Origin of the sequence: Acinetobacter haemolyticus CIP 64.3 = MTCC 9819, assembly GCF_000369065.1 — a bacterium.
Taxonomy (GTDB): Bacteria; Pseudomonadota; Gammaproteobacteria; order Pseudomonadales; family Moraxellaceae; genus Acinetobacter; species Acinetobacter haemolyticus.
The window spans coordinates 230,453-288,123 of the sequence record NZ_KB849803.1 but is presented as its reverse complement, the minus strand read 5'-3'; the positions used below and the strand labels follow the sequence as shown (position 1 = coordinate 288,123).

The 57,671-nt window shown below is 41.3% G+C and carries 56 protein-coding genes, 2 pseudogenes and 1 riboswitch (2 of these 59 running past the window's edge); of the genes and pseudogenes, 32 read left to right on the top strand and 26 right to left on the bottom strand.

What is annotated here, in order from left to right:
- The 5 genes and pseudogenes from F927_RS09655 to F927_RS09640 form a co-directional block, all read right to left on the bottom strand.
- On the bottom strand, positions 1-827 hold the 5' portion of the coding sequence (locus tag F927_RS09655) for a nucleotidyltransferase domain-containing protein (RefSeq protein ID WP_000058226.1). The gene continues 214 nt to the left of window position 1, outside the view; the window shows 827 of its 1,041 coding nt (coding positions 1-827); the start codon lies at positions 825-827; its stop codon lies beyond the left edge, outside the window.
- Positions 828-936: 109 nt separating this feature from the next.
- Positions 937-1,065, bottom strand: coding sequence for a hypothetical protein (locus tag F927_RS17405; protein ID WP_000106065.1), 129 nt, complete (start codon positions 1,063-1,065; stop codon positions 937-939).
- 239 nt (positions 1,066-1,304) lie between these two features.
- Positions 1,305-2,375 carry an ImmA/IrrE family metallo-endopeptidase gene (locus tag F927_RS09650; protein WP_001141934.1) on the bottom strand — a complete coding sequence of 357 codons (1,071 nt, stop codon included), beginning with the start codon at positions 2,373-2,375 and terminating at the stop codon, positions 1,305-1,307.
- 344 nt (positions 2,376-2,719) lie between these two features.
- Positions 2,720-3,559: pseudogene (locus F927_RS09645) on the bottom strand (YifB family Mg chelatase-like AAA ATPase); the annotation flags it as partial.
- A 69-nt stretch (positions 3,560-3,628) separates the two neighbouring features.
- Complete coding sequence (locus tag F927_RS09640) at positions 3,629-3,856, bottom strand: accessory factor UbiK family protein (RefSeq protein ID WP_004637578.1); 228 nt, start codon at positions 3,854-3,856, stop codon at positions 3,629-3,631.
- 273 nt (positions 3,857-4,129) lie between these two features.
- Here F927_RS09640 and glnK point away from each other — a divergent pair, with 273 nt between their 5' ends.
- The 7 genes from glnK to F927_RS09605 all read left to right on the top strand — a co-directional run bounded on the left by glnK (position 4,130) and on the right by F927_RS09605 (position 10,983).
- Positions 4,130-4,468, top strand: a complete 339-nt coding sequence (glnK, locus tag F927_RS09635; RefSeq protein WP_000780326.1) for a P-II family nitrogen regulator — start codon at positions 4,130-4,132, stop codon at positions 4,466-4,468.
- Positions 4,469-4,536: 68 nt separating this feature from the next.
- Positions 4,537-5,928 carry an ammonium transporter gene (locus tag F927_RS09630; RefSeq protein ID WP_004637580.1) on the top strand — a complete coding sequence of 464 codons (1,392 nt, stop codon included), beginning with the start codon at positions 4,537-4,539 and terminating at the stop codon, positions 5,926-5,928.
- A gap of 135 nt (positions 5,929-6,063) precedes the next feature.
- Complete coding sequence (gene nrdR / locus F927_RS09625) at positions 6,064-6,528, top strand: transcriptional regulator NrdR (protein WP_004637581.1); 465 nt, start codon at positions 6,064-6,066, stop codon at positions 6,526-6,528.
- 12 nt (positions 6,529-6,540) lie between these two features.
- Entirely contained in the window at positions 6,541-7,641 is a 1,101-nt protein-coding gene (gene ribD, locus F927_RS09620) for a bifunctional diaminohydroxyphosphoribosylaminopyrimidine deaminase/5-amino-6-(5-phosphoribosylamino)uracil reductase RibD (protein WP_005083985.1), read from the top strand.
- The gene (locus F927_RS09615) at positions 7,638-8,930 is read left to right on the top strand and encodes a DNA adenine methylase (RefSeq protein ID WP_004637583.1); all 1,293 of its coding nucleotides are present in this window, start codon (positions 7,638-7,640) and stop codon (positions 8,928-8,930) included. Before ribD ends, F927_RS09615 begins: the two co-directional genes overlap by 4 nt.
- A gap of 398 nt (positions 8,931-9,328) precedes the next feature.
- Positions 9,329-10,168 (top strand): MIP/aquaporin family protein, encoded by an 840-nt coding sequence (locus F927_RS09610; RefSeq protein WP_004637584.1) that lies wholly within the window; start codon positions 9,329-9,331, stop codon positions 10,166-10,168.
- 155 nt (positions 10,169-10,323) lie between these two features.
- Positions 10,324-10,983, top strand: coding sequence for a riboflavin synthase (locus F927_RS09605; RefSeq protein WP_005083982.1), 660 nt, complete (start codon positions 10,324-10,326; stop codon positions 10,981-10,983).
- A 46-nt stretch (positions 10,984-11,029) separates the two neighbouring features.
- Here F927_RS09605 and blhA read toward each other — a convergent pair whose 3' ends face one another.
- Genes blhA through F927_RS09590 form a run of 3 tightly spaced genes read right to left on the bottom strand, consistent with a single transcriptional unit; the run spans position 11,030 to position 13,551 of the window.
- Complete coding sequence (blhA, locus tag F927_RS09600) at positions 11,030-11,656, bottom strand: cell division protein BlhA (protein ID WP_005083979.1); 627 nt, start codon at positions 11,654-11,656, stop codon at positions 11,030-11,032.
- Positions 11,657-11,691: 35 nt separating this feature from the next.
- Entirely contained in the window at positions 11,692-12,099 is a 408-nt protein-coding gene (locus tag F927_RS09595; RefSeq protein WP_005083977.1) for a DNA polymerase III subunit chi, read from the bottom strand.
- Between the two features lie 3 nt (positions 12,100-12,102).
- Positions 12,103-13,551: a leucyl aminopeptidase gene (locus F927_RS09590; RefSeq protein WP_020846308.1), complete on the bottom strand. Its 1,449-nt coding sequence runs from the start codon at positions 13,549-13,551 to the stop codon at positions 12,103-12,105.
- A 155-nt stretch (positions 13,552-13,706) separates the two neighbouring features.
- Between F927_RS09590 and lptF the strand changes: the two genes are divergently transcribed.
- From lptF to F927_RS09570, 4 genes are all read left to right on the top strand, one after another.
- Complete coding sequence (gene lptF / locus F927_RS09585) at positions 13,707-14,807, top strand: LPS export ABC transporter permease LptF (protein WP_004637590.1); 1,101 nt, start codon at positions 13,707-13,709, stop codon at positions 14,805-14,807.
- Positions 14,807-15,877 carry an LPS export ABC transporter permease LptG gene (gene lptG / locus F927_RS09580; protein WP_004637591.1) on the top strand — a complete coding sequence of 357 codons (1,071 nt, stop codon included), beginning with the start codon at positions 14,807-14,809 and terminating at the stop codon, positions 15,875-15,877. The genes lptF and lptG overlap by 1 nt, the downstream gene beginning before the upstream one ends.
- Positions 15,878-16,001: 124 nt before the next feature.
- On the top strand, positions 16,002-17,546 hold the full coding sequence (gene gpmI / locus F927_RS09575) for a 2,3-bisphosphoglycerate-independent phosphoglycerate mutase (RefSeq protein ID WP_005083971.1): 1,545 nt from the start codon (positions 16,002-16,004) through the stop codon (positions 17,544-17,546).
- A gap of 9 nt (positions 17,547-17,555) precedes the next feature.
- Positions 17,556-18,695, top strand: coding sequence for a S41 family peptidase (locus tag F927_RS09570; RefSeq protein WP_005083969.1), 1,140 nt, complete (start codon positions 17,556-17,558; stop codon positions 18,693-18,695).
- A 27-nt stretch (positions 18,696-18,722) separates the two neighbouring features.
- Here the strand turns inward: F927_RS09570 and F927_RS09565 are convergent, their stop codons facing one another.
- From F927_RS09565 to gacA, 6 genes and pseudogenes are all read right to left on the bottom strand, one after another.
- Complete coding sequence (locus F927_RS09565) at positions 18,723-20,306, bottom strand: IS66-like element ISAba25 family transposase (protein ID WP_005080579.1); 1,584 nt, start codon at positions 20,304-20,306, stop codon at positions 18,723-18,725.
- A gap of 74 nt (positions 20,307-20,380) precedes the next feature.
- Positions 20,381-20,716, bottom strand: coding sequence for an IS66 family insertion sequence element accessory protein TnpB (gene tnpB, locus F927_RS09560; protein ID WP_000618091.1), 336 nt, complete (start codon positions 20,714-20,716; stop codon positions 20,381-20,383).
- Positions 20,713-21,096 carry a transposase gene (locus F927_RS09555; RefSeq protein ID WP_001055585.1) on the bottom strand — a complete coding sequence of 128 codons (384 nt, stop codon included), beginning with the start codon at positions 21,094-21,096 and terminating at the stop codon, positions 20,713-20,715. The genes tnpB and F927_RS09555 overlap by 4 nt, the downstream gene beginning before the upstream one ends.
- 165 nt (positions 21,097-21,261) lie before the next feature.
- The gene (locus F927_RS09550; RefSeq protein WP_005083966.1) at positions 21,262-22,692 is read right to left on the bottom strand and encodes a sigma-54-dependent transcriptional regulator; all 1,431 of its coding nucleotides are present in this window, start codon (positions 22,690-22,692) and stop codon (positions 21,262-21,264) included.
- Positions 22,693-22,714: 22 nt separating this feature from the next.
- Positions 22,715-24,280 (bottom strand): annotated as a pseudogene (locus F927_RS09545) (sensor histidine kinase).
- A gap of 18 nt (positions 24,281-24,298) precedes the next feature.
- Positions 24,299-24,934: a response regulator transcription factor GacA gene (gene gacA / locus F927_RS09540; RefSeq protein WP_005083960.1), complete on the bottom strand. Its 636-nt coding sequence runs from the start codon at positions 24,932-24,934 to the stop codon at positions 24,299-24,301.
- A gap of 210 nt (positions 24,935-25,144) precedes the next feature.
- Between gacA and pbpG the strand changes: the two genes are divergently transcribed.
- Entirely contained in the window at positions 25,145-26,209 is a 1,065-nt protein-coding gene (gene pbpG, locus F927_RS09535) for a D-alanyl-D-alanine endopeptidase PBP7/8 (protein ID WP_004637598.1), read from the top strand.
- 59 nt (positions 26,210-26,268) lie between these two features.
- On the opposite strand, the gene thrC is transcribed toward pbpG, so the two are convergent.
- From thrC to xerD, 4 genes are all read right to left on the bottom strand, one after another.
- Positions 26,269-27,408: a threonine synthase gene (gene thrC, locus F927_RS09530; protein ID WP_004637599.1), complete on the bottom strand. Its 1,140-nt coding sequence runs from the start codon at positions 27,406-27,408 to the stop codon at positions 26,269-26,271.
- A 58-nt stretch (positions 27,409-27,466) separates the two neighbouring features.
- Entirely contained in the window at positions 27,467-28,768 is a 1,302-nt protein-coding gene (locus F927_RS09525; protein ID WP_005083958.1) for a homoserine dehydrogenase, read from the bottom strand.
- A gap of 131 nt (positions 28,769-28,899) precedes the next feature.
- Positions 28,900-29,715 (bottom strand): DsbC family protein, encoded by an 816-nt coding sequence (locus tag F927_RS09520; protein ID WP_026057273.1) that lies wholly within the window; start codon positions 29,713-29,715, stop codon positions 28,900-28,902.
- A gap of 132 nt (positions 29,716-29,847) precedes the next feature.
- Positions 29,848-30,768, bottom strand: a complete 921-nt coding sequence (gene xerD / locus F927_RS09515) for a site-specific tyrosine recombinase XerD (protein ID WP_020846365.1) — start codon at positions 30,766-30,768, stop codon at positions 29,848-29,850.
- Positions 30,769-30,918: 150 nt separating this feature from the next.
- Between xerD and F927_RS09510 the strand changes: the two genes are divergently transcribed.
- From F927_RS09510 to ftsW, 5 genes are all read left to right on the top strand, one after another.
- The gene (locus F927_RS09510) at positions 30,919-31,179 is read left to right on the top strand and encodes a FeoA family protein (RefSeq protein ID WP_017394530.1); all 261 of its coding nucleotides are present in this window, start codon (positions 30,919-30,921) and stop codon (positions 31,177-31,179) included.
- Positions 31,176-33,029, top strand: coding sequence for a ferrous iron transporter B (gene feoB / locus F927_RS09505; RefSeq protein ID WP_005083950.1), 1,854 nt, complete (start codon positions 31,176-31,178; stop codon positions 33,027-33,029). Before F927_RS09510 ends, feoB begins: the two co-directional genes overlap by 4 nt.
- Positions 33,030-33,041: 12 nt before the next feature.
- Positions 33,042-33,293: a DUF6587 family protein gene (locus F927_RS09500; protein ID WP_005083948.1), complete on the top strand. Its 252-nt coding sequence runs from the start codon at positions 33,042-33,044 to the stop codon at positions 33,291-33,293.
- A 173-nt stretch (positions 33,294-33,466) separates the two neighbouring features.
- A complete protein-coding gene (gene murD, locus F927_RS09495) occupies positions 33,467-34,825 on the top strand; it encodes a UDP-N-acetylmuramoyl-L-alanine--D-glutamate ligase (protein WP_005083945.1) in 1,359 nt (452 codons plus the stop codon).
- A gap of 10 nt (positions 34,826-34,835) precedes the next feature.
- Positions 34,836-36,029 carry a putative lipid II flippase FtsW gene (gene ftsW / locus F927_RS09490; RefSeq protein WP_005083943.1) on the top strand — a complete coding sequence of 398 codons (1,194 nt, stop codon included), beginning with the start codon at positions 34,836-34,838 and terminating at the stop codon, positions 36,027-36,029.
- Between the two features lie 61 nt (positions 36,030-36,090).
- On the opposite strand, the gene gluQRS is transcribed toward ftsW, so the two are convergent.
- The 5 genes from gluQRS to thiC form a co-directional block, all read right to left on the bottom strand.
- The gene (gene gluQRS / locus F927_RS09485; protein WP_005083941.1) at positions 36,091-37,023 is read right to left on the bottom strand and encodes a tRNA glutamyl-Q(34) synthetase GluQRS; all 933 of its coding nucleotides are present in this window, start codon (positions 37,021-37,023) and stop codon (positions 36,091-36,093) included.
- A 2-nt stretch (positions 37,024-37,025) separates the two neighbouring features.
- Positions 37,026-37,559, bottom strand: a complete 534-nt coding sequence (gene dksA / locus F927_RS09480; protein WP_005083939.1) for an RNA polymerase-binding protein DksA — start codon at positions 37,557-37,559, stop codon at positions 37,026-37,028.
- Between the two features lie 203 nt (positions 37,560-37,762).
- Positions 37,763-38,578, bottom strand: a complete 816-nt coding sequence (gene cpdA, locus F927_RS09475; RefSeq protein WP_005083937.1) for a 3',5'-cyclic-AMP phosphodiesterase — start codon at positions 38,576-38,578, stop codon at positions 37,763-37,765.
- A gap of 22 nt (positions 38,579-38,600) precedes the next feature.
- Positions 38,601-39,212: an NUDIX domain-containing protein gene (locus F927_RS09470; protein ID WP_004637613.1), complete on the bottom strand. Its 612-nt coding sequence runs from the start codon at positions 39,210-39,212 to the stop codon at positions 38,601-38,603.
- 75 nt (positions 39,213-39,287) lie between these two features.
- Positions 39,288-41,183: a phosphomethylpyrimidine synthase ThiC gene (gene thiC / locus F927_RS09465; protein ID WP_005083934.1), complete on the bottom strand. Its 1,896-nt coding sequence runs from the start codon at positions 41,181-41,183 to the stop codon at positions 39,288-39,290.
- A gap of 92 nt (positions 41,184-41,275) precedes the next feature.
- Positions 41,276-41,396: riboswitch (TPP riboswitch) on the bottom strand.
- A 189-nt stretch (positions 41,397-41,585) separates the two neighbouring features.
- Here thiC and phoU point away from each other — a divergent pair.
- Positions 41,586-42,308, top strand: coding sequence for a phosphate signaling complex protein PhoU (phoU, locus tag F927_RS09460; RefSeq protein ID WP_004637615.1), 723 nt, complete (start codon positions 41,586-41,588; stop codon positions 42,306-42,308).
- 163 nt (positions 42,309-42,471) lie between these two features.
- Positions 42,472-42,588, top strand: a complete 117-nt coding sequence (locus F927_RS17360; protein ID WP_100222740.1) for a hypothetical protein — start codon at positions 42,472-42,474, stop codon at positions 42,586-42,588.
- Between the two features lie 440 nt (positions 42,589-43,028).
- Here the strand turns inward: F927_RS17360 and F927_RS09455 are convergent, their stop codons facing one another.
- Both F927_RS09455 and argH read right to left on the bottom strand, forming a co-directional pair.
- On the bottom strand, positions 43,029-43,304 hold the full coding sequence (locus F927_RS09455) for an oxidative damage protection protein (protein ID WP_005083932.1): 276 nt from the start codon (positions 43,302-43,304) through the stop codon (positions 43,029-43,031).
- Positions 43,305-43,314: 10 nt separating this feature from the next.
- Positions 43,315-44,748, bottom strand: a complete 1,434-nt coding sequence (gene argH / locus F927_RS09450; protein WP_004637617.1) for an argininosuccinate lyase — start codon at positions 44,746-44,748, stop codon at positions 43,315-43,317.
- Between argH and F927_RS09445 the strand changes: the two genes are divergently transcribed.
- From F927_RS09445 to F927_RS09415, 7 genes are all read left to right on the top strand, one after another.
- A complete protein-coding gene (locus tag F927_RS09445) occupies positions 44,739-45,881 on the top strand; it encodes a sensor histidine kinase (protein ID WP_005083929.1) in 1,143 nt (380 codons plus the stop codon). The two genes, argH and F927_RS09445, sit on opposite strands and share 10 nt — an antisense overlap.
- A 57-nt stretch (positions 45,882-45,938) precedes the next feature.
- Positions 45,939-46,676, top strand: coding sequence for a LytR/AlgR family response regulator transcription factor (locus F927_RS09440; protein WP_005083927.1), 738 nt, complete (start codon positions 45,939-45,941; stop codon positions 46,674-46,676).
- A gap of 108 nt (positions 46,677-46,784) precedes the next feature.
- Complete coding sequence (hemC, locus tag F927_RS09435; protein ID WP_004637620.1) at positions 46,785-47,702, top strand: hydroxymethylbilane synthase; 918 nt, start codon at positions 46,785-46,787, stop codon at positions 47,700-47,702.
- Entirely contained in the window at positions 47,702-48,478 is a 777-nt protein-coding gene (locus tag F927_RS09430; protein WP_004637621.1) for a uroporphyrinogen-III synthase, read from the top strand. Before hemC ends, F927_RS09430 begins: the two co-directional genes overlap by 1 nt.
- Entirely contained in the window at positions 48,475-49,302 is an 828-nt protein-coding gene (locus tag F927_RS09425; protein ID WP_005083924.1) for a hypothetical protein, read from the top strand. The genes F927_RS09430 and F927_RS09425 overlap by 4 nt, the downstream gene beginning before the upstream one ends.
- Before the next feature lie 5 nt (positions 49,303-49,307).
- Positions 49,308-50,501 carry a hypothetical protein gene (locus tag F927_RS09420; protein WP_005083923.1) on the top strand — a complete coding sequence of 398 codons (1,194 nt, stop codon included), beginning with the start codon at positions 49,308-49,310 and terminating at the stop codon, positions 50,499-50,501.
- A gap of 8 nt (positions 50,502-50,509) precedes the next feature.
- Positions 50,510-50,941 carry an acyl-CoA thioesterase gene (locus F927_RS09415; protein ID WP_005083921.1) on the top strand — a complete coding sequence of 144 codons (432 nt, stop codon included), beginning with the start codon at positions 50,510-50,512 and terminating at the stop codon, positions 50,939-50,941.
- Positions 50,942-51,152: 211 nt separating this feature from the next.
- Here F927_RS09415 and F927_RS09410 read toward each other — a convergent pair whose 3' ends face one another.
- The gene (locus F927_RS09410) at positions 51,153-52,178 is read right to left on the bottom strand and encodes an IS30-like element ISAba125 family transposase (protein ID WP_005100823.1); all 1,026 of its coding nucleotides are present in this window, start codon (positions 52,176-52,178) and stop codon (positions 51,153-51,155) included.
- A 282-nt stretch (positions 52,179-52,460) separates the two neighbouring features.
- Here F927_RS09410 and F927_RS09405 point away from each other — a divergent pair, with 282 nt between their 5' ends.
- From F927_RS09405 to F927_RS09380, 6 genes are all read left to right on the top strand, one after another.
- Entirely contained in the window at positions 52,461-52,787 is a 327-nt protein-coding gene (locus F927_RS09405) for an H-NS histone family protein (RefSeq protein WP_004637627.1), read from the top strand.
- A gap of 174 nt (positions 52,788-52,961) precedes the next feature.
- On the top strand, positions 52,962-53,705 hold the full coding sequence (gspN, locus tag F927_RS09400) for a type II secretion system protein N (RefSeq protein ID WP_026056326.1): 744 nt from the start codon (positions 52,962-52,964) through the stop codon (positions 53,703-53,705).
- Positions 53,705-54,541, top strand: a complete 837-nt coding sequence (locus F927_RS09395; RefSeq protein ID WP_005083919.1) for a type II secretion system protein N — start codon at positions 53,705-53,707, stop codon at positions 54,539-54,541. The genes gspN and F927_RS09395 overlap by 1 nt, the downstream gene beginning before the upstream one ends.
- Positions 54,542-54,582: 41 nt before the next feature.
- On the top strand, positions 54,583-56,790 hold the full coding sequence (gene gspD / locus F927_RS09390) for a type II secretion system secretin GspD (RefSeq protein ID WP_005083917.1): 2,208 nt from the start codon (positions 54,583-54,585) through the stop codon (positions 56,788-56,790).
- A gap of 78 nt (positions 56,791-56,868) precedes the next feature.
- Positions 56,869-57,477, top strand: a complete 609-nt coding sequence (locus tag F927_RS09385; RefSeq protein ID WP_026057321.1) for an FHA domain-containing protein — start codon at positions 56,869-56,871, stop codon at positions 57,475-57,477.
- Positions 57,478-57,589: 112 nt separating this feature from the next.
- Positions 57,590-57,671, top strand: the beginning of a protein-coding gene (locus tag F927_RS09380) for a phosphoglycolate phosphatase (RefSeq protein ID WP_004637634.1). It continues 611 nt past the right edge of the window; 82 of the gene's 693 nt are visible here — the first part of the coding sequence; its start codon is at positions 57,590-57,592; its stop codon lies beyond the right edge, outside the window.

Below are 57,671 nucleotides of genomic sequence, written 5' to 3'. Positions count from 1 at the left end.
AGGCTACTACCATGAAAAATATCTCTAGATGGATAAACAGGAAGTTCTACTTTTACTTTCCATTGATCATCAGAGTGCAATTGAAAATAACAAGACCAATCCAGAATTGAATCAACTGTAGCTTTTAGTGCGAGTAAATCATTTGGAAATCCGTCTTCATCAATACTTGGTTTAAAGTTCTGTTTAATCATTACAGTTAGACCTATTGAATAGATCTTTCTACACACATCAGGACTAAACTTCAGGTTTCTCCAACGTTTGAGGTACCTTACCAATCTGCGAAATTGATGTAGTTTTTCTGTGGCGTATACGCCATATTGAGATGAGTCATTGACCCAGTCAATGAGTTCTTTTGGCGAGGATTCTGACCAAATTTTATGTTCATCAGCTGAGTCTTTTTTCCCCACTGCTAATTCATATCCTCCCCAGGAATTCTTTCTATACACTGGGATATCAATATGTAGATTCTTAAATTTATAATCAGCAGTAACACAAGGTTTTTTGATTTTAGCATTTTGAAATCCACGATCTTCCAGAATTTCTAAAATGACTTTTTTAGGAACTAATGGATCTGATGGAGATTCTTCATAATCAATAACTATGGCACGGTCAATATCAAAATCTTTGCCTGGTTCTTTGATTGTCGTATAAGTAGCAAGTGACCCTTGAACAAAGTTATCAATAACTGGATAACCTTTTTCTTTAAATTTAGCCTTGATTGTAGCTGTAATGCTATCGTCTTTTTCACGAGCATTTGAATACTCGGAATCATGACGGGTTAAATAGATTCGTTGATTAAACGTATTAAATTTATTTTGCAAACTCATGTGTTGCTCTCTCAAAATATAAGTTAATTTGGTACCCAGCCCCCCTAAAAAAACTGGGTAGAGAACAATTACTTAAAATTTTAAAAGCCATTAGCTCAGTTAATTTAATCTAAGACTTTGACTTTTTTGAACGTTTCGGAAACTTATATAAACCACCTTTTTGGTGATAAATACGTTTGCCGTTTCTGGTAATGAATCGTGTGTACACATATTCAATACCATCGTCGTTTGTAGACATAAGTGTACTCCTCACATAGGGCATGGTAATGTGAGTGCGACTTAGGAGTAGACAGGATTGTCCGTTGCGGAGGAGAGAGCTTTTACGTTAGAATCGAGACACCACATCACGAGGACTAACGTGAAAGACATCTATCCGTAATTATGGATAGCCAAGTCTTTGGTCCTGAAATCGCAGGGGCATATGCCCAAATCTGCCTTTCTCACGTTTACTAGCCGACCTTCGGGTCGGCTAAAATATTAAGAAGCCATAGAAAATCTCTCCATCTCTTCGATATCCGCTTTATAAAGCTGAGTGAAATCTTCTGGGTATAAGTTAAAGAAGGATGATAAATCTGGAATGACTTTTGACTTATCACCTTGGCAAAAATCCATCATTAATTTAGCAAAACGTTGAGGGTGCTCCCTTTCTAAGGAATAAGGCTCAGCTTTGCGGTAACCATACATACTCATTTGGCGCCATAATGTTGCCGATTGCCTGTCACTGATTTCTCCAATGTGTTTTGATTTCACAATTAGAGCCGCCATGGAGACTTTCCAGAACAACTTATGTGTTGCGTAAGTCTTAAGATTAGTTGTTTGTAACTGGCCTTGCACAGCCTCAGTTGGAATTAAAAACTCTGCAGCAAATTCATTCGCTTCTTCTTCCATGTCTATTGATGGAGCATATTTATGAAGAATTAAATGTCCTAACTCATGTGCTAAGGTAAAGCGAATTCGATCATTAGGCTGGTTTGCATTGAGGAAAATACATGGAGGGCTATTTTGAGTTTGTAAAGATACCCCATCAATGTGATCTTCTTCAAAATTACAATAGAAAATAAAGACCCCAGCTTTTTCAATGAGTCCAGTCAAATCTTCAATAGGGTTTAGTCCCAAATCCCATTCTTTACGAAGATTTAATGCAGCTTCAGCGGCTGAACTAACATTTATATGTATTTGATAACTTGGTAATGGTAAAGATGTTTCTAACTGACAAAACAAATCAAGTTTATCTAGATTTGAAGCTTTAATTGTCATTTCAGCATTGATTTGACTTAGGATTTTAGCTGTGGTTGAAGCTTTTTTTCGGTAAGCATGTAAACTAATTGGGGACACTTTAAAGTGGTCGTTTTGGTGAAAAAACCTTTCTGGGAAATTAAGGGTCTTTGCAATATTAAATTTTGTTTCATCAGAAGGCTTAATGTCGCCTTTCTCAATTTTGGATAAGGCAGCTTGAGTAATATTTCCCATTTTTTGGACAAGCTCAGTTTGGCTCATCCCTCTCAGGTCCCGAGCAATTCTTAACATGTCTGGATTAAATGTAGGCATATCTCCTCCCTGAATCAAAATTTTCTTTCGATTCATGCGGGTAAGATAGATGAAATATTGGGGTCTGTCAATTTTTTATAAAACTATAACTAAAACTAAAATTAGATCTATATCTTGTGTTAATTTTTTATTTATTTACTAAATATAGTGTTGGGTTGAAACATTTATTAATTTTTATAACATAGCTGACTGTTCACCTGCTATGGAATAATCATTTTTAAGTACTTTTTTCTTCAAACTTATTATCCATTTTCAAAATTGAGTTCTAAAGCTCTGGATACAGTATTACGGAATAACTTGTCGCATAGTTGTTTGTAATGTCGCATAGTTGTTTGTAAATCACAGCCACCTCCGACCAATGCAATTGCAGATGCAGTGTGGTGAGGAGCACGAAAAGGACGTTGCCCAAAATGGTGCGGGGCATTTGCCACAGAGTAAATACTCGCAACTTCCAAATTTTCTTGAGCATTGAGGGGTGGCAAAATAGAAGCTAAACGTGAGGCAAGCAAGGTTTTACCCGTACCTGGTGGACCTTTAAATAGTAATGAATGACCACCTGCGGCTGCAATTTCGAGTGCACGGCGAGGGCGAAGTTGCCCTTTCACATCTGCAAGATCAAATTGATATTGTAAGCTGTTGATATTTTCTCGTTGTGGTGCAGCACTGAGCTTGGTGTTGCCCAAAAAATGTGCACAAACTTCTTGAAGATGTTGAGCCCCATATACTTCGAAGTTTGGGAGTTGACTCGCTTCATCTAAGTTTGCAGTCGGAAGTAACATACGATGCTTGGCTTGCTGACAGGCCATTGCTATGGTCAATGCGCCAGAAATTGGGCGTAAATGACCATCAAGTGCTAATTCACCAATAAATTCAAACCCATCCGTACATTGTTCTGGTAATTGTCCTGATGCAATCAAAATACCCAGTGCAATGGGCAAATCTAGGCGAGACCCGTCTTTGGGTAAATCTGCTGGCGCTAAATTAATAGTTAAACGTTTGGTTGGAAACAAGAATCCACTATTGATAATTGCTGAACGAACACGATCTTTGCTTTCTCGGACAGCAGCTTCGGGTAAACCAACGATGGTCAAAGAGGGTAGCCCTGAACTGATATGAACTTCGACCTCGATTTGAGGCGCATGTAGCCCCAATAATCCCCTCGTATAAATTTTTGCAAAAGACATTTTATTGTTGTTCCATTGTGGTGCTTTATTTTTAATCATTTTGAGGTGCTTTTTGCACCGAGTTGGTGCTTATTTTTTGTTCTGCACCATTTCCTCTAAAGTTTTCATTTGTTGCTGTAATTCGGTTAGGCGCTGATTTGCTAAATTCAAAGCTGTTCTTTGGCGATCAAGCTCTTGCTTGGAAACCAGATCTAATTTTTCGATACTTTCATTTAACAATGCTCGCAAGTTTTTTTCCAAGTCTTTTTTAGGTTGATCAACTTGCTGCAAAATCGCTTGTAAAAGAGTTTCAATCATAAAGTGCTCAATAAGTTATGTATATTTGCTGCTCAGTGTACCATTGCTTGTTGGAATCCTCTAGCACTGCTGAGCAGCTTGGGATGTGACTGAGAAATCTAGTTAAATCTTGGCAAATGATGCTTATTTTCTATTGATGATCTACTTCTATTCGCTTAAATAGGTTATAAAGAAGCCATATGTCCAATATTTAAAAACCCCCAACCTTTGAATATTGGCATGAAAATTGAACATAAAACCTTACTGGTGAAAATAAGCCGAAGGAAAACACACATGAAGCTTGTAACTGCAATTGTTAAACCATTCAAGTTAGATGATGTGCGTGAAGCACTCTCTGATATTGGTGTTCAAGGGATTACCGTAACTGAAGTCAAAGGTTTCGGGCGTCAAAAAGGTCATACTGAATTGTACCGTGGTGCTGAGTATGTGGTTGATTTCTTACCGAAAGTAAAAATCGAAATCGCGATTAGCGATGAGATGGTTGATGCGGTTATTGAGTCAATCACTCGTGTCGCAAGCACTGGAAAAATTGGTGACGGGAAAATCTTTGTCACGAATTTAGAACAAGTTATCCGTATCCGTACGGGTGAGACTGGACCAGATGCTGTCTAAATTGGCACAAACTTTGCTGAGTTAGAAATTAAGAGAAATAGCTCACAAAATGAGGTTGGGGGACACGAATGAAAAAAATGCTTATGGCGCTTAGTTTATCTGGCGCACTCCTAGGTGGTTCGACTGTCGTATGGGCAGAAGAAGCTGCTTCAACTCCAGTTACAGAGCAAACTGTTGTTGTAACTGAGACAAATACAATACCGGAAGCTATTGAAGCTGAAGCTCCTGTTGAAGTGGCTGCGGAGCCTGAAGCAGAAGCAACATTGGATACGGGTGATACAGCTTGGATTCTTGTTTCAACGGCATTGGTTCTGTTAATGACAATTCCAGGCTTAGCGTTATTCTACGGTGGTATGGTTCGTAAAAAGAACGTACTGAGCACGATGGCACATAGCTTTGTTGCGGCTGCGGTAGTAAGTATCGCTTGGATCGTCATAGGTTATACATTAGCTTTCGGTGAAGGAAATGCCTTTATTGGTGGACTTGATAAGCTGATGCTGTCAGGCATAGGAACTGATGCGCTCAGCGGTTCAATTCCTGAGATTCTATTTGTTGTATTCCAAATGACTTTTGCGATTATTACGGTTGCGATCATTAGTGGTTCGATCGCTGAGCGTATGAAATTTGGAGCATTTGTTGCTTTCATCGCGATTTGGGTTGTTGTGGTATATGCACCGATTACTCACTGGGTATGGGGTGGCGGTTGGTTAGGCAATGATGGTGCTTTAGACTTTGCGGGTGGTACTGTCGTTCATATCAACTCTGGTGTTGCTGGTCTAGTTGCGGCTTATATGCTTGGAAAACGTATGGGGCTTGGTCGTGAATCTATGGCGCCTCATAACCTTGCGTTAACTGTTGTTGGTGCGAGCTTACTTTGGGTAGGTTGGTTTGGTTTCAACGGTGGTTCTGCATTGGGTGCAAATGGTTCAGCCTCTTATGCAATTGTTGTAACTCAAGTTGCGGCAGCGGCAGCGGCATTGTCTTGGTTAGTGGCTGAGAAAGTTGTTCGTGGTAAAGCTTCAGTTTTAGGTGCAGCTTCTGGTGCGGTTGCTGGTCTAGTCGTGATTACTCCAGCTGCAGGTTTCGTAACTGTAGGTGGCGCATTAATCATGGGTCTGATCGGTGGTGTTGTTTGCTTCTGGGGTATTACCGCATTGAAACGTACACTGAAAGCGGATGACTCTTTAGATGCATTTGGGTTACATGGTGTTGGTGGTATCGTTGGTGCGATCTTAACTGCTGTATTTGCAAGTGAATTCATCATGGGTGATGATGCTCCAGCAAATATGTTGACTCAATTATGGGTGCAAGTTGAAGGTGTATTAGCAACTATCGCGTATAGTGCAGTGATGACCTTCATTATCTTAAAAGTGATTGATCTTGCAATTGGTATCCGTGTGAGCAATGACGATGAACGTATGGGTCTTGACTTAAGTCAACATGGCGAACGCGTTGAATAATTAAAATTATTGATCTAAAAGCAGCTCCATAAGGAGCTGCTTTTTTATGCATTATAAAACAGCTCGAAGCCCCTAGTTCTGCAATCCAAGAAACTTTGCTACACTTAAGCAAAATGAGGAAATAATCGCACCCATATGCATTGTCCATTTTGTAACGCCGCTGATAGTAAAGTCATTGACTCCCGTTTGGCTGCCGAAGGCTGTCAGATTAGACGTCGCCGTGAATGTGTGGTTTGTGGTGAGCGTTTTACAACATTTGAAAGCTATGATGTTGTGATGCCACGTGTGTTAAAGTCAGATGGTAAAAGTGAGCCGTTTGATGAAGCAAAATTACGCCGTTCATTAATGCATGCGCTGCAAAAACGTCCTGTGACCCAAGAACAGATTGAAACGGTTCTCAGTGATATCCAATCGCAAATCCGTCGTCTCGGTGAACGTGATGTGAAATCGAGAATGATTGGTGAAATTGTAATGCAAGCATTGTTTGCATTGGATCATGTTGCTTATGTTCGGTTTGCCTCTGTTTATCAAGATTTCCAAGATGTTGAAGCTTTTCGCCATCAGATTGAGCAGATGCAACAACGTGAAAATGAAGTCTAAGTTAGAGAGATTATGTCTGAGTTAACCCCAAATCATTTATCTCAAGCGCAGTATTGGATGCAACGGGCAATTGATTTGGCTCGACTTGGGCAATATTCAACTAAACCCAATCCCAATGTAGGTTGTGTCATTGTCAAAGATGGGCAAATCTTAGGTGAAGGCTTTCATCCAAAAGCAGGTCAGCCGCATGCAGAAGTTTTTGCATTGCGCCAAGCGGGCGAAAATGCAAAAGATGCAACGGTCTATGTGACTTTAGAGCCTTGCGCACATTATGGTCGCACACCACCTTGCGCTGAGGCTTTAGTAAAGGCACAAGTGAAGAAGGTTGTGATTGCTTGTTCGGATCCGAATCCATTGGTTGCAGGTAAGGGTGTAAAGATCTTGCAGGATGCCGGGATAGAGGTTGAAACAGGTGTTTGTACCGAGAATGCAAAAGGTTTAAATCTAGGCTTTTTAAAAGCAATGTCTACAGGTTTACCTTATGTCCGTTTAAAAATTGCATCAAGTCTAGATGGGCGTACTGCGATGGCTTCTGGGGAGTCAAAATGGATTACAGGAACCTTGGCTCGACAAGATGTGCAACACTGGCGGGCGATCTCTGGTGCGGTGATTACAGGCATTCAAACGGTTTTAGCCGATGATTGTGAGCTGAATGTCCGAGTACTAGAGGGTGTTGATCTTTATACAGTGGTGCAGCCAAAGCGAATTATTTTAGATCGTCAGGGGCAATTGCCGCTTACAGCCAAGATTTTGAAAAATCCTGAAACCGTGATGGTGATGACACCATTTCGCCAACAACTTGCTGATTTAGGCGTGATACAATTGTCACTGCAACCTTTAAATCAATTATTGCAGACCCTTTCTCAACAATACCAAATATATGATGTATTGGTTGAGGCGGGCGCAACTTTATCGACTGCCTTTTTGCAACAAGGTTTGGTTGATGAAATGATTAGTTATGTTGCACCAACTTTACTTGGTCAATCTGCTCGCGCGATGTTCAATGCTGAATTTAGCAAAATGGCCGAACAACGACGATTTGAGTTGGTCGATGTAACCCAACTTGGGCAAGACATTCGCCTGAGATTGCTCCCTATCCAAGAGATGATATGAATCCAGAACCATCGGTTTATCACAAACGTCGCCATGCTGCCCGTACGACTGATGAATATCTTTTTCATCAGCTTGTTCCATATCTTGGGAATAAACGTCGTCTTTTGCACCTTATTTTAGAAGCGCTTGAGATTACTGGGACGTTGAATAGTAAGAAAAAGAATCCACCGATTTTTGCGGATTTCTTTGCCGGCAGTGGGGTGGTTTCTCGTTTGGCCCGTCAAAATGGTTATCGTGTGATTGCCAATGACTGGGAGCCGTATAGCCATGCGCTGAATCATGCGATTTTAGCTTGTGTTGATGCGCCAGCATTTAAAGAATTGGGTGGCTATCAAAAAGCCATTGATTATCTGAACCGTTTGCCTGAAGTGAAAGGCTGGGTTACACATAATTTGTGCCCACGAAATGATGATGTCTATGATCCTGCTCGTGATCGCTTGTTCTTTAAGCGTCGTAATGGGATGCGAATTGATGCGATTCGTCAGCAGATTGCAACTTGGCAAGCACAAGGTGCGATTAATGATGTTGAAATGAGTGCTTTACTCGCACCGTTACTCTACTCAGCGAGTTTTGTGAGCAACACCAGTGGGGTGTTTAAAAGCTTTCACCAAGGTTGGGGTGGGCGTACTCAAACTGCTTTGGAGCGAATCGAATCATTACTTTGGTTAACACCAAGCCGCTTCTGTGAAGTGGGTGATGCAAAACGTCCTGCCGCAGAAATGTGGTGTGTTGACTCTCAGCATTTGGCCAATCAAATGAGTGGCTTTGAAGTTGATGTTGCTTATCTCGATCCGCCTTATAATCAACATGCTTATAGCAGTAACTATCATGTCTTGAATGCGCTGACTTTATGGGATCAGGTTGATTTGCCTTCACCTGATACCAAAGGTTTCAAGAGCGGGATTGATCGTGCGTGGCGCAAAGAACGTCCAAGTCCTTATAATTCTTCCAAACATGCCAAAGATGCCTATGAAAAGTTATTGGAAACGATTAATGCCCGTTATATCTTGACCAGCTATTCGACTGATGGGAATATTGAGCCAAAAGATTTACTGACCGCCAATTTAAAACGTGGCAAGGTCACTTTGTTAACGCAAGATGTTCCTCGTTACCGTGTTAGTAAGCAGCGTCAGTCAGAGCGCGCACGCGTACTTGAATTTATTGTGATTACAGATACTCACGCAAAGTCTGGTCCGCCATTGCGGCAGTTACTTGGTCAGTTGTATCACTTTGCCGAATTGGGCGGTGTTGATACCACAGGAAATAGTACCCAACTTGCACTTTGGTAAGATAACAAAAACACCACTTTGCCATACAAAGTGGTGTTTTTTTATTTCATTCTCTTATTTAATCGGTTAATACAATAAATAGAATCGTTTTGTTAAATAACTCACTGTTTTTATGATAAATATCTTGTAATTTTTATTGTATTTCTAGATGGTGAAGCTTAATGTTTTTGAATTTATTTACTATGGTGTTTTATATTAATTTATAGATAAAACAAATAATTATGCATACTCTTTATGTGGTGGTTATTCGTTCTTTAAGTTTGATTTGGGTAGGGAGTAGTTTTATCAATCGTTCAAAAAACTATCAAAGATGATTGACCGAGTTTGAAAATAAATATAGTTTTCCGAGCTGAATTTAGGGTCTTGCCTATGAGTAGCGATGACCAAGAGAGGTTGTTATGAGTCGCTCGGAACCCACATTATTGGGGCAATGTGTAGCTGAATTTTTTGCTACCGCAATTTTTTTATCATTTGGTATCGGTGTGGTGGCTGCACTTAAACTTGCTGGAGCAGATTTAGGTCTGTGGGAAATCAGTATTGTTTGGGGCTTAGCAGTTGCCTTAGCGGTTTATTTATCGGCGGGTATTTCAGGTGCACATCTTAATCCAGCGGTGACCATAGCTTTGGCTTTATTTGCAGGCTTTGATAAACGCAAAGTTCCTTTTTATATCATTGCTCAAGTGGCGGGTGCTGCAACGGGTGCATTGATGGTATATGGACTGTATAGCAGTTTATTTTTAGACTTTGAACAGACGCATCACATGGTGCGTGGTAGTGTTGAAAGTCTAGAGTTAGCAGGAATCTTTTCGACTTATCCTCATCATTTACTGTCGCTTGGTCAGGCGTTTATGGTGGAAATGTTTATCACCATGCTATTACTTTGGTTAATCATGGCGATTGGTGATGATAGCAATGGTTTACCGCGTGGGCCTTTAGCACCAATTTTAGTTGGTCTATTGGTTGCCGTAATTGGAGCATCTTTTGGACCGCTGACAGGCTTTGCCATGAATCCTGCACGTGATTTTGGCCCGAAAATCGTTGCCTATTTTTCAGGATGGGGACCCGTTGCGTTTACGGGTGGACGAGATATTCCATATTTTATTGTTCCTATTCTTGCGCCAATTGTTGGGGCTTGCCTAGGAGTAGTGGGCTATAAATTGTTCTTTGGCCATTTCTTGCTTAGCAATAAAGTTGAAGAAAGTCGTTCTGGTGAAAAACAAATATCAGAAATGCAATAGTCGATCACTTCATCAATGCCAAGAGGGGGGTCAGAGGATCGCCCTTTTTATTCGCCTGAATTTGAACTAAGTGTGCCTTGTTATCTGGGTTTCTTTGCTTTAAGGTATTTGCTTTACTGCGATGCGTACTGCAATAAAGGTAGGTTAAAAGTCCCATGTTTACAGGCATTATTGAAAGTTTAGGTAAGGTAGAAAGCTTACAAAGTGTAGGTGGTGATGTTCGTCTGCGTATTCAGACTGATTTAGACATGTCTGATGTGCATTTGGGCGATTCAATTGCCACCAATGGGATTTGTCTCACTGTGATTGAGTGGGGAGATCACTGGTATGCAGCCGATGTTTCTCGTGAGAGTTTAAACCGTACCACACTGGGTCAATGGAAAGTTGGTCAAGCAGTCAACGTGGAAAAAGCCATGTTGCCGACGACACGTTTTGGTGGGCATATTGTGAGTGGTCACGTTGACGGTTTAGGCGAGATTACGCTGGTTCGTGAAGATGCGCGTTCCCTCTATTTTGAAGTTACAGCACCTGTTGAACTTGCAAAATATTTGGCAGAAAAGGGGTCTGTGACGGTAGATGGAATTAGCCTGACCATTAATCACCTACGTGGCAATATTTTGAGTTTAAACTTGATTCCGCATACTGCAGAACGGACTAACATTGGAACATGGCAAGTGGGCACTAAAGTGAATTTGGAAGTTGATGTACTTGCGCGTTACATTGAGCGTTTGTTGTTAGGTGATAAGGCTGCTGAGCAAAAAGCTGAATCGAATATTAGTATGGCTTTTTTAGCTGAAAATGGATTTTTAAAATAAAAATCTAGCTAATTAAAAAGCCCAGTTTCGCTGGGCTTTTTAATATTTACTGGTCGTTAGAAAATTCACTATTTTTCAAGATGTATTCGATTTCGTCTTGCGCCAGTGCATGTAGTTTAGCTCTGAATACAGTCACGGCTTGTTCAATTAAACTTTCGGCTTCTAATTCGAGTCGAACACGAACACTTTCTAATTCTGAAAGAATTTGCTGGTCATCAATTGTGAGGCGTTGTCCTTGAGCATAATCAATACTTGGTTGTTCAGGATTGCTTTGATAACGTTCCGTTTGTGCAACGATTTCTTGATCAATATGTTCACGTAACGCCAAGAGATTTTCAGTTTGTTGTTGAAACTGTCGTGCTTCATCTGCTTGAAGTTGGGCTGCGTAGGCTGCTTCAGCAGCACGTTTCTCAGCTAAGGCTTTTTCTAAAGCAAGTTGTTTACGGATACGGGCTTGTTCAATCAACTCTGCTTTAAGATCAGCATAGGCTTGATCAATGCGTTGCTGTGAACGCATTTCAGCTTGTTCTTCTTGCTGACGCCAAGTTTGAATGGCGGTTTGTGGTAATAGCAGATCACAAATGCGTGCTAAATCATCCTGATAGGTTTGACGTACAGCCTCAGGGGTATTTAACCAGCGTTTTTTAAAATCTTGACCTACATTTAATGCCACACCACACTCCTCAAATGATACGCTTGTTTGTCGATTTATAATTTAAAAGTTCGAGGCTCGATACCTAAACGACGATACGTTTTAAATTTTTCTCGTCCAAGTTGCTTCGCAGTTTCATTATTCTCGATAATTTCGATAATGTGGCGAAAATCTTGAATTTGTTCAAGTGCATGATTGTTAAAATTAAACACGATCCAATCATTGGATGGCGGTAATTGTTCTGAAATACAGACGGGACTATGGCTTTGGTCGATGCCATGTGGAATAAAGCTGTTGGGATCAAAACTCCATAATTTGTCATCAAGCTCATTTTGGATCTCTGAATCAGTACAATACCACCAAATTTGTGGATGCTGATTCAGAATCTTTCGGCATAAACGGCAAGCACTTTCGACTTGCCGTTCGGTACTCTTTTCAAAGAGATAAAAGCTGACTTGTGTCATGTGTTAGTTTTTCGCTTCAACACGATTTGCTAAAAACTGCATCAGTAAAGGGACTGGACGTCCTGTCGCACCTTTGGCTGCACCTGATAACCATGCAGTACCAGCCACGTCCAAATGTGCCCAGCGATAGTCACGGGTAAAACGCTCAAGGAAACATGCGGCTGTGATTGCACCACCATGAGGACCACCAATGTTGGCAATATCGGCAAATGGAGAGTCGAGTAATTCTTGATAGTCTTCCATGACTGGCATACGCCATACACGATCGTGTGACTGTTCACCAGCTTGTTGTAATGCTTGGGCAAGCTCATCATCTGGTGTAAATAAGCCACTCACGACTTTACCTAATGCAACAACACATGCACCTGTGAGTGTCGCAATATCAATCACCAACGCAGGATTAAAACGTTTTACATAAGTTAAGGTGTCACATAGAACTAAACGACCTTCTGCATCGGTATTGAGGATTTCAACCGTTTGACCACTCATCGTCGTGACAATGTCTCCGGGACGAGTGGCGCCACCTGAGGGCATATTCTCTGCTGCTGCAATTGCACCCACCACATGAATTGGCAACTGCACTTCACAAAGTGCTTGCATGGTGCCAAGTACGGATGCTGCACCGCACATATCGAATTTCATTTCGTCCATGCCTAAGCCGGGTTTCAGTGAAATACCGCCAGTGTCAAACGTTACACCTTTACCAACAAGAACGACAGGTGCTTGTTCAATTTTTGCATTATATTCTAGCGTGATGATTCGCCCTGGACGGTCTGAACCTTTGCTAACGGCAAGAAATGCATGCATGCCCAAGTCAGCCATCTGTTGTTCATCCAGTACCGTTACTTTTAAACGGTCTGGATATTGTGCTGCAAGAGAAAGTGCTTGATCTGCTAGATATTCAGGAAAACAAATATTCCCAGGGCGATTGCCTAAGTCTCGAGCATAGCTTTGGCCAGATTGAACTGCATGAATCAGATTGAGTTGGGCATCATCTAAAGTTGTCTGGCTCGCAATCAGGTGGATAGTTTCGAGTACAAACGCATTCTTTTTTGATTTGAACTCGTCATAGCCATAAGCAGCCTGAGTCAAGCTTAAAGCAAATAGTGAATGAAGTTCTGCTGGTAGTGCGGATAAATCAACACTAATTTGTTTAAATTTATTTTGTGATGATTTGATAATCGTTTGTGCAAGTTTTGCTAATTTGGTTGCTTTGAGCTCAGTGGCATTTCCAAGTCCGAGTAGTTGGGTGTTACTGTGCTCCGCAACTTTTGCAATTAAAGCTAAGCTTTCATTAAAACTTGCTTTAAAGTGAGTTGCGGTTAAGACTTCTTCTAATTGACTGATTTGGTAGGAGTTTAGATTGGTTTGTAGTTGTTCTGAATCCACCAAAATCCATAAAGATTCACTTGCTGTTTGTGTTGGAAAGGCATGATCAAGAGTAAATTTCATTGTTTGTTTAGAACCTAATCGGTAAAAAATAAAGATAATCTCATTAAACACTTTCAGATATGAGGTTGCAATCCGCAACATGCGATAGGTTTTATATTTTTAACATTCGGGTAAACTAGCGATACCCCTCGATTGGTTTTTTTGGAAGCATTACTTTGATTATTCGACGTTACCTCGTCAAACAAGTGGTGTCCACCTCTTTGGTTGTGACGGCCTTGCTCACTTTGATTATTATGGGTGGGCAGCTCATCAAAATTTTTGGGCGTGCTGCACAAGGTCGTCTCGATGGTGGCGTGCTACTCAGTATTATTGCTTATCGTCTACCTGAGTTCTTAACGCTGATTTTACCTTTGGGCTTTTTCATTGGTTTAATGTTGGTGTTTGGTCGTTTGTATGTCGATCATGAAATGGCGGTATTAAATGGCAGTGGGGTGAGCCGTAATCAGTTAACACGTTTGTTATTACCGATGACTGCTGTATTTTTGATTGTACAGGCGGTACTCATGTGCTGGGGGGCTTCAGCGGGCATAAGAGGTTATCAAAGCTTGATGCAAACTCAAGCGGTACGAGCTGGCTTTGATTTGGTGCGACCCAAAGAGTTTATTTCTTCTGGTTCCTATACTATTTATGCTGGCTCTCTTTCAGAAGATCGAAAAAACTTAAAAGATATCTTTTACTATTATAAATCAGATCGTGAAGACAAGCCTGATCAAATGATTCTGGCGAAAGAGGCTACACGAGTTGAAATTGAAAATGATACTGCGAGTGTTGTCGACTTAGTGCAAGGTCGCCGTTACGAGATTTATCCCAATCAGCCAAGATATACGCAAGCCGAGTTTCAATCTTATCGTTTACGTTTAGAAAATGACAAAGATGTCAACTTTGAAAGCGAAGATGTTGAAGCTTTATCGATGTCGAAGTTGTGGCAAAAGCGTGATGATTTCGTGGTAAGAGGAGAGTTAGGATGGCGTATCTTTGGTCCTTTCGTAATGGTCGTGGCGTTATTCCTTGCGGTCGCGCTCTCTGAAGTGAGTCCACGTCAAGGGCGATATTATCGTCTGATTCCCGCTATCTTTATTTTTGCCAGTTTAATCGTACTAATGATTGCGATTAAAACGCGTATTAGTAAAGAAGAGCTAGATATTTGGGCTTATCCTGCAGTGTTGTTGATTTATGGTATTGCGGCTGCCCTGTTTACGCGTAAACAAAAATTAGCACCTAAAATTAAGAAAAGTATGCAACGAGTGGGGTTGTGATGTTAGCACGTCGAATAGTCGCCAAACATGTAACAAAAACCACGGTACTGGCAATGCTCGGTACGACGTTGGTGCTGTCTTTTTTACAAGTCCTATTTACCTATCTGGGTGAGTTGGGCTCATTAAAGCCAAACTATAATGCGTGGCAAGCATTCCTGTATGTGTTATGGGGTGCACCGCGTTATTTATATGAAATTTTACCTGTCGCTGCTTTGATTGGCTCTGTTTTGGGGTTGGGTGCACTGGCTTCTAATAGCGAACTGATCGTCATGCGTTCGGTCGGGATCAGTCTCTGGCGAATCGTGGGTTGGGTGATGCGGTCAGCTTTATTACTGATTGTTTTATCCTTTACATTGAGTGAATGGGTGATCCCTTATACCAATGAAAAGGCCCAAAGTATTAAAAAACAACGAAGCGTCGCTGCACTAGGTGAAGTTAAAGGTTATTGGTCGAGAGAAGGGCAGCGTTTTACCTATATTGATTATGCTAACTCGCAAGGTCAGTTGCGTAATATCCAATCCATTGATTTTGACGAAAACTACCGTTTACAGTCTTTTGTTACAGCTGAACAAGGGAATTTTGTTAAAGATGGACAGTGGACGCTTGAGCAATCTCATCAGATTGATTTATTGCCTCAAGGGAATGCGATTAAAACAGATCATGCCAACCAAGCACTGGCATTGGCATTGCAACCAAAATATGTCCATATGGTAACGATAGATCCTGAAGATTTATCTCCTACTCAGTTGATCAGTTTTATGCGTTATATGGAGGAATATAGCCAAGTGCCTAAAACCTATGAATTGGCATTTTGGCAGAAAGTGGCCTCACCATTTGCCTTGATTGCTTTGGTGTTGATCGCATGTTCGTTTATTTTTGGTCCCTTACGTCAACAATCTATGGGATTTAGATTGGTGATTGCGCTCTTTACGGGACTCGGTTTTTTCTATCTACAAGATTTTATGGGATACGCGAGTTTGGTTTATGCACCGTCACCTGCATGGTTTGTACTACTGCCAGTGGTGCTGATGTTTATGATCGGAAGCTATTTATTGTACCGAGCAAGATAGCGAGTTGATCGATATGCCTGCTCTATCGCGAACATTGGTGAAAGCCATCGTTAAGATCATAGAGAATTGATGTAAATTTCGGTAAACTATGCCGATCAAATGATAGACAAACAGAGAGTCCATTATGACGGATGCAAATGCTGGCAAAATTCCTCACGTTCTTGTAATTATGGATGGTGTAGGACATCGTGAAGCAGTTGAAGATAATGCGTATTTAGCTGCGCAAACCCCAAATTTGACTGCGATGAAAGCCAAGCATCCGAATAGTTTAATTTCTGGCTCTGGAGAAGATGTTGGTCTTCCTGATGGGCAAATGGGTAACTCTGAAGTGGGGCATATGAATCTTGGTGCGGGTCGCGTGCTATATCAAGATTTTACTCGTATTACAAAAGATATCCGTACAGGGGATTTCTTTGAGCATGAAGTATTGGTGGATGCGGTTGAGAAAGCCAAGGCCGCCAATGGTGCAGTTCATGTGATGGGTCTACTCTCAGAGGGTGGTGTACATTCACATGAAGATCATATCGTTGCGATGTGTGAGCTTGCACTAAAACGTGGGGCAACGGTGTATTTACATGCATTCCTTGATGGGCGTGATACACCGCCACGTAGTGCTCAACCGTCATTAGAAAAATTAGATGCTTTATTTGCTCAATACCCAAATCAAGGACGTATTGTGTCAATGATTGGTCGCTATTTTGCGATGGATCGTGACAATCGTTGGAATCGTGTCGAAGAAGCCTACCGTTTGATGACCGAAGGTGAGGCTATCCGAGTGGCAAATTCAGCAGTTGACGGGCTAGAACAGGCCTATGCTGCTGAAGAAAATGACGAATTTGTCAAAGCAACACGTATCGGCGAGATTGTTAAAGTACAAGATGGCGATAGCCTCGTATTTATGAATTTCCGTGCCGATCGTGCACGAGAAATTACCCGTGCCTTTGTGGAAAAAGATTTTGCGGGTTTTGAACGTAAGGTTGTTCCACAACTCTCAAAATTCGTCATGTTGACACGTTATCAAGCTAGTATTGATGCACCAATTGCGTATATGCCAGAAGAATTAAAAAATTCGATTGGTGAATATTTATCGAGCTTAGGTAAGACCCAATTGCGTATTGCTGAAACTGAAAAATATGCACATGTGACTTTCTTCTTTAGCGGTGGACGTGAAGATGAGTATGTGGGCGAGAAGCGGATTTTGATTCCGTCTCCGAATGTTGCGACCTACGATTTAAAACCTGAAATGAGTGCGATTGAAGTGACGGATGAATTGGTCAATGCAATTAACTCAGGCGAATTTGATCTATTGGTGGTGAATTATGCCAATGGAGATATGGTTGGGCATACAGGTGTGTTTGATGCCGCGGTGAAAGCAGTAGAAACAGTCGATACCTGCCTCGGACGTGTTTATGATGCGGTGATGGCAAACAAAGGGCATATGTTAATTACGGCGGATCATGGTAATGTAGAGCAAATGCAAGACTATGACAGCGGTCAAGTACATACTCAGCATACAACTGAACTTGTTCCATTTATTTATGTTGGCCCTACTCAAGCAACCATTGCTGAAGGTGGTGTATTGGCAGATGTTGCACCAACATTATTACATTTGATGAATATCCCTGTACCGCAAGAGATGCAAGGAAAAAATCTAATTACTTTACAATAAGGTGAGAGAATGACCCCACGCAACAACATTTATCGCGCTGTATTTGCCAGTTTGTTGTTGTGTTGGGGGCATACGCTTGTTGCTGCACCATTATCGGGATGGGGGGAGAATCCACCATCACGAAGTGCTGAAGTACCAATAGAATCAATTCAACAGTTTGTGCAGATCTATGGCATTGTCCGAGACAATTATGTTGAAAAAAAATCAGATGATGCATTATTTCAGCAATCGATCAAAGGCCTAGTCAGTGGCTTAGATCCCTATTCACGCTATCTGTCAGCTGAAGAATATCGTCAGTTGATCCAATATACGGAAGGCGACTTAGCTTCAGTTGATTTCAATCTAGGTTTTGATCAGCATAGCAAATTATGGAAAGTTCAAGATCTCAAAACAGGGTCGGATTCAAATAAGTTAGGTCTGAAAAATGGACAGGCGATTCTTAAAATTGATAATCAAGAATTAAAAAGTTTAAATCAAGATCAAGTACAAGGTTTGCTGTATGGTTCGATTGGTAGCACAGTACAGATATTACCAGAGAACACCACAAGTACTGTGATTTTGGTGAGAAATAAAAAAGTAGAAACAGATATCGAGCCAGTATTGCTATCTAATCAAGTGCTAGTGCTTAAAGTTAAAGTTTTTCAACAAGATACAGCTAATGAGATTAAGCGACTAATTGAAGAATTTGGTTCACCAAGATTGAAAGCAGTGGTCTTGGACTTAAGAAATAATCCAGGTGGTCTCCTTTCTGCTGCGGTTGAATCTGCGGACTTATTTTTAAATCAGGGCTTGATTGTTACCACAAAGAGTCGTTCTGAAGGTGGTCAACAATTTCAAGCTTTGCCATCGAAGGAGTTTCAAAATCTGAAACTAGGCGTGTTGATTAATCGGCGTTCAGCTTCGGCAGCGGAAGTTTTTGCAGCCGCCTTAAAAGAGCATAAACGTGCATGGGTTGTTGGGGAAACCAGTTATGGCAAGGGCGTGGTGCAAAAGCTATTTCCGCTACCCAATGGCGCTGCTTTGCAAATGACGGTTTCACATTATTACACCCCCAATGGTTTAATGATTGAGGGGCAAGGAATTCAACCAAATCAGAGCTATGCTTTGCAGCCAGAAATGAAAGAGGAATATTACTTAGATCATATGTAAGCGTCCGCTGAATCCCATACCTATTTTTTAATTCGATTTAGGTTTCCAGCAGTGCGGCAGCAATTCTTCAATTTGGGTCACTTTGTGTGTCGGTAACCTTTTCAGCACATCACTTAAATAGGCATACGGATCCAAGCCATTCAGCTTTGCTGACTGGATTAAAGTCATGATGTTTGCCGCTCGCTGACCACTGCGCAGCGAACCTGCAAACAGCCAGTTCTTGCGTCCCAACGCCCAGGGACGCATCTGATTCTCTACCCAATTGTTGCATATCGGTAGATTGCCATCATCCAGATAGCGGCTTAAGGCTGGCCAACGCTTCAGAGTGTAATTGATAGCCTTGGCGGTGGGAGAACTCGATGGCACTGTCAGATGATGTTGGTTGAGCCATTCATATAGTTGTTGCATCACTGGTTGACTATGCTGTTGTCGGTATTCGCGGCGGTCTTCCGCTGTACCATCGGTCTTTTTCCTGAGTTCTGCTTCTATCGCATACAGTTTCTGAATCAGCACTAAGGCCTGTTCAGCAACCTGACTTTTCCCAGTTACATGCAGTTCATGGAATTTACGACGTGCATGGGCCATGCACCCCACCTCAATCACCTGGCCTGATTTAAAACGTGCTTTATAACCACTGTAATCATCACAGACTAGATAGCCCTGCCAGCCTTTCAAGAACTCTTCAGCATGCTGGCCTGAACGACTATCCTGAAAGTCATAGATCACCGCCTGAACTGGATTATACTGTGTGGTGGCATAGGCCCAGACATAACCTTTCTTCGGTTTTTTATTATTCTCACCCATCCGCATGATGGTGACCGGTGTTTCATCTGCATGCAGCACCCGCTGTTGCAGCACCACCTCTTTTAAGGCATTGGCCAGAGGTTCCAGTTCTACACCGCAGCGACCTATCCAGTCAGATAAAGTGGATCTGGAAAGTTCGATGCCCGCCCGCTGATAGATCAGGCGTTGACGGTACAGCGGCAAATGATCGGCATACTTCGATACCAGCACATGGCTGAGCAATTCAGGTGAAGCAATGCCTTTATCAATCACATAGGCGGGCATCGCTTGCTGAGTTAGAGTGTCACACTGATCACAGACCCATTTACCACGCACATGCTGTTCCTTATAGAACTGTGCCGGTCTGAAATGCAGTTTTTCACTGACATCTTCGCCGATACGACGGAGTTGGCAGCCACAAGCACATTGGGTTGATGCAGGTTCATGCTCAATACGGATGGTGTGTAGATGATCTGGCAGTGGTCGACGTTTAGGTTTATTGGTTTTGGCTTTCTGTGTCGCTGCATTGGTTTTATCTGCATTTAGCCGTTCCAGTTCTAGATCAACCGCGGCAATATCTTCTTCAACCGCTTCATCCCACAGATGGATTTGTTTTGCCGTTAAGTGTTCATTCTTTTGGGCGAATTTGTGCTTTTTAAACAGCGCCAGTTCATGCTCGTATTTTTGATTGAGAATAGAAAGATGTTGAACTTTGGCATCCAATTGTTGGTTTGATTGTGCTAGAGACTGATGCTGCAGCGCCAACTGCCTGGTGAATTCCAGCAGTTGTTCATGGGTCAGTTGGCTTAAGTCAGGCAGCGTATTCATGACCGCAGTATGCCTGAGGTCATGAGAAGAATGAAATAGAACGTTTGGAGAATAGCAGAATGGTCGAGCCTGGTTTAAAGCATCGTCACCACCTGCTGTCGTCCAATGCGCTGCCAGGGCAAACCTTGGATCAGTGCCTGTAACTGTTCCGGGCTGAGGGCCACGGTTTCACCTTGGTGAACTTGAGCCCAGTGAAATTTGCCCTGTTCCAGCCGCCGGGCACACAGCCAGATGCCCAATCCATCATGTACCAGCACTTTCATGCGATGGCCACGTTTATTACAGAACAGGTAAGCACAATGCGGTTTGATGTAGCCAAAGGCTCTCACCACCTGAGCCATGGTCGTATCCATACCTGCACGCATGTCCATGGGCTGAGTAGACAACCAGATTTCATCAATGCGGATCATGTTGCAAGTGCCTTGAGTAATTCTGCCAAGGCAGGTATTTCTGATGTCTGCCATTTTAGCTGAATATCATTATTCGTATGAGGCACGGTGATACACAACGTGATCCTCTCATCAATAGGTTGGCTGATTGCAGCAGTGTAAGGCAAAGCAATAAATGCTGGATTCACATGAGTAGGATCCTGCACGGCACCCTCATGATGGCTGAAGATCCTGATCCAACGACTGACAAGGTTGGCATTAATACTATGTTGCAGTGCGACCGAAGCGATCGAGGTATTAGGATTTTTGCAGGCATTGACAATACTGAGTTTGAATTCTTTGCTGTATTTTCGGCGTTTTTTAGCAACAGGAGGTGTTGCTGAATATATATCCATGTTCATGGATTAAGTCCCCACTTGTTTTTAGGTGGGAACTAAATTAAGGCTTATAGGATCGCTTGGTAAGGCTGTGTTAGCCGGATGCTTACGATCATATTTCAGATTTAGTGCTAAAAAGCAGACTTTAGAACTAAAAAAACCTCGATCCATAGATCGAGGTTTTTTTAGTTAGGTGTCATCTTCTTCAGTATCTAATCCGAATTTTTTCAAACGATAACGCAAGGAACGGAAGGTCATTCCGAGTTTCTTCGCGGCGAGCGTTCGATTCCAATGGGTTAGATTTAATGCATTAAGTAGCACTTCTTTTTCAATATTTTCTAAATAACGCTCTAAACCTTCAGGTGGAAGTTTTTTCGAACTTGTGCTTGGGCTGGTGTATTGTGGCTGCTCAACTTCTTCTTGGCTATAAGATGGCGCTGATGGCATTGAAATTGGACTGCGTAATGGCGCTGTTTGTAAGTGCGCTAAATCAATCGTTTCATCATCGCTGAGCGTGATTGCACGTTCAATAATATTGCGTAGTTCGCGCACATTACCAGGAAAATATTGTTGTAATAAAAATTGCTCTGCACGAGACGATAACGTCTTGGCAGGCAGTTCCCATTCTTGGCAAATTCTTTGGATAAAATGATTCGCTAATAACAGGATGTCCTGTCCACGTTCACGTAATGGTGGGAGTACAATATCCATAACGTGGATACGGAAAAATAAATCCTGTCGGAATCGTCCTTGCTGAACCAGTAGCTCAAGATCTTGGTGACTGGCACTAATCACACGGAAATCGACATCAATTTCTTGGTCTGAGCCTACAGGGCGGATTTTCTTTTCTTGCACTGCACGCAATAATTTTACTTGCATGTTGAGTGGCAGTTCAGCGATTTCATCGAGAAATAAACTACCGCCATGTGCTGATAAAATTAAACCTTGTTTATCTTGGGTCGCCCCAGTGAAACTGCCTTTTTTGTGCCCGAAAAGCTCGCTTTCCATCAGTTCTGTTGGAATTGCACCGCAGTTTATGGCAATAAAAGGCCCTTCACTACGATTACTTAAGCGGTGAACCAAGTTGGCAACAACTTCTTTTCCAGTTCCCGACTCCCCGGTGATAAAGACAGGCGCTTGTGATCGCGCGATTTTCTTTAATGCAATGCGCAGTTGTTGAATTGGCGCAGAACGTCCGATCAGTAGTTTATTTTCTAGGGCTGTTTCAGCCGCTTCTTGCTCAGGTCGTGGTCGATTCAATGCTTTTTGAATCAATTGATCCAAATGCACTTGGTTGACTGGTTTGCTAACGAAGTCAAATGCCCCAGCTTTTAATGCTGCAATCGCAATGTCCATATTGCCATAGGCTGTCAGCACAGCGATCGGAGTATTTGGGTAATTTTGGGTGACATGTTGGACGAGATCTAAACCGTTGCCGTCTGGAAGATTTAAATCAGTTAAACATGCATCATATTGAAATTCAGTAAAGAATTTTTTTGCTTGCTCTACACGATAAGCCAAATGTGTCTTAATTCCCATACGCGCAAGTGTCATTTGCATGAGAAGACACAAGTCCTCTTCGTCGTCTACGAGCAAGACGAGTGGTTGTTTAGTTGCCATTTCCCCGAAAAACCTAATCTAATCAATTAATTATTGAGCATTCAATCCTGAAGCATGCTCCTTGTTGTCGCTCTACATAAGTGAGCTTTGCATGATTCGCCTCACAGAAACTATGAGACAAATACAATCCTAAACCAGTTCCTTTGATTTCGGTACTAAAAAATGGTTTAAACAGTTGAGAAAGGTCTCTTTTTGCTACCCCTAAACCAAAATCGATAACATCAATTCGAACTTTAGTCTCTTCAGCGTGTACTTTAATTTCGATATAAGGTATATCCGATGCGTTGTGTCTTAATGCATTTCTCACCAAATTGATCAGCACTTGGCGCAACTGTTTGTCATCAAATAAGATTTGAATATTCTCTGAAAGCTCTAATTGGATCATGTGTTTGACATCGACTAGATCCTCTTCAAATAAACTTTCAAAGAACTCCATAAGATGAATATTTTGTGGTTCAGTCGGTTTATTGCGTGCCATTGCCAAAGTATCTTCTACAATCCGATCGATACGTTTTGCTTGTTTACGAATCATACGAGTGAGCATTTGTTGTTGATGCGCATCGCTTTCATTAAACAGCTCATTGGCTTGCACAATCGCGGCTAAAGGATTGCGAATTTCATGTGCAATACTGGCAGAAAGTTGTCCGAGCGCTGCGAGTTTAAGTTGTTGTACACGCTGAGTTAATTTCTGAGCATCTTTGAGAATTAATAAAACTAATGCTTGTTCAGGTACGACCAAATGTTTGACACGTACATGTACGGTATACAAACTTTGTTGTGACTCAAAAGTGAACTCTTCACCATCTTCTAGGTCACTGAATTTGATCAGTTCAAATAGATCGGGTTGCCATTTGATTAAGGGCGTTTTTTCATGGGAAACAGGTAAATGAATGCCTAATAATGTATTGGCAGCAGGATTGGTTAAAACAATATGATTACTTTCATCTAAAACTAGATATCCATCCTCAATTTGCTCCAAGATATAACGGTTAATATTTTGGAGTTGATGAATTTCAATGGATTGATGAAAAGTAAGGGCTTCTAAAATTTAAAAACGCTGTACTGCAATACGCCCTATGGCATATACCACCAAGAATAAAAATACCAACAGCAGGCTATTACTGAGATGGTTTAAATTGTTGTAGTCAAATAAATTTCCCAGAAAACGCTGATACACAATCATGATAACAGCGAGCAGCGTTACTACTAGAGAAAGCTGAGCATTCAATAAAATTGCCGAGGCAAAAATAATAATGACATAAAGCAAACTGAGCTGTAAGTTTGGCCCACCTGTTGCAAAGGTAATGGTACTTAAACAGATGACATCGACGAGAAAGATCGCAATCAGCTGTTTATTCACGTGAGCCGGAAATAATTTAAGAAATAAAAGCTGACTGACATTTAATGCAATATAGACAATCAGCGTATAAGAATACAATGTTGGGTAAAGATAATTGGTGGTCAGTTGCTCAGCAGTTAACAAGAAAATGAGCAATAGGCAAACGGAAATAATGAGGCGATATCCGCTATACCACATCCCAAGCTGGTAAATGGTTTGTGACACCGAAGATGCAACTTTTCCCAACATAGGCAATTCACAACGGTTTTAAGGTTTGATCAGTCCATAACGAATCGCAAGATGGGTCAGTTTGACATCACTGTCAATTGCCAATTTCTCAAAAATACGATAACGGTAGGTATTTACGGTTTTTACACTAACAAAAAGTTTATCAGCAATCTCTTGAGCACTTATACAGTTTACAACCATCATTGCCACTTGCATCTCACGTTCAGACAATGCATCAAAAGGAGATTGTTGTGTATCAGATAAATATGAGCTGGCAAGCTGTTCAGCAATATCAGCACTGAAATATTTACCACCGAGCATGACTTTATTAATGGCTCGAACCATTTCAGCAATCGGTGCGCCTTTGGTGATATAGCCTTTTGCACCCGCTTTTAAAAGTAATGATGGATAGGGTTCTTCAGCCAAACCGCTCACCGCAATTACTTTGGTATCAGGTGCGGTTTGTAACAAACGTCTTGTGGTTTCAACACCACCAATACCCGGCATGTTGACATCGAGCAGAACAACTTGAGGATGTTTCTGACGGACTAAAGCAATTGCTTCTTCGCCAGACTCAGCTTGTCCTACAACCTCAACATCGGGGTGGTCTTCTAACATACGACAAATACCAGTGCGTACGAGTTCATGATCATCAACAACGAGAACAGTGATCAAGAAGACCTCCTTTTTATCAAAAAATTGGTTTTTTGTTACATAAAGCAAAATTAGCTTGCAATGAAATGACAAAATTAGCAATGCTATTCTTCATTTTTAGAGAATAGTTGTACACAATTGTGTCTATAAAAGCTTTACCCAATATGCTCAAATGTAAGGCATAATGATAGTAAGCGCAAATGTGCAGCACCTTGAGTTGAGTATTGTGTCGTGAAAAATGCTAAAAAATCTGTCATGCATGTATTAGGCATGTCAATCTTGTTGGCGTGGAGTTCAACAAGTTTTGCTGAGTTAGTGGTCAATAATAATTCAGCAATTTCGGGTAATAATGGTTCAGCCTCAATGAGCTGGTCGGCGAATGACGCCAGTCAATTGATGAATGATGATGAGCCATTAGATTTGAGCCCAGTAGGTTCGACCTCGGTGACCACAACGTTACGTAGTGGTGGTTCAGCGACGATTACCTCTTCGACCTCACCTCAACAAAGCGTGCAGATCCGTGACACGGTGGGCTATAGTAGTCAACCTTCAGTCAATGCACGTGCGGCATTGGTGATGGATGCTCAAACAGGTGAAGTATTATTTAGTAAAAATACCAACACAGCGCTACCTATTGCTTCGATTACTAAAGTGATGACTGCTGTTGTCACCGCAGATGCTCGTTTAAATATGTCTGAAGAAGTGACTTTGCAACAGATCGATTTTGCAGGGGCGGGTGGCAAGAACTCTAGTTCTACACTACGTGCTGGCGATAGTATGAATCGCGCTGAACTTTTGTTGTTTGCTTTGATGAAATCTGAAAATCCAGCAGCAGCTGCATTAGCTCGTACATACCCAGGTGGGCGTACGGCTTTCTACGCAGCAATGAACAGTAAAGCTAAACAACTGGGTATGACTGCGACACATTTTATTGAGTCTACGGGTTTGCATCCAGGCAATGTTTCTTCGGCACGTGACTTGGGCATTTTAGTCAGTGCAGCTTCACAGTATGGTTTGATTCGTCAATTCTCAACCACACCGACCTATGATTTCAATTTAGGTTATCGTGTATTGAAATCAAATAACACCAATGCTTTAGTTCGTAATGGTGGATGGAATATTAACCTTTCTAAAACAGGTTACATCAACGAAGCTGGACGTTGTGTCGTGATGCATACTACAGTCAATTCGCGCCCTGCAGTTGTGGTGCTATTGGGTGCACCAAGTACTCAAGCACGTAATAGCGATGCAACTAACTTATTGACCTGGTTAAATACTCTACCAAAACGCGTTTAAGCTTTTTCAACGTATAAAAAAACCAGTTGCAGGCAACTGGTTTTTTTATCAACTCTATTTTACATATTTGAAAGGATAGAGTCTTTAACTTGATCCATTGTTGCATCGATTGACAACATAACGGCATCAGCACACTGCTTGATTGCTGTGTCAGGATCTTTTAGACCATTACCTGTCACTGTGCATACGATCACAGAACCTTCAGCAATTTTACCTGCTTTGATATCGCGAATCGCACCACCAATAGAAGCTGCTGAAGCTGGCTCAACAAATACACCTTCATACATAGAAAGCAAGCGCTGAGCTTCTAAGATCTCGCTGTCTTGAAGTTCATCAAACCAGCCTTTAGAGTCACGTACGACAGCCTTAGCATGGTTCCAGCTTTGTGGATTACCAATACGGATTGCTGTTGCAACTGTTTCAGGGCTTTCAACTGGCGCACCACGAAGGAATGGTGCAGCACCTGATGCTTGATAACCGACCATCGTTGGTAAGCCTTCTGGTTTTGGACCAGTAAATTGATCTGTTGCAGCATCATAGATCACTTGTTCAAACTGATCAGCCGGTTGGTTTGCGACAGCTTCTGTATAACCCATCCAGTGTGCAGTGATATTACCTGCGTTACCTACTGGCAAGCAGTGGTAATCAGGTGCGCGACCTAAAGCTTCAACGATTTCATAAGCAATGGTTTTTTGACCTTGTAAGCGGTATGGATTGATTGAATTCACAATCGTTACAGGTGCTTGATCTGCTACTTCTTTTACAAGACGCATACCATCATCGAAATTACCACGAATTTGCATAGTAATCGCGCCGTACATCATGGCCTGTGCCATTTTCCCCATTGCAATCTTGCCTTCAGGGATTAAAACAAAAGCCTTGATTCCTGCACGTGCTGCATAGGCTGCAGCTGCGGCTGAAGTATTTCCGGTAGAAGCACAGATAATTGCTTTTGAACCTTCTTCGACTGCTTTGGTCACCGCCATCGTCATACCACGATCTTTAAATGAACCCGTTGGGTTAAGCCCTTCGTACTTCACATAAATTTCTACGTTTTTGCCAATCAGACGTGGAATATTCTCTAATTTAATTAGAGGCGTGTTTCCTTCACCTAGAGAAATAGCACGTGTAGTTGCAGACACAGGTAAACGGTCACGATAACGATCAACAAGACCAGTATAACGATTGGCATTCGACATGATGGTGTTCCAATATGAGGTAGAGCGGGGTGAGGGAAGGCATTTTCCCTCAACCTGATTAACTATCGAGCGATTCTAAACGAATTCTCACAATTTCGCCATGAATTGCAGGCAAAGCTTGAATTTGTGCAAGTGCTTCATCCATTTTTGATTCAACAATTGGATCGGTTAAAATCACAATTGGGATGAGATCTTTAAGACGAGACTGTTGCATGATAGCATCAATACTAATCCCTGCACGACTTAAGATCGCCGTAACATCAGCCAAGACACCTGTTTGATCTTCGGCATTCAAACGAATGTAATATCCAGTCGTCATTTCTTCACGACTGAGAATCGGCATATCGGTGAGTGCTTCAAATGCAAGTTGTGGAATTGTTCCAGCGCCATCTTCTGTGTAAGAAATATCACGTACAATATCAATGACATCTGCAACTACAGCAGAAGCTGTAGGCCCTGCGCCCGCACCCGCACCATAATACAAGGTTGGACCGACAGCATTGGCTTGAACCAAAACAGCATTTTTAACGCCATTGACGTTAGCAATCAGTTCTTCTGCAGGAATTAGAGTTGGGTGTACGCGTAACTCAATACCTTTTTCAGCGCGACGTGCAATTCCCAAATGTTTGATACGGAAACCAAGCTCTTCGGCATACTTGACATCTTGTGCCGTAATTTTGCTGATACCTTCGGTATACACCTTGTCAAACTGAAGTGGGATACCAAATGCACAAGACGCTAAGATAGTAAGCTTATGTGCTGCATCGATGCCCTCGACATCAAAGGTTGGATCTGCTTCTGCATAACCAAGTTGTTGGGCTTCAGCAAGGACATCCGCAAAGGCACGACCTTTCTCACGCATTTCTGTGAGAATAAAGTTACCTGTGCCGTTAATAATTCCTGCCAGCCATTCGATATGGTTCGCTGCGAGACCTTCACGAATCACTTTAATAATTGGGATACCACCTGCAACAGCAGCTTCATAGGCGATTTGTACGGCATTGTCTTCAGCCGCTTTAAACAGTTCATTGCCATGTTCTGCAAGTAATGCTTTGTTCGCTGTTACTACCTGCTTACCATGTTTGATCGCTTCCATGATGAGTTCATAAGCAGGATGAATTCCACCCATTACTTCAACAACGACATCCACATCAGGTTGGCGTACGATTGCCATCAGGTCATCGCTTTGCTGAATTCCTTCTAGTTGTAGATCTGGACGTGGACGGCGAGTGCCTACGTGTGTAATTTGAATTTCTCGACCGGTACGGCGTTTAATTTCAGCAGCATTTTCTTGTAGTAGTTTAAGGGCACCACCACCAACAGTACCAAGACCGAGTATCGCCAGACGAACTGGTTTCACGTCACACTCCATTTTATTCAATCATTTTAATGAAGCTTGATCATAGCTAAAAAAATGCGCAGACACTAGGGCTAAGATCATCTTTAATCTGTCGCCCAAGTCGTTCAATTTTTGAATGCTAGAAGCATTGGTTATTTGTTTAAACGCTGAACGATTTCATCAGCCGTCATATAACCACCTAAGTACTCACCTTCAACGTTATAAATCGCTGGTGTGCCATTTACGCCCATACTAAGTCCCAACTGATATTGATCTCGGACAGGGTTTTTACACTCGGCTGAGGCAACGGGTTGATCTTGGATTGCTTGCTCAAACGCTGCTTTGCGATCAGTGCTACACCAAATGGCTTGCATGGTCGGCATGAATTGTTCACCACGTGGCCATGCGATATAGCGGACTTCGATGCCTTTGGCTGTGATTTCCGGAATTTGTTCATGTAAGCGATGGCAGTAAGGGCAGCTTGAATCGGTGAAAACGTAGACGATATGTTTGGCTTTTCCGCTTTTGGCTGGATAGACAATCAAATCTTCGGTTTTTAAGGTTGCGAGATGCTTTTTATTTTCTACAGCTTGCAATGCATCGCCGACATTGTGCAATTGTTTATCACCTAAGCGAATAACATCACCTTGGATAATGTATTGACCATCACTCGTTGCATAGACAGAGCCCATGCCATCAAGATTGACCCAAAACAAATTAGGGACTTCGGTTTTTTGTACGGCGATGATTTTAGCGTTAATTTTGGCAGCTTTGAAATGTTTGTCTAAAGTCGAGATTAGTCGTTGTTGTGCATTACGTTCATTTAATGTTGAAGCCTCGCCCGTTGCTGGCGTACTTGCTGTCAGCGTATCTTGTTTTGGGGTCGCGTTATCTTTTGAGCAAGCACCTAATATTAATGTTGATGCCAATGTACAAGCCAGTACTAATCTAGACCGAGTAAACACCATAAAGAACCTTTTTTTCATACTGTATTTATAAACTCGCTCAAGCATATCAAAAAAATGCAATAACATCGTTAAATCTTGCATCGTGTCTGTGAATATGTTGCAGTTTATTTTTAGTGTTAAGCAACAGACATATTAACCTCTCGGATGATATTGATGATGCAAGGCTTGCATTCGATGCTGAGCAACATGGGTATAAATCTGAGTGGTAGAAAGATCACTGTGTCCGAGTAGCATTTGAACGACACGTAAGTCAGCCCCATGATTGAGTAAATGTGTCGCAAATGCATGTCGTAAGGTATGGGGGGAGAGCTCTGCTTGAATATTGGCTTGCAGCGCATAACGTTTAATTGCATACCAAAAATTTTGGCGGCTCATAATTCCGCCATGCTGAGTTAAAAACAAATAATCCGTATTGCTCTTATATAACTGAGGGCGAGATTCTGCTAAATATTTTTCGATCCAATCACAGGCATATTGCCCTAGTGGAACGAGACGTTCTTTATTGCCTTTGCCTGTAATACGCACAAACCCTTGTTTTAAGTTGATCAACTCTAAACGTAGATTGAGTAATTCTGATACACGTAATCCACAAGCATAGAGAACTTCAAACATTGCACGATCACGTAAGCCTAGCGTTGTACTGATATCTGGTGCATTGATTAAGGCCTCAACATCTTGTTCAGATAGATCTTTGGGTAATGCACGACCAATTTTAGGTGAGTGGTGTGAGGCAACAGGGTTATCTTCTCTTAGTTTTTGCTCGCGTAAGAATTTATAAAATTGGCGTAGGGCAGATAGGCAGCGTGCGATTGAGCGAGGACTTTTCCCTGCTTTGGTTAACTCAATTAAAACATCACCGATATCCTCACTAGACCACTGCGGTAGTGAAACTGTTCGATGTAACTCGCTGCATTGAATCAAATCAGATAAATAAGCATTACGTGTATGAGGGCTTACAGTTTGTGCAACTAAATAATCACGAAAACCCTGCAAAAAACTTAAATTTTCTGGGATAGAAACGGCAGTAGGAATACGTGGTTTTTTATTTAACATAATTGAATAAATTGAGGTTCTCTGTTGGCACTGTAAAAGAAAAAAAACATATTGTCGATCTGTGCATTGGCTAAATGCCATTGAGATTGCTTTTGGTAATTATTCTCATTTGTCTGTATACTTGGTGAAAACGGTTTATGGTGAAATGTGGTGCGTTTATCAGCATTAAAAGTCAAGCAAACAGCGATGATTACCAAAGTTAATCGCTTAGTCGATGATACGGAACAGACAGACCTTGTAGCTGTTCGTTTAGAGAGTCTAGGCTTTGTGCCAGGTACACAAGTACAGGTGATTACCAAAGGTATTTTTGGTGGTGACCCGATCCTGATCCAGATAGGTTTTACGCGATTTGCATTGCGTAAAGCTGAAGCCGATAAAATAGAAATTCAACTTGAAGGAGCACCTGCATGAGTGATGCGTTACGTGTTGCCCTTGTGGGAAATCCGAACTGTGGTAAAACTTCATTATTCAACCATTTAACAGGAACACGTCAAAAAGTTGCCAACTACGCGGGAGTGACAGTTGAGCGTAAGGTTGGGCATTTTCAACTTCCTTCTGGGAAGAATGTTCGAGTGCTAGATTTGCCGGGCACTTATAGCTTAAAAGCAACTAGCCCAGATGAAGAAATTACCCGTGATGTTTGCCAAGGTAAAATTGCAGAAGAAGGTCATCAAGATGCTTTCTTATGTGTTGTAGATGCGACTAACTTAAAATTGCATCTGGGTTTGGTCTTAGAAGTGATCGAGCTTGGACGTCCTGTTTTAGTGATATTGAATATGATGGATGAAGCGCGTCGTCGTGGCATTCAAATCAATACACAAAAACTATCGGAACGTTTGGGTGTTCCTGTGGTGGAAACTGTTGCTGTTCGCCGTGCAGGTGTCGAAAATCTATTGCATGCCCTTGATCAAGGTAACTACAGCATTCCAAAAACTGAATTGAGCGGTTTGACGGGCGATCATCATCAAAAGATCGAAGTGATTTTTAACGATGTGGTTAAGTTTGTTGATCAGGAAGATCAGCGCACCAATTTCCTCGACAAAATTTTCCTACATCCAGTGCTTGGTTTGTTGAGCTTAGCAGTCATGATGTTTGTGGTTTTCCAAGCAGTTTTTGCTTGGGCCGCACCATTCATGGATGGGATTGAAGAGTTTTTTGCTTGGGCCGGAGAGATTTTAGGTGATCATATTAGTCAACCTTTGCTCAATAGTTTAGTGGTTGATGGGATTATTGCTGGGGCAGGGAGTGTTCTAGTTTTCTTGCCACAAATTCTGATTCTGTTTTTCTTTATTTTAGTATTGGAAGAATCGGGTTATTTACCTCGCGCAGCGTTTTTACTTGATAAGTTAATGTTTAAAGCTGGTTTGAGTGGGCGTGCGTTTATTCCGTTATTGTCTAGCTTTGCTTGTGCAGTGCCAGGCATTATGGCGACACGTAGTATTAGTGATCCACGTGATCGTTTTACCACGATTATGGTTGCGCCATTGATGACTTGTTCAGCGCGTTTACCTGTGTATGCACTATTGATTGCTGCCTTTATCCCAAGTCAAACCGTGTGGGGGATTTTTAACCTGCAAGGTTTGGTGTTATTTGGTTTATATATGGCAGGGATCATTAGTGCTTTATGCGTTGCCTTTGTGACAAAATTTTTGCAAAAAGATAAGTCGCAACATGCATTATTGTTAGAGCTACCAAGTTATCGAATTCCTAACTTCAAAAGTGTGGCGATCGGTCTGTTAGATCGCGCTAAAATTTTCTTAAAGCGTGTGGGTGGAATTATTTTCGCTCTTTCGATTTTATTGTGGTTCTTATGTACTTTCCCTCAAGCACCTGAGGACGCAACGCGTGCTGCAATTGATTATAGTTTTGCGGGAATGATTGGGCATTTGTTACAACCAATTTTTGCTCCACTTGGCTTTAACTGGCAAATCGTCGTTGCATTGATTCCTGCAATGGCGGCACGTGAAGTTGTGGTTGCTGCCTTGGGAACGGTATATGCATTGTCTGGTGTGGATGATGATGCGATTGCCGATGGTCTGGCGAATTTAATTAGTGCCGATGGATCAGGTTGGTCACTTGCAACAGGATTATCGTTATTGGTTTGGTTTATCTATGCTCCACATTGCTTAGCCACTCTAGCAACTGTACGCCGTGAAACAGGTTCTTGGAAACATGTGGGTGTAATGACCGCTTATCTGTTTGGGTTGGCTTATTTGATGTCTTTCTTTACCTATCAAATTGCATCTCGCATTTGGGGTTGATTGGAGTGCCTTATGTTTGAATACCTGATTGTCGCTGTATTGGTACTGTGGAGCACTATCGTTGTATTTAAGAAAGTGTTTCCTCAAACAGCAAATTCAGCGTTTAATGCTTTATCAAACTTGTGCCAACGTTTGGGTTGGCAACGTTTAGCAACATGGTTAAAACCTAAGATGGTTGCCGGCTGTGGTGGAGGTTGTGGTTGTTCAACTGATGAAGCAGACAGTAAAAAGGCAGCGCCAATACAAACTGTCAAATGGCGTTAAAAAATAAGGATTGCCCATATCAAGATATGGGCAATTTTTTTGCAACTTTAATGTGTTGAGCTTTTACGCACTGACACAAAAAAGAGTGAATAAAACTAAAACTGAAAAAGCATTTAAAACAGTAAAGTGCTAACATTTTTGCCATTCCGTGATCCGTAACAAATGGGGCAAAAATGTTAATACAACGTGGTGGATTAAAAGTTGTGGCTGGCTTGGGTATTTCAGGCGTATCAGCAGTAAACTTTCTGCATGAACAAGGCTACCAAGTTGCAGTCACGGACTCTCGAGCAACACCGCCCGGACATGATCAAATTCCTGAAAACATTAAAAAAAGCTTTGGAAAGCTAGATCTGGATCTATTGCTACAAGCCGAAGAAATTATTTTAAGTCCAGGATTGGCACCCCAACTACCAGAGATCCAACAAGCACTTGAAAAGGGTATTCCCGTTATCAGTGATATCCAATTATTACGTCGTGCAACAGATGTTCCAATTGTTGCAATTACTGGATCTAATGCCAAAAGTACAGTTACAACTTTATTTGGCTTGATGGCAAAGGATGCAGGAAAAAAAGTGGCTGTAGGTGGTAATTTAGGTCGTCCAGCATTAGATTTACTCAAAGATCAGCCTGAACTCATTGTGTTGGAGTTATCTAGCTTTCAGTTAGAAACGACCTCACATTTGAATGCGGAAGTGGCCGTGTTGCTGAATATGAGTGAGGATCATCTAGATCGTCATGGCGATATGCTCGGCTACCATAAAGCAAAACATCGTATCTTCCAAGGTGTGAAAAAGGTGGTATATAACCGTGATGACAGTTTAAGTCGTCCACTCGTTCCTGATGTCACACCGATGCAGAGTTTTGGTTTAAATGCACCTGACATGAATCAATATGGTGTACTTCGTGAAGCTGATGGGAGCATGTGGCTAGCCCGTGGTCGTGAACGTTTAATCAAAACCTCAGATTTGTATATTCAAGGAATGCACAATGTTGCAAATGCCTTGGCATGTTTGGCGTTAGGTGAGGCGATTGGTTTACCAACGCAATCGATGTTGGAAACATTACAACAATTTAAAGGGTTAGAGCATCGTTGTGAATATGTACAGACGGTTGATCAGGTGCGTTACTACAATGATTCTAAAGGCACCAATGTTGGCGCAACACTCGCGGCAATAGAGGGACTGGGTGCTGCAATCGAAGCAAAACATGGCAAATTGGCACTGATTTTAGGTGGTCAGGGTAAAGGGCAGGATTTTAAGCCTTTGCGCAATGCGATACAGAAATACGTTAAAACTGTTATTTTGATCGGTGAGGATGCTGCCATGATTGAGCAAGCCCTACACAATACAACCCAGATTCAGCATGCGAGTAGCTTGAAGCAGGCGGTCGATATTGCCCATCAGGCAACACAAGCTGAAGATGTGGTTTTGCTTTCACCTGCATGTGCAAGTTTTGATATGTTTAAAAGTTATAATGACCGTGGTCATCAATTCGTGGCATGTGTGCATGCCTTGAATGGTAATAAAAATTAGGAATAGAATTATGGCGGATTTAGCCCAAAACACGGCGCAAAAAATTTCGCAATTATTGAGTCGTTTACCAAAACTTCCAGCAGAAATGACGGCGCGAAATATTCTTATTTTTTGCGTGATTTGTTTATTGTGCTTTGGTTCAGTGATGGTGGCATCTGCTTCGATGCCTTATGCAGAGTATATTCATGAAAATCCATTTTACTTTCTAATCCGTCACGGCATTTCTATTTGTGTGGCTGGTATCGTGGCTTTTCTAACGTATCGAATATCGCTCAATCTATGGTTTAAGAATGCCTTTTTATTGTGGTTGATCACGATTTTATTATTGCTAGCGGTTTTGGTGATTGGTACAGAGGTCAATGGTGCGCATCGCTGGATCAAGGTCGGCGGTTTTACTATACAACCAACGGAGATTGCCAAAATTGTTATGGCAATTTTTACGGCAGATTATGTGGTTCGCCGTGCTAAAGAAGTACGTACACATTGGAAAGGACTGCTACGTCTAAGTGGTGTGATGGCGTTAACGGTAGGATTCATCGTTGCGGAACCTGATTTGGGGGCAACGGTGGTGATTGTCTTGATGATGGTGGGTGTCTTCTTTTTGGCAGGCGCACCAGCGACCCAGTTTTTAATCATGTTGGGTGCGATTCTCGCTGGCATCAGTGCGTTGATTATCTTCGAACCGTTCCGTTTTCAGCGATTGATTTCATTTACTAACCCTTGGGCTGATCCTTTGGGTGTTGGATATCAGTTGTCTAATGCTTTGATGGCTTTTGGGCGTGGGGAATGGTTTGGAACGGGTTTAGGACATAGTGTGCAAAAACTGTCTTATTTACCTGAAGCACATACGGATTTTATGTTGGCGGTATTGGGTGAGGAGTTTGGTTTTGTTGGTGTAACCTCAGTGATGATTTTGTCATTCACCATGCTTGCATGCTGTATCAAAATTGGACACCGTGCATTACAGCATAACTACCTACGTGCGGGTTATTTGGTTTATGGAATTAGCATTATTTTCTTACTGCAAATTTTGGTTAATGCAGGTATGAATATGGGCCTTATGCCAACCAAAGGTTTGACATTGCCGTTCATTAGTTATGGTGGGACATCTTTAATGATGTGTGCAGCGATGATTAGTTTGATTCTAAAAATTGATGCCTCGACTCAAGAGCATAATCCTGTCAAAGAAGAGTCGAACTTCTAGTTGTTCTGAGCTAGGATTGAAACTAGAAAGCCCTTAATGCGAATAAGGGCTTTTTTATTATTTATTGATATACACCAGAAAGATAAATGCCTTGTGGGATGAGACTCACATCCCATTGTTGTATCGCTTGCTTAAGCATAACGTTAGGTTGGTCGAGATCGACATGGGGCTGACCGAGTGCCAAAATGGCATGTTGTAATAATTCAGGCGCTTTTGAAAGTTCAAGCGGTTGAGCCATATTCTGCTTTGATAGTTTTTGGCCTTGATCATTCATTGCTAATGGCAGATGCATATACTGCAAAACAGGATAATTCAGCACCGAAGCTAACCAGATTTGTCGTGCTGTGTTATCTAGTAAATCTGCGCCTCGAACAACATGGGTAATCCCTTGTAAAAAATCATCAACGACAACAGCGAATTGATAGCTAATAATGCCATCACGGCGTTTTAATATGAAATCGCCTAAATCATGTTGAAGGTTGGAGCATTGTTGGCCTTGTAGGCGGTCTTCAAAACAGATGCGTTGATCAGAGACTTTTAGGCGAATAGCTTGTTGGGAAAAATCTAAGTTAAGCTCTCGACATGTACCTGCATAAATATGGTTCGAGCCGAGAATTTTCCGTGTGCACTGACATGCATAAATCGCGTGAGTTGTTTTGAGTTGTTCCAAAACCTGTTCATAGTACGCTAAACGATCTTTTTGAAATATTATCTCGGCGTCAGGTTGGAACTGGAAGGCATCGATACAAGCAAGAATATGCGCTTCGCTATTTGGATAGATGCGAGGAATGTCAGTATCTTCAATCCGAACCAACCATGTCCCCTGATTGGCTTTAGCATCACAGTAACTCGCGACTGCGGTGAGCAAAGATCCAAAATGTAAAGGACCAGTAGGGGATGGGGCAAATCGACCTGAGTAGCGAATCAGCGAAACATCGTTTCGCTGATTCGCAAGAGCCGAGCTGTGCTCGGCTAGAGCATTCTCAACAGTCACAATTATCCGTTGTTTTGCTTTTCTTTGATTTCAGCCAAAGTTTTGCAGTCAATACATTGGGTCGCAGTTGGGCGCGCTTCTAAGCGGCGTAAACCAATTTCGATACCACAAGTTTCACAGAATCCATAATCACCCGCTTGAATTGCTTCAAGAGATTGTTCGATCTTGCGAATCAGTTTACGTTCACGATCACGTGTACGTAATTCGATGGCAAACTCTTCTTCTTGTGTTGCTCGGTCATTGACATCAGGTAATGCTGTTGATTCATCTTGCATGGTATTCAAGGTACGATCAACTTCAGACATTAACTCAGCTTTCCACGCATCTAAAATTTGGCGGAAATGCTCAAGTTGCCCATCAGACATGTATTCTTCATTTTTCTTTGGCTGATAAGGTGCGATACCAAATAAACTTGCAGTGGTTCCACCTTCCGCAGCCTTGGCTTTGGTTTTACGCACACGTTTTACAGGCGCTTTTTGCTCATCAATCACTTCGGTTTGTTCATCCAAGACTTGATTTTGGTTGTCATTCGCCATAAAGGGCATTCCTCATCTTACACGTACTATCTATACGCAAAAAATATGGTGCTATGCAAGTGTTTTTATAGAAACCTGCGATGGTTTTTTCCATCAGGGGTCGTCATCATATAGAGTTTTTTCGCAAGATGGTAGTCATTCATGTCTAGATTTGGTGAGAAATCATCGATGTGATTTGTAATCAAAAGTTTAACAAACCACAGTTAATCATAACCCAATACCTCAGAGCTGCTCATGCGTTCAGAGGTTTTTAAGCGGTATACTTGTGTTTCCAACTCACCATTGGCTTTAAGGCAAATATAACGATAACCTGGATGTTCTTCATCCAATGCAAATTTTTCACTTTTTGGTTTAAATTGAATGCATGTTGATGGCGTTGATAAAAATTCAATCCCTTGCCACTGATGAATTGCATCTTGATGAACATGTCCACAAACGATGGCTTTGATATTGGAAAAGGGTTTAACGGTTTCCAATAAATCAGAGGCATTTTTTAGTTTATGTTGATCGATCCATGCAGATTGCATAGCAAATGGATGGTGATGACAGGCAAGAATCACATAACGATCATGTAGTTTTGATAATAATGTGTGAAGTTGCTTTAGCTGTGATTCGGTTATTCTTCCATCAATACGCTGGGGTTGTGCGCTATTTAATAAAATAATGACCCATTTCCCAAGTTCAATCACGGTAAGTTGTGTTTGATCTACTTCGTGAAAAGGAAAATGTGCGACGTCATCATGATTGCCTGGTGTGTGGAAAAAAGGAATTTCCAAACTTTGCATATGCTGGATATAGCGATTGTATGTTACAGGTGTTGGTGTTTGTGCCAAATCACCCGTATGCACGATCAGATCGATTTGAGGATGTTGTTGACGCATCAAGTCAATTACTGCATGAAAGCTTTGTTCGGGTTGCATACCAACGAACTCTAAATGCGGATACTCCAATAAATGTGTATCAGTAATCTGTATCATCACAAAATCTTGTTGTGATGAGGTTGAGACTTGGTAGGTCACCGTGTTTAGCCCCTCAGACTTGTTATCGTTGTTGTATATGTTGAGCAAGCCATTGTAATGCCATGATTACAGGTGCATTTCTCAACCGCCCGTTATTTAATAGTATGTTTAATTGGGAGTAATCAAATAAATGAAGTTGAATGTTCTCACCTTCATCCGCTACCCCAAAAACACCCCCATCCTTAGGTAATTCAACTTCTGCTACATATAAATGAAAAAGTTCAGAGCAAGCTCCTGCAGACGGGTAGAAGCTAAATAAATGTTTTAATGTTGTGATGTCACATCCAGATTCTTCTAATGCTTCTCGACGAATACAGCACTCCGGAGATTCATCGCCATCAAGTACGCCTGCTATGACTTCAAGTTGCCATGCAGATACCGTATCGTTGATCGCACCAATTCGAAATTGCTCGATCAGAGCGAAGCGTTGTTGTGCGTCATTGTATAGTAAAACGCCAGCAGCTTCAGGTCGATGAATTAATTCTCGTTGAATGACAGGTGAGTACTCTAATCGATGAAATAATCGATGTTTGAGGCTCACTTTCTCTACTTGAATGAATCCTCGATATAAAAACGTTCGAGATTCTATCGTAACGTCGGAGGCTGAATAGCTGGCGTGGTCAAGAATATTCATCTTCAATCAGGATGAGATTGTACATATCTCATCCTAACCGAGAATGTTTCGCAGGCAAATCTTTTTTTAGTTGATTTACACTTTGTGGTACAATTTTTGACCATGTTCCTGATAAGCGGTTTTCATCGCATTGAGACCTGCTTCAACTTCTGTGTCGGCATCATTTGATTGTTTGGCATTGCGTTGATTTTGCGCATAATCTCGCACATTTTGCGTGATTTTCATCGAGCAGAACTTAGGGCCACACATTGAACAGAAGTGTGCTGATTTGTGTGCCTCTTTTGGTAGTGTTTCATCATGCATACTGCGTGCAGTATCAGGATCTAGGCTAAGATTGAACTGATCATCCCAACGGAATTCAAAACGTGCTTTAGAGAGGGCATTATCACGGACTTGCGCACCTGGATGACCTTTGGCTAAGTCTGCTGCATGTGCTGCAATTTTATAGGTAATAATTCCATCTTTAACATCTTTTTTATTCGGTAAGCCCAAGTGCTCTTTCGGTGTCACATAGCACAACATCGCTGTACCATACCAGCCAATCATTGCTGCACCAATTGCAGACGTAATGTGGTCATAACCTGGAGCAATATCTGTGGTCAGCGGTCCAAGCGTATAGAAGGGCGCTTCTTTGCAGACTTCAAGTTGTAGATCCATATTTTCTTTGATCATGTGCATTGGCACATGCCCTGGCCCTTCGATCATCACTTGTACGTCATGTTCCCAAGCGCGGTGGGTGAGCTCTCCCAAGGTTTTCAGTTCACTAAATTGTGCTTCATCGTTGGCATCCTGAATACAGCCTGGACGTAAACCATCACCTAAGCTGAATGACACATCATATGCTTTCATGATTTCACAAATTTCATCAAAATGCGTGTATAAGAAGTTTTCTTCATGGTGAGCCAAACACCATTGCGCCATAATTGAGCCGCCACGAGAGACGATTCCTGTTAAGCGATTCGCCGTCATTGGAACATAACGAAGTAATACACCTGCATGGATAGTGAAATAATCGACGCCTTGCTCGGCTTGTTCAATCAAAGTGTCCTTAAAGATTTCCCACGTCAAATCTTCGGCAACGCCATCGACCTTTTCTAAGGCTTGATAAATTGGAACAGTACCAATTGGAACAGGGGAGTTGCGGATAATCCACTCACGCGTTTCATGGATATTTTTGCCTGTTGATAAGTCCATAATGGTGTCGGCACCCCAACGAGTTGCCCATGTCATTTTTGCAACTTCTTCATCAATCGATGAACCGAGTGCAGAGTTCCCAATATTGGCATTAATTTTTACTAAAAAATTGCGACCAATAATCATGGGTTCACATTCGGGATGGTTAATGTTGGCCGGAATAATGGCGCGTCCTGCTGCAACTTCTTGGCGTACAAATTCAGGGGTAATTTCTCTTAAATTTTGTGCCCCAAAGTTTTGGCCTGGATGTTGACGCATATCAACATCTTCACGTTGGCGTTGGTTTTCACGAATTGCAATATATTCCATTTCAGGCGTAATAATGCCTTGTTTGGCATAATGCATTTGCGTGACATTTTTACCTGCTTGTGCACGACGTGGATTTTGGATGTGAGCGAAACGAATTTCAGCAGTACGAATATCTTTTAAACGTGCTTGACCAAACTCAGAGCTCAGACCCGTTAAAACATCAGTATCGTTACGTTCTTCAATCCATTTTTGGCGAATCGAAGGTAAACCTTTGTTTAAATCAATTTGTACATTTGGATCAGTATAGACCCCAGATGTGTCATATACCATGATTTGGGGATTGTATTCACCGCCTAAGCCAGTGGGTGTTTCTGTTAAGCTGATTTCACGAAATGGAACTTGAATGTCTGGGCGAGAACCTTGGACATAAACTTTTTTGGATGCAGGTAAAATACGAGTTAAATCTTTAGCATCTTGCTCATGTTGAGCAGAGATATCAGCTGGAGAAAGATTCGTTAATTGGTTCATGGCATGATCCTTATGTTATGGCATTAACGAATCAAGCACGACCAAAAACAATGGCGGATTTATCCTTCAAAACGTGGATAAAACTGAGCTAGGTTTTTGCTGGGCTTGATTCCTACGCAGGTGTTAACCTGATCAGGTTCAACGGTACTCATATTTAAATCATGTGATTATTATGATCTCAGCAGTTGATTAACTGCGCTCCGTCAAGCAGCATTTAGCTTAGCATGATTCTGATCGTGTCTGTTGGCTGGAACGATCAGAATTGCACAATTTTTCTAACTTCTATGTTATGTTTGAAATATCCGAGTTGGTTAATCGGAAATAAGATGACTGTCATAAAAACTTCATCATTGTTATGTTTTAATCATGCATCATTTTCCATGTGTCTAATGGAGGCATTCTGTGAGTCCAAGTAATCCTGTGTTAAGTCATCATATTTCTTCACAATTTAATGAAGACTTACAAGATGTACATACCAAATTTATGAGCATGGGGGGCTTGGTAGAGCAACAGGTAGCCAATGCCATCCATTCTTTATTAGATACGGATGCCAATCTCGCGATTGACGTTCAGTTTAAAGACAATACTGTCAATCAGCTTGAGCGTGATATTGATGAAGGTCTAACCTTGATTTTGGCACGTCGTCACCCAGCTGCGATTGATTTGCGTATGGTCATCGCAATGAGTAAGGCCAATACTGACTTGGAGCGTATTGGGGATGAGGCTGCAAAAATCGCACGTATTGCTCAAAACCTATGTGAAGAGGGTGAGTCTCCACGTGGTTATATGGAAACACGTCATATTGGAAATCAAGTACGTGTCATGATCCATGATGCCTTGGATGCTTTTGCACGTTTGGATGTAGATCAAGCTTTGAAAGTTGTGATGGCAGATGTTGATATTGATCGTGAATATCAGTCAGCAACACGGACATTGATGACTTATATGATTGAAGATCCACGTCATATTTCACGAGTGATGAATGTAATGTGGGTATTACGTTCTTTGGAGCGTATTGGTGATCATGCACGTAATATTTCTGAACAAGTGATTTATATGGCAAAAGGGACCGATGTTCGTCATACCAGTATCGAAGAAATAGAACAAAAAGTTAATCAAAAATAATTTTATTTGATCTGTCTGAACTCTATTGTTTACCAGTTTTGTAGGATGCCTCTACCTGACCGTAGAGGCATTTCTGTTATAGTTTTTTGAAAAATTCTGTGTCTATATTTTAACGGATGGGTCATTCAAAATGGGATTAATCTCATTTGAAGGTGTGACCGCGATGCGCTTTTTAAAAAAGAATAACTCAGCAAGTTTTGTTTTTTTAATTATTACGCTCTATGCTTTTCTTGGCTTTGCGATTGGATTCGTAATCTGGGAATATTTCTTAGTGAGCTAAATGATACATAAAAAAATCCCAGACTTCGGGGGAAAGTCTGGGAGAGAAATATCATACTTCGGTGAGATCTCTAAGGGTCTCTTTGTCCTTCTGAATTAACTATAAGGGTGATCCGGAGTTGTGTCATGTAGACAAGTGTGTATGCTCTGTAAGACTTTATTGCTAATGTAAATATCACGTAAAAAAGAGAGCGAATTTACTCTCTTTTTCAGTTACTTACAGGTGTCTTCTTCGTGTCTTACAGAAAACTAAAGCGTTACTTTCCTGTTTAACTCGAAGCATAGCTTCTCGTCTTGTGCAAGGGCAGAGCCTTAAAACGATGTTTTAAGTTTGCTTATCCTTGCACTCCGAGCATAGCTCTCCGTCTTGCGCAATAGATTCTTTTTGATTGTGGCCTACGCGGACTTCGTCCTTGTCTTGCAGAAAACCAAAGCGTTGCTTTAGTTTTCTTCAGGCTTCCAGCCTTCAGCTTTTTCTACGCTTTCATCATTGTTAAAGAATTTCTCACGTTGTTCTTCAAGAAACTTTTTAGCTTCAGGTTCAAACACATTTAAGCGCTTTTCATTAATCAATGTAGTTTGGTGCTGTAACCATTCTTGCCAAGCTTGTTTGGAAACATTTTCAAAGAACTCTTGCCCTTTCGCACCAGGAAATGGTGCGAAATCTAGACCTTCAAGCTCTTTTTGATATTTACGGCAAAATACTTGTCGAGTCATTATGATGTCCTTATGCGTAAAGCTGTTCTAAGCGAGTGTGGGCACGAGTAATTGCTGCTTCAACCTGTCTCGGTGAGGTACCACCAATATGATCACGTGCATTGACAGAGGCTTCTAGGGTCAATGCTTGATCGAATACATCAGCACCAATTAAATCCGAGAATTGTTGAAGTTGCTCTAAGGTCAATTCCGATAAGTCTTTTTCCTCTGCAACGCCTAAAGCGACTGCTTTACCTACAATTTCATGTGCGTCACGGAAAGCAACACCTTTTTTAACTAAGTAATCAGCAAGGTCTGTCGCTGTTGAGAAACCACGGAGTGCAGCTTCACGCATAATCTCGATATTTGGAACAAGTGCAGGAATCATATCTGCAAATGCCATCAATGAACCGCGAACTGTATCAATCGCATCAAACAAAGGTTCTTTGTCTTCTTGGTTGTCTTTGTTATATGCCAAAGGTTGACCCTTCATCAGCGTCAATAGGCTAATAAGATCGCCAAACACACGACCTGATTTACCACGGATCAGTTCAGGAACATCTGGGTTTTTCTTCTGTGGCATGATGGATGAGCCTGTACAGAAGCGATCAGGAATGTTGACGAATTTAAATTGTGCTGAAGTCCATAAAATCAGTTCTTCTGACATGCGAGATAAATGCATCATGATCAAAGAGGCAGCAGCATTAAATTCAATCGCAAAATCACGATCCGAAACGGCATCTAATGAGTTTTCTGAAACAGACTCGAATCCAAGTAACTCTGCTGTATACGCACGATCAATTGGGTAAGTTGTTCCTGCTAAAGCTGCTGACCCCAGCGGCATACGATTAACACGCTTGCGGCAGTCTTGTAGACGCTCTGTGTCGCGGATTAGCATTTCAAACCAAGCCAGCAAATGATGACCAAAAGTCACGGGTTGAGCCGTCTGAAGATGGGTAAAACCAGGCATGATCGTGTTGGTATTCTTGCTTGCAAGTTGCAAAATGCCTTGTTGTAGACGCTGTAAAATTGTCAAAATATCATCAATTTCATCACGCAAATATAAGCGAATATCAGTTGCAACTTGGTCATTACGGCTGCGGCCAGTATGTAGTTTTTTTCCTGTAATGCCGATACGTTGAGTCAAGCGAGACTCAATGTTCATATGCACATCTTCTAAATCAATACGCCATTCAAACTCGCCTGCTTCAATTTCTGCTTGAATTGTGGTTAAACCTTGAATAATGTCATCACGTTCAGCTTCAGTGAGAACACCCACTTTAGCAAGCATGGTTGCATGTGCGATTGAACCTGCAATATCTTGCTTATAAAAACGTTGGTCAAATTGCACAGATGCGGTAAATTCTGCAACAAAAGCATCTGTTGCTTCTGAGAAGCGACCGCCCCACATGCCAGAGGTTTGATGAGGGCTTGCTGAAGATGAGGATTGAGAAGATGTGGTCATGGCGGCTCAGTAAAATAAAAAAGAGTATAGCAAATCCAAACGCAGTTGCCGAAACTCGTGCGAAGAAGTTATCGCAATCACGTTCATTGAATCCATCAGGCTCCTATTTTTTTACGAAAATTGGGCAATGGCAATACTTATTAGAATTAATTGTTGCAAGTAATGTTCTGGCGATGGTGTTGGCTTTGGCCGAAGCGCAGTCGTGGCAGGCATTGCAGGGTATTCGTGTCTTGCAATATATGTTTTTTATTAATTGGGTGATTTTGTCTTTTGCTGCATTGGTGGATTACTTCCAAGCTTTTTTTTCTAAATTTAGTCAGAAAACCGCTTTAACTTTGGGTTTTATTCTGTTGCAGCTGATTGTTTTTTCAACCACCTGTGCAGTAAATGTGATTCAGTATTGGACAGTACGCTCAGGTAGCTTTAATGAACAGATCTTATTCCATGGTGTGGGATTGCATTTGAGTTATGGTGTCTTGCTTGGTGCATTTTGTTTACGTTATTTATATATGCGTGAACAATGGTTGAATCAGCAATATAGTGAATTGAATGCTCGAATTCAGGCGATGCAAGCACGTATTCACCCCCATTTTTTATTTAATAGTTTAAATAGCGTGGTGAGTCTAATTAGTATTGATCCTGACAAGGCTGAAAATATGCTGATCAGTTTGTCGCGGTTGTTTCGAGCAAGTTTCCAAGAGCTTAAATTGGTCAGTTTGGCCGAAGAAATAGATTTATGTCAGCAATATCTCAGCATTGAAAAAATACGTTTGGGTGATCGTTTAAAAGTCGAATGGAATATTCAAGCCACACCGATTGAGCTAAAACGCGTTACGATTCCCTTATTAACATTGCAACCCCTGCTGGAGAATAGTATTTTTCATGGGGTAGAAAGGGTATTGCAGCAGTCAACCATTACGGTATTGGTTGAAATATTGCAAAATCAAGTCAGTATAGTCATTACTAACCCTTATTCTCGCGATACAATAAAACCGCGGAAAGGAAATGGTATTGCGATCGAAAATGTTGAACAACGTTTGAAAGCGTATTACGGTCAAACTGTAAAATTTCAAGTGTATGGCGGCACATCGTTATATACCACTGTGGTGAATTACCACTACCGAGTAAAATAATAAGTCGAGTTAACCATAAAAAATATGGATGAAGTTAACAGTGACAAGGAGAAATGGATGAAAGTCCTCATTGCTGATGATGAACCACTTGCAGTAGAGCGCTTATCACGTTTGGTAACTCAAATGGGACACGAGGTTGTGGCAACCGCACATCATGGACAAGATGTGTTAAGCCAGATAGAACAAACTTCACCTGATGTGGTTTTGTTAGATATTCAAATGCCAGGCATGAATGGTTTAGAGTGTGCAGAACAATTGCGCCATTTAGATCCACGACCTGCTGTTATTTTCTGCACGGCTTACGATCAGCATGCATTGGAAGCATTTAAATTTCAAGCACAGGGCTATTTACTAAAACCTGTCGCACAAGAAGATTTACAACAAGTATTTCACCATTTAACTCAACTAACCCAAGCACAAATGACGGGTTTACAATTAGAAGATATGGACGATTCCAAAACCCAGCGTCACCAAATTGCTGCTAAAACGTATCGCGGCGTCGAGTTAATTCCATTAGAGAATGTATATTATTTTCTAGCGGATCAGAAATATGTGACCGTTCGCCACAAGAATGGCAGTGTGTTGATTGATGAAACATTAAAAGATCTGGAAAATGAGTTTTCAGATCGTTTTATTCGTATTCATCGTAATGCGTTAGTCTCTCTAGATTATTTAGAAGGTTTAGAGTTGGTGGCTGCGGGGCAATATCAAGTCCGTCTACGTGAGTTGGATGAGCGTTTGTCGGTGAGTCGTCGACATCTACCGAGTTTAAGAGAATGTATGCACCAGCTATAGAGGTTGTTTTACCTGAGCTGAAAGATTGTTTGTGATTTTTTACTTGCAATTTTAGATGATCAAGTTAAGTTGGGAGCAATTGCTTTAATCAATACTTGACGTAGATTTATGAAAACTCTAAAAATTGCGACTCGACAAAGTCCTCTTGCACTTTGGCAAGCGGAGCATATTCGTTCTCGTTTAAACGCACTTTATCCAGATTTAACTGTTGAGTTGGTTAAGTTTGTCACGCAAGGTGACAAAATCCTCGATACGCCATTAGCCAAAATTGGTGGTAAAGGCTTATTTGTGAAAGAACTGGAAGCCGCGTTATTGGATGGTCGTGCTGATCTGGCTGTGCATTCTATGAAAGATGTGCCGATGCATTTACCTGATGGTTTAACTTTAGCCGTTATTTGTGAGCGTGAAGATCCTTTAGATGCCTTTGTGTCGAATCAGTATGCGCGATTTGAGGATTTGCCGCAGGGTGCAAAAGTTGGAACTTCGAGTTTACGTCGAAAATGCCAGATTTTGCAGCAACGTCCAGATTTAGAAATTGTTGATTTACGTGGCAATGTGGGAACGCGGTTATCAAAGTTGGATGATGGTTTATATGATGCGATTATCCTCGCCAGCGCAGGTTTAAAGCGTTTAGGTTTGGCTGATCGGATTCGTCATTGTTTGGCTCCTGTCCTTAGCTTGCCTGCGGTGGGGCAAGGGGCATTAGGTTTGGAATGTCGTGCAGATGATGAAAAGCTTTTAGCATTGATTCAGCCCTTACAACATGAAGAAACCTCGATTTGTGTGCGTGCGGAACGTGCCCTAAATGCTTATTTGGAAGGGGGGTGCCAAGTGCCAATCGCAGGTTATGCCACTATAGTCAATCATCAATTACAGATTGAAGGCCGTGTTGGGAGCGTTGATGGAAAGACGTTGCTTAAAAAACAATTGATTGGTTCAACGGATCAAGCTGAACAGTTGGGTGAGCAACTTGCACAAGATTTATTGGATCAAGGTGCAGGTGAATTATTGAAAGCCCTATATTAATGCGATTTATTAATACTCGCCCGCAAGATCGTGCAGATCGCTTGACTCAAGCGATGCAGGATGCGGGTTATCAAGTAGAACACTTACCCTTATTAGAGCTAATTGCTGTGCCTCTTTCTGAGGAATTACAGCAACTATATCAGCAATTAGATCAGGTGCAGGTGATTGTTGTTGTCAGCCCAACAGCGGTTGATATCGGAATGAAGTATTTGGTCAAGTCTGGGTTGAACTTGCATCAGCTCGCACATATTCGCTGGATTGCGGTAGGTCAGGCAACAGCCAAAGCGTTGGCCCAGTTTGGTATTCAAAGTGATGTGCCTGAGGTGGAAAGCTCAGAAGGCATGTTGGATCTTCCTCTTTTAAAGCAACAGAGCGATTTGCAGAAAATTGCTTTTTGGCGAGGATTAGGTGGGCGTCAATTTATGATGCAGCAATTACAACAGCAAGGCGTCAAAATTGCGAACTTTGTGCTTTACCATCGGCAATGCCCTCAACAAAGTGTGTTTGAATTCCCTCGTTTATTAGAAAAAATGGAACTTGATCAACCAGTCGCGGTGCTGATAAGTAGTGAGGCGAGCTGGAAAAATTGGCTTCAACTTTGTGCACAAAATCCTTGTAAGCAGAAATGGGTGTATTTGGTGTTAGGTGAGCGTTTAACTGCTATTTTAAATCAAGCGCAACATAGTTTAGGCAATACAATTAACATTATTCAGCTTGAAAATTTATCTGCATCGGAGATTATTCAACGCATGAGCGATTGGCGGGGGGCGGTATGAGAAAAATTGTCTATTTAATATTATTACTTGGCTTAGTGTGGTTGGTTAAGCTCAGTTATGATATGGCTCAAAATGCTCAGACGATTCCTCAACTGCAACAGCAACTTTCGCAAACTGAACAACGTTATGCTTTATTGAATGATCAGTTAGTCGCATTACAGCGTCAGTTGCAAAGTAGTAGCCCAGAAACACCTTCTGGTTTAAATATGTCTCCAATGGTCATTACTGGTGTAGCACCCGTGATTTTGATCCAACAACAATTGCAACTGGTTCAGTTCGCGCTAGATCAACAACAATTTATTTATGCTTTAGAGCATTTGACTCAAGTTCAACAGCAAGTGCTTCAATCGAGTCTGGCGCCTGCACTACAACACAGTTTGCTCAAAGCGATTGAACAAGATAAGCAGTCAATTCAACAATTCGTTTTGACTCAAACACAGCAACAACAACAACTTGAAGGTTTATTGCAAGAATTGGATCAGCGGATTCAAAAAGAAATACAAAATCCTCAGTTGAAAACTACAAAAGACGAATCTTCAATATGGCGGCATTGGTTTAATTTGGAAAAAGTGCAGCGCAATCCACCTGACTTAGTGCATCGTAATCTTACTTTGAAAGAGGCGCAATTACGGATGTTACTTGCGTCAGATGCGTTACATCGTGGTCAGCAGGCTGAATACAGAAAATCAATTCAAGAAGTGATGCAATTGCTGGCTGAACTACCAGATCAGAATAGCCAACAAATGAATCAACGTCTTGATAAGATTTTGCATTTACCAACAGTAGCAACGCCGAAACTGATTACACTCGGGTTAGTGGGGTAAGCACAATGAAACATTTGTTGCTTCGTTATGTGTTGATTAGCTTATTCTTATTCGCAATTTTTGCGGTTTTGAGTTATGGCTATGGGCATGGTTATGCTTATCTCTATTGGCGTGATTGGCAATTACAAAGCAGTGTTTGGGGCTTAATTGCATTATTTATTATTATCAGTTTGTTGGCACAATCATTTTGGTTATTGGGTAAACGCTATTTTGTACGTGAACAACGTAAAAAAGAAATAGCCCTCCATTTTAAGGATTTGCATCCTTATGAGCAATTAGGTGTTGTTTGGTTGTTGGATGCGGCTAAAGATCAACAGGTTTTTATTGAACGAGTGTATACCCAATCAGGCTTGTTAAACCACATTGTTGCCGCCCAATTTGATTATAAAAATGGGAATTATGACGCAGCTTTGCAGCACTTGGAGCAATCGGCGCCGGTCGCGTTTGAATTGGCTGAATTGCAACGTATAGATATTTTTTTAGCGCAACAACAAGAAGAAAAAGCACTCACGCATTTAGAGTTTTTGACTCAACATCAATTATCTCCTTGGTTACTTCAAATCGAAACGGCTTATCAACAGCGTATCACTGCTTTATGGGGGAAATTGGCATTACAACGTCCGTGGTTGTTCCTGCAAGCAACGCAATATGGTTTGCTTGATGCTGAACATCGAGATCTATGGTTGCAGCAATTGCTGATTAAGTTTGATCAGGCATCCGTGGATGATTTAGCGGCATTGCAACAGCGTTATTTAGCCTTGCAGAATGAAATACAGACTCGCCCATATACGAGTAAGGTGCTGTGGCTTAAATTATTGGCTCGAATGCCTGAGATGAGCATACAACATGAGCAATTGGCCTTGCATTTATTACAAGAGCATTTTGATCCAGAAGTATTTTATCTCTGGTTTCAACAGCAACTCCTGAAGCAAATTCCAGATTATGTTGATGTAGAGCAACGTATTTTGCTGTTCGAGCAACGTTATGCGGGTGTGCCGATGCTAAGTTTTGCTAAATGGCATATTTATGTGGCGACAGACCGTCAACAGGAAGCTGAGCAGTTATTAACTTTATATCCTGATAATATATTAATGAGTTATTTAAGGATTAAGTCAGTCCTAGGGGATAATTTGGATTTAATCAAACAGTTGAATTTAATATTTGAAAATGATGTTAATTTTCTGAACTTTAAGCTGTGAGTGAGAATATGAATGAGTTGTCTGTCTACCCTGTTATACATAAGCAAAGTGTTGCTTGGGGAGATATGGATGCATTTGGTCATGTAAATAATGTGCAATATTATCGCTATATAGAAAGTGCTCGTATTGCCTATTTGATGGCATTAAATATATTTGAGCAAGATATATTGACCGTAGTTGCATCGAGTCAATGTAAGTATTTAAGCCCTGTATTTTATCCAGATGTGTTGCATGTTGGTGCGCGTATTGAGGAGATCCGAAACAGTGCATTTAGAATGCAATATGTATTGTGGAGTGAGCAACAACAACAAATTGTTGCAACAGGCGATGCTGTAATGGTGTGTGTTGATAAAGTGAATGCAAAAAAAATAAATATCCCAGACCATATTAAGCAAAGGATCATTCAGTTAGAAAAGACTGTAGAGCATGATTTAATTTGAAACTAATCATCGTAAAGACAATTATGTCTGGTATTATGATTTTATAGAAAAACTTCATTTGCTATTTCTCTGTAACACATCTTACATAGGCGTGATGGATTAAGGTTTGTAAATGGAGTTTTTCAATAATAAGTAAATCAAAGTGAGCCATAAAATTATCGGGTGTGATTTTTTGTGAAGTCGAAATATCAGTGCTATGCACTGGGCGAATTCAAACATGAGGTGCGACAGTTTGAAAAGTCTTATGATAATCAACAAGCTGAGCAAATTTCTCTAATGGTGTAAGCCAATCTAACGCTTTTCTAGGACGAGTATTCAGTGACATGGCAACTTGATTTAAATAATGCTGATCTGCCTGATTTAAATCAATCCCTTTAGGTAAATATTGCCTAATTAAACCATTCATATTTTCGCATGTGCCTTTTTGCCAGGGTGAATGTGGGTCACAGAAATATACATCTATGCCTAAATCTTCTTCAAGTATTTTATGTTCTGCCATCTCGCGTCCACGGTCATAGGTCAACGTTTTACGCAGTTCTGCAGGTAAATATTTCAGAGCTTCAGTTAAAGCCTTGCGCACTGATTCTGCCTTTGCATCAGGTAATGTTGCCAAGATACAGAGCCGTGTATTTCGTTCAATAAGTGTTGCTATCGAACTTTTATTGTCTTTACCTTTAATTAAATCAGCTTCCCAATGACCCGGTATTTTTCTTTCTTGAACTTCGGCTGGGCGCTCATGAATAGTTTTAATATCCTGTAATATAGAATCTTTTTTAGGTTCACCGTTAGCTTTTCGCTTTTTATTTTCATGACGCAGACAGGATAATAAGTCTTTTTTCAACTCACCCTTTGGTAATGCTCGTATCGTTGAATAAATCGTTGTATGGCTTACATTCATTGTTTGATCCAAATCAGGAAATGTCTTTAAACGCTTTGCTATTTGCTGAGGAGACCATAAACAACGGATCGCTTCAACAATAAATTTCCAGAGGATTGAATCGATTTTGAGTTTTCTGTGACCACGTCTACGTCTAGCGAAGGTGTTATCAGAAGCATATTGAGCTTGATAAACGTCATTGATGCTATTTCTTTTAAGCTCACGATAGATCGTACTAGGATGTCTTTTAATGAGTTCAGCAAATTTTCTGGCTGAAAAGCCTTCTTTTCTTGACTCAAGCATTAATGCAGTACGATCTTCAAAGTTAAGATGATGGTATGACAATTTTATATACTCCATAAACCCTTTAAATTAATTAGGTGGTTTATGTCGCACTTCAAGTTTTACTCTGCCCTGTTTTGAACTGAGCTAAATTAAAAATAGATTAATATATATTTTATTTTGAGTTTTCATTTTAAGTTTTCTTGTAAATAAAAAGCATTTTTTTTGTTATAGTGTGATTAATTCAGCTATTCTTATATTGATTAATTAAATGCATATAAATTAATATTGAGCTGAATTTAGAATTCATTTTTTTTATTTTTGCGTGAAATATTTTCTTATTGAGTTGGAGTGGTTCGGATGAAACCAGATATTAGTGATTTATCAGTTGAAGATTTAAAGCGTTTGCAAGCAGAAGCTGAAGCTTTAATTGAAAGTAAAAAAGACCAAGCAATTGAAGATGCATATAATCAAATCATAGCAATTGCTGATGGTATTGGTTTAAGCGTTGAAGAGTTATTGGCTGTAGGTGAGCAAAAGCGTAAAAAGACTACGCGTAAAGCTGTAGAACCACGCTACCGCAATAAAAATAATACTGAAGAAACTTGGACTGGTCGTGGTAAACAACCGCGTTGGTTGGTTGCTGAATTAGAAAAAGGCGCAAAACTTGAAGATTTCTTAATCTAAGTGAGTTTTAAAGTCATCGTTTTGTCATACCATGACTTTATCCTTTGTAAAAAACCAAGCTTAAAAGCTTGGTTTTTTTATATGAGAGAATTGGCGATGTTGAAAAATTATGCATAATGTCATTCAGAGCAAGTATTTTAAATGGATGATGTTAGCGATGTTGGTAAGGGTGGGATGAAGAAAAATACCAAACAATGGAGATGGTGGCTATTCGCCATTTTTGCATTTTTAATTTTTATTATTTTACAGATTCCAGCAACATGGCTTATTGCGAAATTTTCTAAAGATAATCAATTACTACATAATGTTAGTGGCAACATCTGGCAGGGACAAGCGGACTGGCAACGTGGGCAGTTACGAGGCTCTGTGCATTGGAAGACACGACCTTTAGATTTGTTGCTATTACGTTTTGGGGCTGATCTCGATATCCATAGTGGCAACACACAATTTAATGGTGTCTTTGCTTATGGCTTGGGGAAAAAAATTATTGTTAAGGGGTTACAAGGTCAAGTGGCACCTGAAACTTTGCGTTATTTTGCCAATTGGCAATGGCCTGAGAATGCAATTCAACTCAAGGATGTACAACTTCATTATCACAATGAAAAAGGTTTTAGTGCCACTGAAGGGCAACTGAACTGGGGTGGTGGCGAATTGACTTATACTTTTGGTCAGCGTCAAGAGCGTATGACTATGCCATCTTTAATTGCCGAGTTAAAAGATGCCAATGGACAATTGCAACTGGATGTACGCGATCAACGCAGTCAAAAAATGGCAAACATAAGTTTAGATGCCAATCTTATGCTTGATGTACAACTGACACAGCGAATGCTGTTAAACGTTCCTTCTTATCAGGGTAAAGCAGGACTAGACACTTATGTGATTAGCTCACGCCAGCCATTGTTACAAGGTGGAATGTGATGGACGCATTAATACAAAAAATACAACAGTTAGATTGGCAAAAGCTCGATAAGCTCAGTCCGTTGATTTTGGCAATCTTGTTATTATGGCTGTGTTGGAAACTCGCTTCGTTTTTTTGGTTGGTAGTTGCTCCTCCTCAAGCGATGCAATTTGATCGGGTTGAGTTGGGTTCACAACAAGCACAAGTTCCGAATATCAGTTCATTCGCTTTATTTAATGAGCCCGCTGCGAGTACAGTGCAGGATAATGTTAATTTGGAATTACAGGGGGTACTGCTCGGTTCTTCCAACTCGTTGTCCTCTGCAGTGATCAAATTAAATGATAGTGCTGAGCGTTATCGTGTAGGTGAAACCTTAGGTTCAACGTCATATCAACTGGTTGAAGTGTATTGGGATCGTGTGGTGTTGAAACAAGGCAATGGCGCAACACGAGAAGTGACCTTTAAAGGGTTGGAGAAAGGTTTATATCAACCAATAGAGCCGGTTAGTCGCAATAACCAGCCACCGCCTGCACATATGCCAGAGCCTGTTCAAAACTCTCCTCAGTCTGCATTGGGGCAGGCAATTCAAGAAATGCAGGATAACCGTGAGCAATATCTGAAGAATATGGGAGTGAGTGGTGGTGCAGATGGCTATGAAATCACAGATCAAACACCCGTTGGTCTTAAAAATACATTGGGTTTGCGTGCGGGGGATCGAGTTCTATCGATCAATGGTCAAACCGTTGGGCAGGGACTAAGCGAAGTACAATTACTAGAGCAAGTGCGTCGTCAAGGGCATGCCAAAATAGAAATAAAACGTGGTGATCAAGTGATGACCATTCAACAGAGTTTTTAGTGATCACACATCATCACAATAGTTAGGAATAAGTGCAGGTTATGGCTTTTTTGAATCATCAGCGTCCACTTTGGGCATTACTTGCCGCAGCACCGTTAGTTGCGACAATCAGTACCCATGTACAAGCACAGACATGGAAGATCAATCTACGTGATGCAGATTTAGCAGCTTTTATTAATGAGGTTGCTGATATTACGGGTAAGAACTTTGCAGTTGATCCGCGAGTGCGCGGTAATGTGACAGTCATTTCGAACAAACCACTCAACAAAGATGAGGTTTACGATCTCTTCTTAGGTGTATTAAGTGTCAATGGTGTGGTGGCATTGCCTTCAGGAAATACGATTCGCTTGGTGCCTGATAGTAATGTGAAAAATGCAGGTATTCCTTATGATGGGCGAAATCGTGCGGGTGGGGATCAAATCGTAACGCGTGTTATTTGGCTACAAAATACCAATCCAAATGAACTCGTACCTGCTTTGCGCCCATTGATGCCACAGTTTGCGCATCTGGCGGCAGTAGCGGGAACCAATGCACTTATTGTTTCTGATCGAGCAGCAAATATCTATCAGCTTGAGAATATTGTCCGAAACTTGGATGGAACAGGGCAGAATGATATTGAGGCGATTACGTTGCAGTCGAGTCAGGCAGAGGAAGTGATTGCTTTGCTTGAGACAATGAGTGGAACGGGATCATCTAAAGATTTGATGGGGTCTCGAGTACGTATTGTTGCGGATAATCGCACCAATCGTATTTTGATTAAAGGTGATCCAGATTCACGCAAGCGGTTGCGTCAAATTATCGAAATGGTCGATGTGCCGTCAGCAGATCGTTTGGGCGGATTAAAAGTATTTCGTTTGAAATATGCAAGTGCAAAAAATTTAGCTGAAATTTTACAAGGTTTGGTGACAGGTCAGTCAGTTTCATCCTCATCGACATCTAATAATAGTAGTTCAAATGCTGTTAGTAATCTGATTTCGAATAATCAAAATAGCAGTTCATCCAATAACGCATCGGGAAATTCAGCGATTAGCCTAAATAGTGGTTTTAATAATCGTCAAAATGATGTGACCAGCTTTAACGGAGGAGGCGTGAGTATCATTGCTGATGGTACGCAGAATGCCTTGGTCGTGAAAGCTGACCCACAATTAATGCGCGAGATTGAATCGGCAATACAACAACTGGATACACGTCGTCAGCAAGTGTTGATAGAAGCTGCGATTATCGAGGTTGTTGGGGGTGATGCTGAGCAACTTGGTGTGCAATGGGTATTGGGTGATCTAAATAGTGGTGTCGGGCTGGTTAATTTTTCAAATCTTGGTTCTGGACTGTCCAAAATTGCCGCTGGTTATCTAACTGGTGGTGCGGTAGGTGCAGCAGGGGCTTTTGGAGATGGTGCTTCAATAGGTTTAGGAAATTTTGAAAACCCCCGTAGGGCATATGGTGCCTTGATACAAGCGCTGAAAGCGAATACGAAATCCAATTTTTTATCGACCCCATCCATCGTCACAATGGACAATGAAGAAGCTTATATCGTGGTGGGGCAAAATGTTCCATTTGTTACAGGATCTGTTGCAACTCAGGGTAATAGTACTGTGAACCCGTATACGACGGTTGAGCGAAAGGATGTGGGGATTACGCTGAAAGTTGTCCCACATATTGGTGAAGGGGGATCGATTCGTCTTGAGGTTGAGCAAGAGGTTTCGAATGTTCAGCCTAATCGAGGGCAGGCAACGGATTTGGTGACCAGTAAACGGGCGATTAAGACCTCTGTACTAGCTGATCATGGGCAAACTGTAATTTTGGGTGGTTTGATTTCTGATGATACTAATCTAACTCGTCAGAGTATCCCGGTGTTGGGTGATATTCCCTATTTAGGACGGTTATTCCGTGCTGATACACGCAGTAATGATAAGCGTAATCTTTTGGTGTTTATTCATCCAACCATTGTTGGGGATTCAGATGATATCCGTCGTATTTCACAGCAACGCTATAATCAATTATATAGCTTGCAACTTTCGATGGATAAAAACGGAAATTTTGCCAAACTGCCTCAAAATGTCTCGGATATTTACACTCAACAGGGGATAAATAATTCACCATATCAAAAAGTGCCAACAGCGACGCAGCAAAAGACCTCTGCGGTGACTACGCCGGTGGCGACAGCACAGCCACCTTTGCAAAAGAAAGCGGTTGAAAGAAGTAAGAATACGGTGACCACGACGACGTTGCATCCTGCATCTTCACAGTAGAAGCACACAAGCACTTCTGTCACAATGTTATGATTGCAAGAGCCGATAATCAATAAATCAGGATAAGGGTTGATGTTTATGACTTGGAAACTACAAGCCATTACAGGTGAATTTACGGGGAAAGAACTCACGATTGAACGTGATATGTTGGTAGGGCGTCATCAAGAGGCTGATATTTTATTGCAATCTGCCGATATTTCACGTCGCCATGCTGCTTTGTTGCTTAAGGAACAACAATTGTGGGTGCAAGATCTGAACTCATCAAATGGTACCTTTGTGAATGATGTGCGTATCATTCAAGATACTGAATTGCATGATGGTGATATTTTGCAATTTGCAAGTTTTGTATTTAGCGTACTTGCCCCAGAAACTGAATTACCAGAAATCGAAGTGGAACCAGTAAACACCGTCACGCAAGATCAAGGTATGCCAAGTATTGCAGAAAGAGCTGTTGAAACGCCAATTAGTCGCGATGGTATGCCTCAGCAAGTGGGTATTCCTAAGCCTGCACCGATCCCTGAAGGGGTGAAAGTTGAGGTTTCTGCTGAACCAAAATCAGTGCCTATGCCAGAGCCTGTGTCGCGAGTTGCGCAGGAAAAAGAGCAGCAAACAAATGCTTCAGTGGGTATGATTTCTCTGATTGTGTTGATCATTTTGGCGGTGATCGCTTGGTTGTTCTTTAAATAATTAGACTAAACTTTTACAATCAAGGCATGCTTCTAGTTGCTCTAACATTTTAGTAAAGTGGTGTTGGGGTTTAGTTGAGGGATGCCTTTTTCATTTTATAGGTGGAAATTTAATGTCCATTGCACAGTTACAACGTCGTGATCTTATCTTGTTTGATTTGGATGGAACACTTGTAGATTCTGCTGCTGACTTAT

Excerpts from the sequence above, each read along its gene's own strand:
- F927_RS09395 (WP_005083919.1), top strand. The coding sequence starts at position 53,705 with ATGGACGCATTAATACAAAAAATACAACAGTTAGATTGGCAAAAGCTC.
- F927_RS17405 (WP_000106065.1), bottom strand. The coding sequence starts at position 1,065 with ATGTCTACAAACGACGATGGTATTGAATATGTGTACACACGATTCATT.
- feoB (WP_005083950.1), top strand. The coding sequence starts at position 31,176 with ATGAGTGATGCGTTACGTGTTGCCCTTGTGGGAAATCCGAACTGTGGT.
- argH (WP_004637617.1), bottom strand. The coding sequence starts at position 44,748 with ATGACCACATCTTCTCAATCCTCATCTTCAGCAAGCCCTCATCAAACC.
- gspD (WP_005083917.1), top strand. The coding sequence starts at position 54,583 with ATGGCTTTTTTGAATCATCAGCGTCCACTTTGGGCATTACTTGCCGCA.
- ribD (WP_005083985.1), top strand. The coding sequence starts at position 6,541 with ATGTCTGAGTTAACCCCAAATCATTTATCTCAAGCGCAGTATTGGATG.
- glnK (WP_000780326.1), top strand. The coding sequence starts at position 4,130 with ATGAAGCTTGTAACTGCAATTGTTAAACCATTCAAGTTAGATGATGTG.
- F927_RS09420 (WP_005083923.1), top strand. The coding sequence starts at position 49,308 with ATGAAACATTTGTTGCTTCGTTATGTGTTGATTAGCTTATTCTTATTC.
- F927_RS09440 (WP_005083927.1), top strand. The coding sequence starts at position 45,939 with ATGAAAGTCCTCATTGCTGATGATGAACCACTTGCAGTAGAGCGCTTA.
- gspN (WP_026056326.1), top strand. The coding sequence starts at position 52,962 with ATGAAGAAAAATACCAAACAATGGAGATGGTGGCTATTCGCCATTTTT.
- F927_RS09410 (WP_005100823.1), bottom strand. The coding sequence starts at position 52,178 with ATGGAGTATATAAAATTGTCATACCATCATCTTAACTTTGAAGATCGT.
- F927_RS09570 (WP_005083969.1), top strand. The coding sequence starts at position 17,556 with ATGACCCCACGCAACAACATTTATCGCGCTGTATTTGCCAGTTTGTTG.
- F927_RS09640 (WP_004637578.1), bottom strand. The coding sequence starts at position 3,856 with ATGATTGAAACTCTTTTACAAGCGATTTTGCAGCAAGTTGATCAACCT.
- F927_RS09590 (WP_020846308.1), bottom strand. The coding sequence starts at position 13,551 with ATGAAATTTACTCTTGATCATGCCTTTCCAACACAAACAGCAAGTGAA.
- F927_RS09445 (WP_005083929.1), top strand. The coding sequence starts at position 44,739 with ATGTGGTCATGGCGGCTCAGTAAAATAAAAAAGAGTATAGCAAATCCA.
- F927_RS09500 (WP_005083948.1), top strand. The coding sequence starts at position 33,042 with ATGTTTGAATACCTGATTGTCGCTGTATTGGTACTGTGGAGCACTATC.
- F927_RS09565 (WP_005080579.1), bottom strand. The coding sequence starts at position 20,306 with ATGAATACGCTGCCTGACTTAAGCCAACTGACCCATGAACAACTGCTG.
- F927_RS09555 (WP_001055585.1), bottom strand. The coding sequence starts at position 21,096 with ATGAACATGGATATATATTCAGCAACACCTCCTGTTGCTAAAAAACGC.
- lptG (WP_004637591.1), top strand. The coding sequence starts at position 14,807 with ATGTTAGCACGTCGAATAGTCGCCAAACATGTAACAAAAACCACGGTA.
- F927_RS09595 (WP_005083977.1), bottom strand. The coding sequence starts at position 12,099 with ATGACACAAGTCAGCTTTTATCTCTTTGAAAAGAGTACCGAACGGCAA.
- F927_RS09630 (WP_004637580.1), top strand. The coding sequence starts at position 4,537 with ATGAAAAAAATGCTTATGGCGCTTAGTTTATCTGGCGCACTCCTAGGT.
- F927_RS17360 (WP_100222740.1), top strand. The coding sequence starts at position 42,472 with ATGCGCTTTTTAAAAAAGAATAACTCAGCAAGTTTTGTTTTTTTAATT.
- thrC (WP_004637599.1), bottom strand. The coding sequence starts at position 27,408 with ATGTCGAATGCCAATCGTTATACTGGTCTTGTTGATCGTTATCGTGAC.
- F927_RS09430 (WP_004637621.1), top strand. The coding sequence starts at position 47,702 with ATGCGATTTATTAATACTCGCCCGCAAGATCGTGCAGATCGCTTGACT.
- ftsW (WP_005083943.1), top strand. The coding sequence starts at position 34,836 with ATGGCGGATTTAGCCCAAAACACGGCGCAAAAAATTTCGCAATTATTG.
- F927_RS09615 (WP_004637583.1), top strand. The coding sequence starts at position 7,638 with ATGAATCCAGAACCATCGGTTTATCACAAACGTCGCCATGCTGCCCGT.
- thiC (WP_005083934.1), bottom strand. The coding sequence starts at position 41,183 with ATGAACCAATTAACGAATCTTTCTCCAGCTGATATCTCTGCTCAACAT.
- F927_RS09385 (WP_026057321.1), top strand. The coding sequence starts at position 56,869 with ATGACTTGGAAACTACAAGCCATTACAGGTGAATTTACGGGGAAAGAA.
- F927_RS09470 (WP_004637613.1), bottom strand. The coding sequence starts at position 39,212 with ATGAATATTCTTGACCACGCCAGCTATTCAGCCTCCGACGTTACGATA.
- F927_RS09520 (WP_026057273.1), bottom strand. The coding sequence starts at position 29,715 with ATGGTGTTTACTCGGTCTAGATTAGTACTGGCTTGTACATTGGCATCA.
- tnpB (WP_000618091.1), bottom strand. The coding sequence starts at position 20,716 with ATGATCCGCATTGATGAAATCTGGTTGTCTACTCAGCCCATGGACATG.
- xerD (WP_020846365.1), bottom strand. The coding sequence starts at position 30,768 with ATGTTAAATAAAAAACCACGTATTCCTACTGCCGTTTCTATCCCAGAA.
- dksA (WP_005083939.1), bottom strand. The coding sequence starts at position 37,559 with ATGGCGAATGACAACCAAAATCAAGTCTTGGATGAACAAACCGAAGTG.
- F927_RS09550 (WP_005083966.1), bottom strand. The coding sequence starts at position 22,692 with ATGGCAACTAAACAACCACTCGTCTTGCTCGTAGACGACGAAGAGGAC.
- murD (WP_005083945.1), top strand. The coding sequence starts at position 33,467 with ATGTTAATACAACGTGGTGGATTAAAAGTTGTGGCTGGCTTGGGTATT.
- F927_RS09415 (WP_005083921.1), top strand. The coding sequence starts at position 50,510 with ATGAATGAGTTGTCTGTCTACCCTGTTATACATAAGCAAAGTGTTGCT.
- hemC (WP_004637620.1), top strand. The coding sequence starts at position 46,785 with ATGAAAACTCTAAAAATTGCGACTCGACAAAGTCCTCTTGCACTTTGG.
- nrdR (WP_004637581.1), top strand. The coding sequence starts at position 6,064 with ATGCATTGTCCATTTTGTAACGCCGCTGATAGTAAAGTCATTGACTCC.
- F927_RS09455 (WP_005083932.1), bottom strand. The coding sequence starts at position 43,304 with ATGACTCGACAAGTATTTTGCCGTAAATATCAAAAAGAGCTTGAAGGT.
- F927_RS09425 (WP_005083924.1), top strand. The coding sequence starts at position 48,475 with ATGAGAAAAATTGTCTATTTAATATTATTACTTGGCTTAGTGTGGTTG.
- gpmI (WP_005083971.1), top strand. The coding sequence starts at position 16,002 with ATGACGGATGCAAATGCTGGCAAAATTCCTCACGTTCTTGTAATTATG.
- F927_RS09405 (WP_004637627.1), top strand. The coding sequence starts at position 52,461 with ATGAAACCAGATATTAGTGATTTATCAGTTGAAGATTTAAAGCGTTTG.
- F927_RS09610 (WP_004637584.1), top strand. The coding sequence starts at position 9,329 with ATGAGTCGCTCGGAACCCACATTATTGGGGCAATGTGTAGCTGAATTT.
- F927_RS09650 (WP_001141934.1), bottom strand. The coding sequence starts at position 2,375 with ATGCCTACATTTAATCCAGACATGTTAAGAATTGCTCGGGACCTGAGA.
- F927_RS09605 (WP_005083982.1), top strand. The coding sequence starts at position 10,324 with ATGTTTACAGGCATTATTGAAAGTTTAGGTAAGGTAGAAAGCTTACAA.